Annotated in this window: 50 protein-coding genes and 1 pseudogene (2 of these 51 running past the window's edge); 30 read left to right on the top strand and 21 right to left on the bottom strand. The window is 72.3% G+C overall.

Annotated elements, in window-relative coordinates:
* Positions 1-1,874, bottom strand: the 5' portion of a protein-coding gene (locus tag O0S08_RS26370; protein WP_269032043.1) for a hybrid sensor histidine kinase/response regulator. 784 nt of this gene lie to the left of the window's left edge; 1,874 of the gene's 2,658 nt are visible here — the first part of the coding sequence; the start codon lies at positions 1,872-1,874; its stop codon lies beyond the left edge, outside the window.
* 428 nt (positions 1,875-2,302) lie between these two features.
* Between O0S08_RS26370 and O0S08_RS26375 the strand changes: the two genes are divergently transcribed.
* Positions 2,303-3,595, top strand: coding sequence for a right-handed parallel beta-helix repeat-containing protein (locus O0S08_RS26375; protein WP_269032044.1), 1,293 nt, complete (start codon positions 2,303-2,305; stop codon positions 3,593-3,595).
* 47 nt (positions 3,596-3,642) lie between these two features.
* Here the strand turns inward: O0S08_RS26375 and O0S08_RS26380 are convergent, their stop codons facing one another.
* The 7 genes from O0S08_RS26380 to O0S08_RS26410 form a co-directional block, all read right to left on the bottom strand.
* Positions 3,643-4,104, bottom strand: coding sequence for a hypothetical protein (locus O0S08_RS26380; RefSeq protein ID WP_269032045.1), 462 nt, complete (start codon positions 4,102-4,104; stop codon positions 3,643-3,645).
* 185 nt (positions 4,105-4,289) lie between these two features.
* A complete protein-coding gene (locus tag O0S08_RS26385) occupies positions 4,290-5,150 on the bottom strand; it encodes a patatin-like phospholipase family protein (RefSeq protein ID WP_269032046.1) in 861 nt (286 codons plus the stop codon).
* 229 nt (positions 5,151-5,379) lie between these two features.
* Positions 5,380-5,913 carry a hypothetical protein gene (locus O0S08_RS26390; RefSeq protein ID WP_269032047.1) on the bottom strand — a complete coding sequence of 178 codons (534 nt, stop codon included), beginning with the start codon at positions 5,911-5,913 and terminating at the stop codon, positions 5,380-5,382.
* Positions 5,914-6,094: 181 nt separating this feature from the next.
* Positions 6,095-6,757 (bottom strand): RNA polymerase sigma factor, encoded by a 663-nt coding sequence (locus O0S08_RS26395; protein WP_269032048.1) that lies wholly within the window; start codon positions 6,755-6,757, stop codon positions 6,095-6,097.
* Between the two features lie 49 nt (positions 6,758-6,806).
* The gene (locus tag O0S08_RS26400; RefSeq protein WP_269032049.1) at positions 6,807-7,160 is read right to left on the bottom strand and encodes a hypothetical protein; all 354 of its coding nucleotides are present in this window, start codon (positions 7,158-7,160) and stop codon (positions 6,807-6,809) included.
* 82 nt (positions 7,161-7,242) lie between these two features.
* A complete protein-coding gene (locus tag O0S08_RS26405; protein ID WP_269032050.1) occupies positions 7,243-10,275 on the bottom strand; it encodes a serine/threonine-protein kinase in 3,033 nt (1,010 codons plus the stop codon).
* A 405-nt stretch (positions 10,276-10,680) separates the two neighbouring features.
* Positions 10,681-11,016, bottom strand: coding sequence for an antibiotic biosynthesis monooxygenase family protein (locus O0S08_RS26410; RefSeq protein WP_269032051.1), 336 nt, complete (start codon positions 11,014-11,016; stop codon positions 10,681-10,683).
* Between the two features lie 177 nt (positions 11,017-11,193).
* Between O0S08_RS26410 and O0S08_RS26415 the strand changes: the two genes are divergently transcribed.
* From O0S08_RS26415 to O0S08_RS26435, 5 genes are all read left to right on the top strand, one after another.
* Positions 11,194-11,604, top strand: a complete 411-nt coding sequence (locus O0S08_RS26415) for a winged helix-turn-helix transcriptional regulator (protein ID WP_269032052.1) — start codon at positions 11,194-11,196, stop codon at positions 11,602-11,604.
* Positions 11,605-11,688: 84 nt separating this feature from the next.
* Entirely contained in the window at positions 11,689-12,099 is a 411-nt protein-coding gene (locus tag O0S08_RS26420; RefSeq protein WP_269032053.1) for a hypothetical protein, read from the top strand.
* An 18-nt stretch (positions 12,100-12,117) separates the two neighbouring features.
* Positions 12,118-12,861 carry a hypothetical protein gene (locus tag O0S08_RS26425; protein ID WP_269032054.1) on the top strand — a complete coding sequence of 248 codons (744 nt, stop codon included), beginning with the start codon at positions 12,118-12,120 and terminating at the stop codon, positions 12,859-12,861.
* 180 nt (positions 12,862-13,041) lie between these two features.
* Positions 13,042-14,589, top strand: a complete 1,548-nt coding sequence (locus O0S08_RS26430) for a PQQ-binding-like beta-propeller repeat protein (RefSeq protein WP_269032055.1) — start codon at positions 13,042-13,044, stop codon at positions 14,587-14,589.
* 595 nt (positions 14,590-15,184) lie between these two features.
* Positions 15,185-16,636, top strand: a complete 1,452-nt coding sequence (locus O0S08_RS26435) for a thrombospondin type 3 repeat-containing protein (RefSeq protein ID WP_269032056.1) — start codon at positions 15,185-15,187, stop codon at positions 16,634-16,636.
* 224 nt (positions 16,637-16,860) lie between these two features.
* Here O0S08_RS26435 and O0S08_RS26440 read toward each other — a convergent pair whose 3' ends face one another.
* Positions 16,861-17,067, bottom strand: coding sequence for a CsbD family protein (locus O0S08_RS26440; protein ID WP_269032057.1), 207 nt, complete (start codon positions 17,065-17,067; stop codon positions 16,861-16,863).
* A gap of 441 nt (positions 17,068-17,508) precedes the next feature.
* Here O0S08_RS26440 and O0S08_RS26445 point away from each other — a divergent pair, with 441 nt between their 5' ends.
* From O0S08_RS26445 to O0S08_RS26465, 5 genes are all read left to right on the top strand, one after another.
* Positions 17,509-20,874: a response regulator gene (locus O0S08_RS26445; protein WP_269032058.1), complete on the top strand. Its 3,366-nt coding sequence runs from the start codon at positions 17,509-17,511 to the stop codon at positions 20,872-20,874.
* Positions 20,871-21,695: a CheR family methyltransferase gene (locus tag O0S08_RS26450; protein ID WP_269032059.1), complete on the top strand. Its 825-nt coding sequence runs from the start codon at positions 20,871-20,873 to the stop codon at positions 21,693-21,695. Before O0S08_RS26445 ends, O0S08_RS26450 begins: the two co-directional genes overlap by 4 nt.
* 2 nt (positions 21,696-21,697) lie before the next feature.
* A complete protein-coding gene (locus tag O0S08_RS26455) occupies positions 21,698-22,294 on the top strand; it encodes a chemotaxis protein CheB (RefSeq protein ID WP_269032060.1) in 597 nt (198 codons plus the stop codon).
* Positions 22,291-23,760: a hybrid sensor histidine kinase/response regulator gene (locus O0S08_RS26460; RefSeq protein ID WP_269032061.1), complete on the top strand. Its 1,470-nt coding sequence runs from the start codon at positions 22,291-22,293 to the stop codon at positions 23,758-23,760. The genes O0S08_RS26455 and O0S08_RS26460 overlap by 4 nt, the downstream gene beginning before the upstream one ends.
* Positions 23,761-23,844: 84 nt before the next feature.
* A complete protein-coding gene (locus O0S08_RS26465) occupies positions 23,845-24,936 on the top strand; it encodes a serine hydrolase domain-containing protein (RefSeq protein WP_269032062.1) in 1,092 nt (363 codons plus the stop codon).
* A 307-nt stretch (positions 24,937-25,243) separates the two neighbouring features.
* On the opposite strand, the gene O0S08_RS26470 is transcribed toward O0S08_RS26465, so the two are convergent.
* The 5 genes from O0S08_RS26470 to O0S08_RS26490 all read right to left on the bottom strand — a co-directional run bounded on the left by O0S08_RS26470 (position 25,244) and on the right by O0S08_RS26490 (position 29,955).
* Entirely contained in the window at positions 25,244-25,684 is a 441-nt protein-coding gene (locus tag O0S08_RS26470) for a hypothetical protein (RefSeq protein ID WP_269032063.1), read from the bottom strand.
* 49 nt (positions 25,685-25,733) lie between these two features.
* A complete protein-coding gene (locus O0S08_RS26475) occupies positions 25,734-26,498 on the bottom strand; it encodes a hypothetical protein (RefSeq protein ID WP_269032064.1) in 765 nt (254 codons plus the stop codon).
* A 260-nt stretch (positions 26,499-26,758) separates the two neighbouring features.
* Entirely contained in the window at positions 26,759-27,562 is an 804-nt protein-coding gene (locus O0S08_RS26480; protein ID WP_269032065.1) for a hypothetical protein, read from the bottom strand.
* 378 nt (positions 27,563-27,940) lie between these two features.
* Positions 27,941-29,062, bottom strand: coding sequence for a methanobactin export MATE transporter MbnM (locus O0S08_RS26485; protein WP_269032066.1), 1,122 nt, complete (start codon positions 29,060-29,062; stop codon positions 27,941-27,943).
* Positions 29,062-29,955 (bottom strand): MbnP family copper-binding protein, encoded by an 894-nt coding sequence (locus O0S08_RS26490; RefSeq protein WP_269032067.1) that lies wholly within the window; start codon positions 29,953-29,955, stop codon positions 29,062-29,064. The genes O0S08_RS26485 and O0S08_RS26490 overlap by 1 nt, the downstream gene beginning before the upstream one ends.
* A gap of 19 nt (positions 29,956-29,974) precedes the next feature.
* Between O0S08_RS26490 and O0S08_RS26495 the strand changes: the two genes are divergently transcribed.
* Positions 29,975-30,106 (top strand): hypothetical protein, encoded by a 132-nt coding sequence (locus O0S08_RS26495; protein WP_269032068.1) that lies wholly within the window; start codon positions 29,975-29,977, stop codon positions 30,104-30,106.
* 270 nt (positions 30,107-30,376) lie between these two features.
* On the opposite strand, the gene O0S08_RS26500 is transcribed toward O0S08_RS26495, so the two are convergent.
* Positions 30,377-31,297 carry a helix-turn-helix domain-containing protein gene (locus tag O0S08_RS26500; RefSeq protein WP_269032069.1) on the bottom strand — a complete coding sequence of 307 codons (921 nt, stop codon included), beginning with the start codon at positions 31,295-31,297 and terminating at the stop codon, positions 30,377-30,379.
* Positions 31,298-31,449: 152 nt separating this feature from the next.
* Between O0S08_RS26500 and O0S08_RS26505 the strand changes: the two genes are divergently transcribed.
* Positions 31,450-32,187, top strand: coding sequence for a DJ-1/PfpI family protein (locus tag O0S08_RS26505; protein WP_269032070.1), 738 nt, complete (start codon positions 31,450-31,452; stop codon positions 32,185-32,187).
* Positions 32,188-32,389: 202 nt separating this feature from the next.
* Here O0S08_RS26505 and O0S08_RS26510 read toward each other — a convergent pair whose 3' ends face one another.
* A complete protein-coding gene (locus tag O0S08_RS26510) occupies positions 32,390-34,081 on the bottom strand; it encodes an FG-GAP repeat domain-containing protein (protein ID WP_269032071.1) in 1,692 nt (563 codons plus the stop codon).
* Between the two features lie 486 nt (positions 34,082-34,567).
* Here O0S08_RS26510 and O0S08_RS26515 point away from each other — a divergent pair, with 486 nt between their 5' ends.
* Positions 34,568-35,833, top strand: coding sequence for a lipase family protein (locus tag O0S08_RS26515; RefSeq protein ID WP_269032072.1), 1,266 nt, complete (start codon positions 34,568-34,570; stop codon positions 35,831-35,833).
* 471 nt (positions 35,834-36,304) lie between these two features.
* Positions 36,305-36,520 (top strand): hypothetical protein, encoded by a 216-nt coding sequence (locus O0S08_RS26520; protein WP_269032073.1) that lies wholly within the window; start codon positions 36,305-36,307, stop codon positions 36,518-36,520.
* A gap of 73 nt (positions 36,521-36,593) precedes the next feature.
* Here O0S08_RS26520 and O0S08_RS26525 read toward each other — a convergent pair.
* Positions 36,594-36,764: pseudogene (locus O0S08_RS26525) on the bottom strand (chlorophyllase); the annotation flags it as partial.
* 113 nt (positions 36,765-36,877) lie between these two features.
* Between O0S08_RS26525 and O0S08_RS26530 the strand changes: the two are divergent.
* A complete protein-coding gene (locus tag O0S08_RS26530) occupies positions 36,878-37,696 on the top strand; it encodes a helix-turn-helix domain-containing protein (protein WP_269032075.1) in 819 nt (272 codons plus the stop codon).
* Here O0S08_RS26530 and O0S08_RS26535 read toward each other — a convergent pair.
* From O0S08_RS26535 to O0S08_RS26545, 3 genes are all read right to left on the bottom strand, one after another.
* Positions 37,674-38,528 (bottom strand): hypothetical protein, encoded by an 855-nt coding sequence (locus tag O0S08_RS26535; protein ID WP_269032076.1) that lies wholly within the window; start codon positions 38,526-38,528, stop codon positions 37,674-37,676. The genes O0S08_RS26530 and O0S08_RS26535 overlap by 23 nt on opposite strands.
* Positions 38,529-38,811: 283 nt before the next feature.
* The gene (locus tag O0S08_RS26540; RefSeq protein WP_269032077.1) at positions 38,812-39,201 is read right to left on the bottom strand and encodes a hypothetical protein; all 390 of its coding nucleotides are present in this window, start codon (positions 39,199-39,201) and stop codon (positions 38,812-38,814) included.
* Between the two features lie 624 nt (positions 39,202-39,825).
* Positions 39,826-40,347 carry an inorganic diphosphatase gene (locus O0S08_RS26545; protein ID WP_269032078.1) on the bottom strand — a complete coding sequence of 174 codons (522 nt, stop codon included), beginning with the start codon at positions 40,345-40,347 and terminating at the stop codon, positions 39,826-39,828.
* Positions 40,348-40,493: 146 nt separating this feature from the next.
* On the opposite strand from O0S08_RS26545, the gene O0S08_RS26550 reads away from it, so the two are divergent.
* Positions 40,494-41,663, top strand: coding sequence for a zinc-dependent alcohol dehydrogenase (locus tag O0S08_RS26550; protein ID WP_269032079.1), 1,170 nt, complete (start codon positions 40,494-40,496; stop codon positions 41,661-41,663).
* 27 nt (positions 41,664-41,690) lie between these two features.
* Here O0S08_RS26550 and O0S08_RS26555 read toward each other — a convergent pair whose 3' ends face one another.
* Complete coding sequence (locus tag O0S08_RS26555; RefSeq protein WP_269041874.1) at positions 41,691-43,007, bottom strand: sensor histidine kinase; 1,317 nt, start codon at positions 43,005-43,007, stop codon at positions 41,691-41,693.
* Between the two features lie 362 nt (positions 43,008-43,369).
* On the opposite strand from O0S08_RS26555, the gene O0S08_RS26560 reads away from it, so the two are divergent.
* The 13 genes from O0S08_RS26560 to O0S08_RS26620 all read left to right on the top strand — a co-directional run.
* Positions 43,370-44,362, top strand: a complete 993-nt coding sequence (locus O0S08_RS26560; RefSeq protein WP_269032080.1) for an SDR family NAD(P)-dependent oxidoreductase — start codon at positions 43,370-43,372, stop codon at positions 44,360-44,362.
* Entirely contained in the window at positions 44,335-45,759 is a 1,425-nt protein-coding gene (locus O0S08_RS26565) for a phytoene desaturase family protein (protein WP_269032081.1), read from the top strand. Before O0S08_RS26560 ends, O0S08_RS26565 begins: the two co-directional genes overlap by 28 nt.
* Positions 45,760-45,778: 19 nt before the next feature.
* A complete protein-coding gene (locus O0S08_RS26570; protein ID WP_269032082.1) occupies positions 45,779-46,582 on the top strand; it encodes an endonuclease/exonuclease/phosphatase family protein in 804 nt (267 codons plus the stop codon).
* A 102-nt stretch (positions 46,583-46,684) separates the two neighbouring features.
* Positions 46,685-47,155 (top strand): hemerythrin domain-containing protein, encoded by a 471-nt coding sequence (locus O0S08_RS26575; RefSeq protein WP_269032083.1) that lies wholly within the window; start codon positions 46,685-46,687, stop codon positions 47,153-47,155.
* 45 nt (positions 47,156-47,200) lie between these two features.
* Positions 47,201-48,286, top strand: a complete 1,086-nt coding sequence (locus O0S08_RS26580; protein ID WP_269032084.1) for a glycosyltransferase family 9 protein — start codon at positions 47,201-47,203, stop codon at positions 48,284-48,286.
* Positions 48,279-48,800 carry a glycosyltransferase family 9 protein gene (locus tag O0S08_RS26585; RefSeq protein ID WP_269032085.1) on the top strand — a complete coding sequence of 174 codons (522 nt, stop codon included), beginning with the start codon at positions 48,279-48,281 and terminating at the stop codon, positions 48,798-48,800. Before O0S08_RS26580 ends, O0S08_RS26585 begins: the two co-directional genes overlap by 8 nt.
* Positions 48,779-49,765, top strand: coding sequence for a glycosyltransferase (locus O0S08_RS26590; protein WP_269032086.1), 987 nt, complete (start codon positions 48,779-48,781; stop codon positions 49,763-49,765). Before O0S08_RS26585 ends, O0S08_RS26590 begins: the two co-directional genes overlap by 22 nt.
* The gene (locus tag O0S08_RS26595) at positions 49,762-51,633 is read left to right on the top strand and encodes a glycosyltransferase (protein WP_269032087.1); all 1,872 of its coding nucleotides are present in this window, start codon (positions 49,762-49,764) and stop codon (positions 51,631-51,633) included. Before O0S08_RS26590 ends, O0S08_RS26595 begins: the two co-directional genes overlap by 4 nt.
* Positions 51,634-51,655: 22 nt before the next feature.
* The gene (locus tag O0S08_RS26600; RefSeq protein ID WP_269032088.1) at positions 51,656-52,396 is read left to right on the top strand and encodes an SDR family oxidoreductase; all 741 of its coding nucleotides are present in this window, start codon (positions 51,656-51,658) and stop codon (positions 52,394-52,396) included.
* The gene (locus O0S08_RS26605) at positions 52,393-52,980 is read left to right on the top strand and encodes a D-glycero-alpha-D-manno-heptose-1,7-bisphosphate 7-phosphatase (RefSeq protein WP_269032089.1); all 588 of its coding nucleotides are present in this window, start codon (positions 52,393-52,395) and stop codon (positions 52,978-52,980) included. The genes O0S08_RS26600 and O0S08_RS26605 overlap by 4 nt, the downstream gene beginning before the upstream one ends.
* A gap of 524 nt (positions 52,981-53,504) precedes the next feature.
* Positions 53,505-55,007 (top strand): D-glycero-beta-D-manno-heptose 1-phosphate adenylyltransferase, encoded by a 1,503-nt coding sequence (gene rfaE2 / locus O0S08_RS26610; RefSeq protein WP_269032090.1) that lies wholly within the window; start codon positions 53,505-53,507, stop codon positions 55,005-55,007.
* Positions 55,004-56,110 (top strand): glycosyltransferase family 9 protein, encoded by a 1,107-nt coding sequence (locus tag O0S08_RS26615; RefSeq protein WP_269032091.1) that lies wholly within the window; start codon positions 55,004-55,006, stop codon positions 56,108-56,110. Before rfaE2 ends, O0S08_RS26615 begins: the two co-directional genes overlap by 4 nt.
* Before the next feature lie 650 nt (positions 56,111-56,760).
* On the top strand, positions 56,761-57,004 hold the 5' end (the start) of the coding sequence (locus O0S08_RS26620) for a glycosyltransferase family 9 protein (protein WP_269032092.1). The gene runs 947 nt beyond the window's last position; 244 of the gene's 1,191 nt are visible here — the first part of the coding sequence; its start codon is at positions 56,761-56,763; the stop codon falls past the right edge of the window.

Raw genomic sequence — 57,004 nt, forward strand, 5'->3', positions numbered from 1 at the left:
ACGAACACCGGCTCCGGCAGCGGCTCGAGCGTGAGCTCGTGGTGATGGCGCTCGATCAGCGGCTGGACCGTCTCGATCGCGCTTTGCAGCACCTGCGCCAGCGCGACGCGCTCCTTTCGCAGCTCGATCTTGCCGCGGCTGATCCGGCTGACGTCGAGCAAGTCGTCGATGAGGTGCACCATCTGCCCGAGCTGCCGCTCCATCATCGCCCGCGCCCGCTCGGCCACGTCCTCGTCGACGTCCGCGCGGCGGAGGATCTCGAGCCCGTTGCGCAGCGGCGCCAGCGGGTTGCGCAGCTCGTGGGCGAGCGTCGCCAGGAACTCGTCCTTGCGCCGATCGGCCTGCCGCAGCGCCTCCGCCTGGCGTTCCAGCAGCTCCTTGGACCGCCGCGCCTCCGTCCAGTCGCGCATGATCTTGAGGAACCCGTGGTACTCGCCGCCGTCGCGCAGCGGCATCATCAGGCCGCTGCCCCAGAAGCGGGTGCCGTCCCTGCGCAGGTGCCAGCGTTCGCTGTGGGCCCGGCCGTCTCGCCGCGCCGCCCGGATCTCCTTCTCGGGCACGCCGCGCGCCCGATCCTCGGGCGTGAACAGGACTGCGCCGTCCTTGCCGACGATCTCGTGCTCCTCGTGGCCGAACACGTTCTTCGCCCCCGCGTTCCAGCTCGTCACGATCCCCTGCGCGTCGACGGTGAAGATCGCGTAGTCCTTGGCGCTCTCGAGGATGAGCCGGAGCCGCTCCTCGCTCCGCGCTCGCGCTTCCTCGGCCTCCTTGCGGGCGGTGATGTCGCTGACGACGCCGAACAGGCGGACGATCTGCCCGTGCGTATCCCGCACCAGCTTCGCGCGCGCGTCGATCCAGCGCCAGCCGCCGCCGGCCAGCGGGATGCGGTACTCGTTCTGGTACTTCCCGGTGGCCAGGCACTCCGCGACCGCGCTGCGATCGCGCCCCAGGTCGTCGGGGTGGAGCCGCGATTCGTACAGCTCGAACGTGATCGGCGTCTCGGGTGCGACCCCGAGCAGCTCGCGCGTCAGCGGCGACCAGAAGGCGCGCTGGGTCCGTAGATCCATCTCCCACTCGCCGAGCTCGGCGCCCTCCATCGCCAGCCGCAGCCGCTCCTCCTTGTGCTGCAGCTGCTCGCGCAGCCGCTCGCGCTCGCTGACGTCGAGGCAGGCTCCGACCGCGCCGCGCACCCCGCCGGCGGCGTCGAACAGCGGCGCGGCGTTGCCCAGCAGCGTGAGCACCGTGTGGTCGGGGAGGACCAGGTCGACCTCCACGTCGGTGACCGGCGCCCGGGTGGCGATGGCCAGGCGCAGCGGCGTCTCTTCCATCGGCAGCTCTCGGCCCTCGCGCTCGAAGCGGAGCCAGCCTCGCTGCTCGGGCGGGAGTCGGGCCGAGATGTTCGAGCCGGGCGGCAACTTCAGCAAGCGACAGCCTTCCTGGTTGCCGATCACCTCCCGGCACTCGGCGTCGCGCGCCAGCCAGGCCACGGCCGGCATCAGCTCCATCAATCGCTCGATCTCCTCGCCGCGCTGCCGCAGCGCCTCCGTCGTCTGCTGCGAAGAGCCGCGGCGAGTCGATCGCAGGCGCTCGCACACCGCGCAGATGCCGGTCGCGGTGGCGGCGAACAGCGCCAGCTGCAACCAATCGGCGGCGCGGGCCGTCGCGGTGGTCGCCGGCCAGAGCAGCCAAACCACGCCGGCCGCGGTGCACAGGAGCGTCGTCAGCAGACCGGGCCGCAGGCCGCCGACGAGGGCCGAGACGAGCACTGCGGGCACGAACGGCATCAGCGCCGCGCGCCCCGGCTCCGAGGATGACAGGGCCAGCCAGGCCACCACGGCCCACGCGGCCGCGCCGATCGCCAGAGCGTAGGGCATCCATGGGCGGGGGCCTTCCAGGACTTCTCCTCCTGCCGCATCACCTCGGAGGATCTGTGTGTGCATTCGGCCGGCGGGCCACGCACAGCGAGGGCAAAGTTCGGTCCGCAAGCGACAACCTCCGTGCCCGGGCCGCGACGAGCTCAGGCATCGCCGACGGTGCGGCCGTTGCGGCGCCCGACAGCGACCTTATCCGCCGCGGACCCTGGCGGCCGGGCCGCTGACTCGCCGCGAAGTCGTGTTCGGCGCGCGACGACCGGAGCGAGCGATCCGCGAGGAGACCGCGGCGCCGAGCCATGGTTCGTTGCAGCACGCACCCCCCAGCGGCGCGGGCTCTCGGCGACGCGTCGGCGGCTTCGCGGCTCCCCGTTCGCACGATTTGGGCATCGAGCGACGACGTCGCGGGCCAACTCGAGCAAAATGCCTGCATGTCGACCTCCTCCGCGCGCCTGCCCCTCCTCATCGCTCTCGCGTGCGCGTGCGGGGACGCGAACACGACCGCGACTTCGGACACTGCGTCCCTCTCGAGCACCACCGGGGTCGGCACCGACGAGACGACCGCGGTCGCTACCACGGATTCGCCGGGCACGAATGACAGCAGCGGCGCGCCTCCGACCACCGGTCTCTCGACCACCCACGGCACCACGGACGGCACCACGGACGGCACCACCACCGGCGACCCCACCACCGGCCTCTCGACCACCACCACCACCACCACCACCACCACCGGCGGCGACGACGGGCCCTTCACCGTTCATCTCGATCCCGCCGGCGACGACGCCCACGGCGGGTTGTCGCCCGAAGACGCGGTCCTGACCCTCGCGCGGGCCCACGAGATCGTCGTCGCTGCGGCCCCCGACCGCGACGTGGAGGTGCGGATCGCCCAGGGCACCTACGTCGGCCAGAGCGTGACCTGGACCCACTATCACCCCGACCACCGGGTCGCCTTCATGCCGGCCGATTACGCCGACGGCGACGGCATCGACGACATCGCCGGTCGCCCCGTGTTCGACGGCGACGGCGCGGGCGCCCTCCTCACCCTCGACGTCGCCCCCGGGGAGGCGACGCGCCTCGAGTTCTACTACCTCGAGATCCAGCATTACCTGCACTACGGCCTGTACTTCCGCGGCGATCGCCTCGACCCCGAGGGCGGCTGGAACGGGGGCAACCGGATCTTCGGCGTGTACTTCACCGAGATCGGCAGCCTGCACGTGCCCGGCGAGGAGGGCTACGGCGCGATCGACCTCGTCAATTCGCGCGACAACGACATCCGCAACAACCACTTCGTCGCCGTCGAGAACCACGCGCAGAAGGCCGGTCTGATGCACGGCGTGTACATCGCCCATCACAGCACGGGCAACCAGATCCGCGGCAATCAATTCACCGAGATCAGCGGCGACCCGATCCGCGTGCGCGACGACAGCAACGCGAACGTCATCGAGGACAACACCTTCAGCAACACCGGCAGCGTCGCCTTCTACTCCGACTGGTACTGCGACCCCGACGCCAACCCGAACTGCACCAAGCCCGGCGGCGAGTGCCCGTCGTGGCAGAACGAGTTCCGCGACAACGCGCTGCACTGCGGCTACGGCGGCGAGCAGCTCCCGACCTTCTCGTACATCCAGGGCGGCGCCGATTACGTCCCGCCGAGCTGCCCCGACCACTTCGCCGACGGCTGGAAGCGCCTGTCCACCAGCGGCAACACCACCGCCTGTCCGTGACCCCGTCGCGTTTCACCCCGTCGATTCACGACAGGAGACCCGCGGTCTCACAGGCGCTCGATCTCGTGGGCGCGAGCGTCGACCTCGAGCGGGGCGTGGAGGTAGCCGACGGTCGCGATCTGCTGCAAGTAGTCGGCCAGGAACGCCGCGATCGAGCCGGCCTGCTCGTATTGATACACGTGCCGGCATTCGTGCGAGAGCAGCCGGGTGGAGACGGGGCGCTTGCGGACATAGATGCCGTGGCCCAGGGTCAGGCCGATCGTCTCGGGCCCCAGCATGCCGAGGCTCAGCGCCGCCTGGCGGAGGTCGGGGTCCTCCGGGAGCGGGATGCGGGCGACGACGGCCAGCCGCACTCGCTCGGGCTGCCGCACCCCGACCGCGCGGGCGACCGCCTGCATCTTCGCGTCGAGCGGCAGCCCGGTGCGCAAGATCTCCGCCTCGTGGGCCTCGGCCCAGCGCACCGCCGCGGGCCCGAGCGAGACGAGGCGTGACAGCCGGGCGCTGCGCATGCCTGCGAGCATACGACCCGGCCCACGCCAGTACCAGTGCCCGGGGCTGCGCGAGTCGCCGCGGACGCGGGTCGCAACCCGATCGTGCCGCTGCCGGATCCCCGGCCGCCCGGAGCATCCTTCGCCGGAGGTCGAACGGCGTGCTCGCACTCGCGGCTCTCGTGCCCCGCCCGCTCGCTCGTCGCCTACGTCGAACGCGCGGCCGATCGCTCCGCGAGGAACCGCTCGATCTCGCCGCGCGCAGCCTCGCCCTCGCGGCGGCCCATGTCGAACGCCCGGCGGACCCGCGCCGGGTCGGTGTAATCCCACTTGTGAATCGGCACCGGCTCCGAGGGCGCGAGGTAGCGGACGTTGCCGACGACGGCCTCGTGCGCGTGCGGGCGGTTCAGCAGCACGAGCACCGCCCCGGCCCGCGCGGTCGCGCCGAGGGCTCGTACCGGGGCCGCGTCGACCAGGCAGCCGTCGAAGTAAATCCGACCCGGGGCCCGCAGGATCGGGGTCACCGGCGGGCTCGCCGAGGACCGCATCACCCGCTCGGCCAGCTCCTGGACGTTCGCCGCCTCCTGGGCGGTGTCGACCTCCGCCGCCAGGCCGCGGTGGGGCACGTCCGGGCCGTGGAGCAGGCCGCGGCGGCGCCGCGCGGCGTAGGCCCACCACGCGCTCGCCACAGTGGGCGCGACGAGCCACCCCGGCTTGACGCAGGCTTGCAAGATGCGGACGCGCGGCGCCCGGGCGAGGCGCTGCAGGCTCGCGTCGTCGAGCAGTTCGTGCATGGTCGCCCGGTACATCGCCTCCTGCGGAAACACCGGCCGACCGAGGAGCAGGCGCTCGGGGTAGAGGTTGCGAGGATTGACCGCCGTGCGCGCGCAGAACGCCGCCACGAGCGCCTCCTCCTGGCCCAGCGCCGCCGCCAGCGCCATCGCGGCGCCCGCCGAAGCGCCTGCGAGCTCGACCGTGGTGGCGAGGCCCGCGAGCGCCGTATAGGCCCCGAGGGCCCAGAAGGTCCGGCAGCCGCCGCCGGCGAAGACGACCGACATCTCGCTCATGGGGCGCAGCTAACATCGGGGCGGATCGCGGTCAAGTGCGACGCGTCCCGGTGGGCATCGGACCGGCGAGCGGCCGCTCGCGGGCGAACTCTGCTTCCGTTCCCGGCGATCGACGCCCGGCTCACCGAGCGCTTGCGATCGACCCTGCACATTCGCCGGCGACGCGCCGTTCCGTGCCAATGACAAGAGCGTGGACGGGCCATTCTCCGCCCGCGCCAGGGCCGCTCGATCACCGCATCAGGGCCGGTAGACGGTCACGAACGGATCCCAGTTGAACCCGTCGATCCGGGCGCCGTTCTTGTAGATCCCGATGTTGAACGTGTAGGCGACCCCTGGGGCTCTGCCGCTCGTCGCGATTGGAGAGCTGGGTGAGGCACTGGATGAACGGCCGGTCGATACCCTCGACCCCGACCGAGGCGGGGACGTCGTTGCCCAGGGTGCCCGTGCTCGAGTAAAATGGCGCGTCGCCGCCGCCGTTGCTCGTGCCCCACTCGGTGAGGTAGGTGCCGGCGTCGACGCCGTTGTCGTTCCACAAGTAATAGGATTCGATGTTCGCGTGATAGACGCCGGCGTCGCTCGGGTCGGTGGTCTGCAGCGGCACCACGCGCCAGCGCAGCTCCGTGCCGACCGGGACCTTGACCGCCAGCTCGTTCGAGCCCTCGCTGCTGCCGTCGAGGATCGAGGGATCACAGTACATCTCGACGCGCTGGGCGGCGGGCAGGCTGCGGTCGATGCTCACGATGATGAGGATATCCTGGGCCATGATTCGTCGGCTCTCTTGGGATGATTGGATGGTGGGAGACTCCGTCCCCGGTCGGGGCTTCGTCGGAAGCGACCCGTCCAGAGCGGCTCTCACAGGGGCCGCGACCTCTCCGCCTCGATCCAAGAAACTTCGAGAACTTCTTCGCCGCGATCGAAGGCGCGGCTGCGGGCCCGAACTGTGGTCAGTCGGCCTCGCCCGGCCCGACCAGCTCCTGGCCGCAGCGCGCCGCCCAATCCTCGAGGCGCGTCAGCGTGCTCTCGAGCACCTCGCGCGAGCGGGCCAGGGAATCCATCGCCGCCTGCAGCGCGTCGCGGGCCCGTTGCAAGCGGCTGCGCACCGTCGCGGGCGGCACCCCGAGCACCTCGGCGATCCGATCGGTCTTGAGGCCCTCCCAGTAGTGCAGCTCGAGCACCACCTGGTAGTTGACCGGGATCGCGCGCAGCGCCTCGAGCAGCAGCCGCTGCTCCTGCGTGCGGGCGATGACCGACACCGCGCCCGGCTCGAGCTGCTCGACGGACACCTCGTCGAGGTCGACCGCCGGCGTGTGGCGCGAGAGCCGACCGAAGTGGCGGCAGAGCGCGTGGTAGGCGATCCGCAGCAGGTAGGCGCGGAACCGGCTCGCGTCGGTCACCCGCTCGCGGCTCGCCACGCTGGCGACGAACGTCTCCTGCATGAGGTCGGCGATGTGCTGCGCGCCGACCTTGTTGCGAAAGTAGCGCTTGAGCAGTCGATAGTGGCGGGCGAACAGCTGCTCGCCCGCCGTGGCGTCGCCCGCTCGCCACGCCTCGAGCAGCTCGGCGTCGGTCGGCCCGTCGGGCGCTGGCGGCGGTGGAGGCGAGGTCATGGGCGCGACGGGGCCGCGATGATAGGCGAGCCCCGGCGCCGTGTCACTGCTAGGTGGGGCACGTGGTCTGCGGCTTGAACTTGGGCGACTTGGTCGGGGTCTCGAGCGGCGGCATGTAGCCGTCTTCCTCTCCGCGCGGAGGCGCGGTGTAGCTGACCTGCACGGTGAAGCTCGTGCCGAGCTCGCTGGGGTTGTAATCGAACTCGATCCAGTCCCGGCCGTAGTTGGGACCGGACGGCGTCACGACGACGCCATCGATGGAACCGACCAGGGCTCCGTTGCTCGGCGGAACGAAAGTGATCCGGATCGACGTCACCGCCGGGTTGACGCGCACGGTGTAGAAGCCGACCTCGTCGAGGGTCGCGACGTCGAGCGTGGTGGAAGCGGTGATGCATTGCGGCATGATGGGTCTCCTGGCTTCGGGGGGTTTGCGGTCGAGGACCGCTCGGAGGTGAGCACGGGAAGTCGGGTCGAGGCCGCGGGCCTCACTCCGCGAGGCGGCGCTCGGCGGGGCTGGCGGCCAGGCTGTCGAGCAGGACCGCGAGCATCGCCTCGCCGCCGGCGACGACGCGCGCGTCGGCCCGTGCGCGGCTCAGCGATGCTGCGCCTCGCGGATCGGCCGGCGCGCGGCGCACCGCCAGGAGCCCCGAGACCAGCGCGAAGGTGACGCGATCGAGCTCACCAGCCGGCGCCTCGGCGAACTCGGCCAGCAGCGCCGCGGCTCGCTCGAGCTCGCCCGAGACCAGCGCCGCCGCCGCCAGGCCGAGCCGCGCGTCGGCGCTCGCTTCGCTCCCCGCCCCTGCCTCGGCCTCGATCGCGACGCGCCCCGCCTCGAGCTCCGCGCGCGCCTCGGCCACCTCGCCGCCGGCCAGCAGCGCCCAGCCCAGGGCCACGCGGAAGGACGCGGTGTGGTCGTCGTCGGCGCCGTGGGCCGCGGCATAGCCCGCCACTGCGCGGCGGAGGCTGGCGATCGCCGGCTCCGCGCGGCCGAGGAAGTAGTGGCCCGTGCCGAGCAGCGCCGCCACCTCGGCGTGCTCGATGCGCGCGGGCTCGAGGGCCTCGGCGAACACCGCCTCCGCGCGCCCGGCGAGCGCCACGGCGCGCTCGAAGCGCCCCGCGTCGAGCTCGAGCTGGGCCAGCACGAATGCGGCCCGCCCGGCGTCGAGCGTCCTGGCCTCGTCCGTGCCCTCCCAGATCTCGACGGCCCGGCGCATCAGCTCGCCCGCGAGGGCCTCGTGGTCCTCCGCCCCGGCGCGCGCAGTGCCGCGGAGGGCCTGGGCCAGGTTGTAGGCCGCCCGGGCGACCTCGGGGTGCCGCGGCCCGAACACCCGCTCGCGCTGCGCGAGGGCCCGCGCGAAGGCCTCGCGGGCCGCCCCGGCCTCGCCGCGCTCGAGCAGCGCCGTGCCGAGGTTCGACGCCGCGTGCGACGCGTACAGCAAATCGTCCTGCTCGACCAGCGCGGCCTCGGCGGCCCGCAGCTGCGCGACTGCGGCGTCGAACTCCCGGGCCAGCAGCGAGAGGTTGCCGCGGATCGCGTCGAGGCGCGCCGCAGTGCCCGCGTCGAGCCCCACCCGGGCGGCCGCCGCATCGGCGCGGCGCAGCCACTGCCGACCCGCCGCGAGATCGGGGGCCTCCGTCGCCGCGATCATCGCCATGTGACGCCAGCTGCCGGCGACCACGCGATCGTGGTGCGCCGCCTCGGCCGCGTCCGCCGCCTGCTCGAGCCGCTCCAGGCCCTCCTCGCTGCGGCCACGCGCCAGCGCCACGCGCCCCAGCACCGCCGCGACCTCGGCCGTCAGCGGGGCGTGGCCGAGCGCCTGCGCCCTGGCCGCGAGCGGCTCGGCCTCCGCCCACGCCGCCTCGACCCGCCCCGTGAGCAGCTCGGTCTCGGCGCGCGCGAGCTGCTCGCGGACCTGCTGCACCTCGCCGGCCAGCGCGGCCGGCGGTTCGGGCGGCCCGCCCTGTCGGGCCTCGCGCGCGCACGCCTGCGGGTCCTCGAGGTGCAGCACCGCCTCCGGCGCCGCGCGCAGCACCGGCGACTCGCCGGCGAGCAACGCGCCGACCAGGGCCTGCGCCGCGCCCCGGTGGCGCTCGAGGCACGCGCCGAGGCGGTCGAGCACCACCGGGTCCCCGCCCGTCCGGGCCCGACACAGCGCGCCGCGGGCCGCCGACCAGCGCGCGCTCCAGCGGTCGAGGCTGGCCGCCACCGAGGTCCCGCTGTCGGCCAGCCAGGCCATACCCTCGGCCGCGCTCGCCGCGGCGAAGCGCTGCTCGAGCTGCGCGCGCTCGTCGGCGCCCCAGGTCCCGTCGAGCTCGCGCGCCACCGCGGCGCAATCGTCGACCGCCGCGGCCGCGCTCCACCACGCCACCGAGCCCCCGCTCAGCAGGCCCACCGCCAGCGCCGCCGCGCCCGAGAGCATCACCCGTCGGCGCCGTCGACGACCGGCGAGCCCCGCCTCGATCGCGGCCAGCAACGCGTCGACCTCATCCCAGCGGCGCTCGGGCTCGGCCTGCAGCCCGCGGCGGAGGATCGGCCACAGCCACCCCGCGAGCTCGTCGCGCGGCGGCTCGGCGGGCACCCACTCCGCGCGGCCCTTCGCCACGTCCTCGAGGGTGCGCCGCGGGAACGGCCGGCGCCCCCACAGCCCCTCGTAGATCGACACGCACAGCGCGAACTGATCCGAGCGCGCGTCGGCGTGGCCGCGGAATTGCTCGGCCGGCATGTACGCCGGCGTGCCCGCGACCTCGCTCGAGCGGTCGAGCGTCGGCAAGCGGGCGCGCGACTCCTCGTCCACCTCCTCCGACCTCGGCTCGCTCCGCGCCGCCTCGCCGGCCTCGAGCGCCGCGAGACCGAAGTCGACCACCGCCACGCGACCGTCGATGCCGCGCAGGATGTTGTCGGGCTTGAAGTCGCGGTGGACGACCCCCGCGCGATGGGCCGCGGCCAGACCTCGCCCCGCCGCGAGGTAAGCCGCGAGCACCTGGTCCTGGCCCGGCCGCGGCTGCGCGCCGAGCCACTCGCGCAGGCTCCCGCCCTCGATGCGCTCCATCGCCAGGTACGTGCGGCCGTCGTGCTCGCCCACCTCGTACACGTGCACCACGTTGGGGTGGGCCAGCCGCGCGAGCGCCCGGGCCTCCACGCGCAGGCGCGCCGTCGAGCGCGGGTCCGCGAGGTGAGCGTGGACCAGCTTGATCGCGATGGGTCGCTCGAGCTCGTCGTCGAACGCGAGGTGGACCTCGCCCATGGCCCCGGCCCCGAGGCGATGCACGAGGCGATAGCGGCCGATCCGCGGCGCCGGCCCGCGGGCGAACAGGCGCGACCGCAGCTCGGAGAACAGGCGCTCGTCGTCCACGCCGCTGAACGCGAGCTGCTCGGTGGGTGCGTCGGCCGCAGGCCCCTCGAGGCCGAACGGCGTCGACGCGCCGTCCCCCGAGCCGACCGACTCGGACGACGACGAAGCTCCCCGATCGAACCGCTCGCCCTGCGCCCTCACGTCGCCCCCGCCGACTCGAACCATCTCTTCCGATCGCCGCGAGCGTCAAGCGGCGGACGGGGCGCACGAAGTCCCGGCGCTCGTGGACTCAACGCACAATGCCTACGGACGAGCCGCCTCGCTCCGCTCTCGATCGAGCAGAAGCTCGCCGCTCTGCGAAGCTCCGGTCGCACGCGTCACGAGCAGATGTCGGCGCGCAGACGCGCGCCAAAACAATCGCATCGCGCTGGTGAACCTTCGCACCCCCACGTCCGCCGACCGGTTGCGCCCGCGCGCACCGCCCGAAGGTTTCGCTCGGAAGCCGACCCCACGCCGGACTGCGCGTCACCCCCCACGCGCTCTTCGGGGCCACGCCCACCGCTCGCAGGCCGAGAGACGCGATCACGCCGGCTGTCGCCAATCGACGAAAACGCGTCGGTGTCGTCCCTGCTATCTTTCTGCGCACCCTCGGAGGGGACATGCAAGCGCCGGCTCGGCGTCGTCCGCCAGGGCCACGCGCGCGAGCCTGGCGACCAGCGGCGCGAACACGAGGTCGCCGGCGCGGTGCACCGGATCGTCGAGGTAGCGCTGGAGCGCCGGCAGATCGGCGATACCGACGCAGTAGGCGCGTGTGAAGCCCTGCGCCGGATCGCCGAGGTCCTGGCCGATCACCGCGAAGGACACCGACTCCATCGCCGCCGTCCGCCTCGGCGCCGCCATCGCCCGCGTCCGGCCCTCCGGGCCCGCCCCGTCCTTGAAGCTGAAACGCAGCACATTCAGGATCATGACAATACCCTCCCTCACGGCGACACCCATCGTGTCACGCGTTTTCTCGGGCCTCGGGCCCCGCGCGGCCCGACGCCGACTCGCCGATTACGATATCGCCGTAGTTTCGCTTGTAAAGCAGATAACCGCGGGTAACCGCGAATCGTAGTATCTCGGCGGTAACCACTCCGAGGCGACGTGACGCTCTCCCGACGCAAGAACAGGGCCCCGCCGCTCCCGCCCGTCTGTCCGCTCACCGAGTGCATGAAGCTGCTCGGCGGCGCCTGGACCGCGAACCTGATCTGGCGCCTGAGCGGCGACCCGCGCCGCTTCAGCGAGCTGCGCGCCGACATCCCGCGGATCTCCGCCAAGGTGCTCACCACCCGGCTGCGCGCGCTCGAGGAGAACGGCGTCGTCACGCGCCACGTCGTCGCCAGCGCCCCGCCCTCCGTCGAGTACGCGCTGACCGATCTGGGCCGCGAGCTCATCCCCGTCATCGACACCATCGTCCGCGTCGGCATGAAGCTGCAACGCATGGCCGCGTCGGCGCCCGCCACCGCCACGGACGAGCGCGCGCGCCAGAGCGGCCCCACCCGACGGGCTCGCTGAGGGCCTGTCTCTCGCAGCAGGGGCTACGGTTCCCCGGGCGGGGCTTGTCACCTGCGGGGGCCCGTGTTACGGCCGAAGACAGCGATGTTCACGCAGCTCGCAGCGCGCCAGAGCGAGGTCGTCACCGCCTTCATGGACAGCCTCGAGCCCGAGCTGTCGTGGCGGAGGGCCTTCATTCACGCCGAGTTCCCCGCCGACGACCCGGACGCCATGAGCCTCACCGAGGCGTTCCTCGTCCTCGCGCGGCCCGATCCCGCCCGGCCTCACTGGCTGCCGCTCGAGTTCCCGGTCATCGCGGCGCTGGAGCGCCTGTATCGCGACTACCTCGCCGCCGGGCAGGGCTTCACGCAGCTCGACCTGAGCATCGCCGCGCCCGACGGCAAGTACCGCTTCGAGTTCAGCCGCGACCCCTCCCCGCGCCTCAACGGCCAGCGCGATCCCGACGCGGAGCCCCGCCTGCTCCGCCGTTACGCCGACCTGCTCGCGGAGCGCTGACGGGAGGCGCCGCGCCGCATGCCGAACGGATTTCACGACGACCCGTCGATCGACCAGATCTTCCACCGTCACACCGAGCACGGCCACTATCAATTCCGGACTTGCCGTGGCACCGGCGGATTCGTCTCGGTCCACCTCGAGCACGACCGGGGCTATGCATACTCCCCCGCGTGGGACACCCTCGACCTCGCGCCGTTCGTCCGCGGCTGGCGCCCCCGCCCGACGCGCCCGCAGGTCGAGGCGTCGACGGCGGACCTCGTCGCCCGCCTCGTATCGTTGCAGGCCTCGAATCCCCGCTCCACCTGCCGGCCCGACCGCGCCAGCGCCTTTCTCCTGCTCGCGGACTGGTGCGTCCTGCTCGGCGGCTATTCCACGTACATGCGCGCCCCGGGCGGGCCGCTCGCGCGCGTGGAGCCGCCGATCGGCAGCCGCTGCGACGAACGATTGCGGCGCGCCATCGCGGCGGAGCCGAGTCTCCACGATCTCGCGCGCGCCACCCACGTGCACGCCGAGGTCGGCCTCATGTTCCACACGCCGGGCGAATGCGTGTACGACCTCGCGGCCGTCGGCGAATTGCTGGCCAGCACCGTGCCGCTGCACGAGCACCCCGAATGGCCCGAGATCGCCCGCGCGCCGGTCGATTCGCTCGAGTCGACCGGCCGGGTGGTCCTGGCGATGCGCGACGAGGCAGTGGCCCATGGATCCGACCACGTCATCATCCGCTGGCGCAACCGCGACCCGGCGATGCAGACGCCGCGCTGACGAGCCCCGCTGATTGCGACGGGTGAGCGAGCGAAGTCGCCCCGCGTCATGGAAGGGAGCGCGAGCGAGCCGGGGGCTCACGGCCGTCCCCCGATCGGGCGCGATCTTTCGCAGCGAGCCGCCGATTCAAGGCGCGCCCCTCGCGATTCCGACGAGACCGCGACATAATGCCGTCCGCCGATGCCCCCAGGATCGATCCAGCCCGAGGTCACCGCCGCTCCGTCGCGACTCGCCCCCGAGCGAGCGCTGGTGCATCCGGCCTGGCTCGTCGCCCTCGCGCTCCTCCTCGTCAACGACCACGTCTTCAAGGCCGCCGGCGAGCTGCCCGCCCTGTTCACCGGCAAGGCCAGCGACTTCGCCGGCCTGTTCGTCGCGCCCGTCCTGCTCGCGGCCCTCGTGCGCGCGCGCAGCCGGGCCGCGCTGCTCGCCTGTCACGCCGCGGTCGGGCTCGGCTTCGTCGCCCTCAAGCTCGTCCCTGCCGCCGCCACGGCGTGGGTCGAGCTCGGCGCGCGGCTCGGCCTGCGCTGGCAGGTCGTCCTCGATCCGTCCGACCTCCTCGCCCTGCCGATGCTGCTCGCCTCCTGGCGCGTCCTCGTGCCCTGCAGCCGCGCCGCGCCGCCGCACGTGCGAGGCGCCTGGCGCCGCGCCGCCGAGCTCGCCGGGCTCGTCCTCGGCCTGTTCGCGTGCGTCGCCACCAGCAAGCTGCCGCCGCACGTCCCGACCGCGCGGGACGGCCAGGTCGTCATCGCGGCCCGCGGCGACGTCCCGGTGCACGTCCTCGATCTCGCCAGCGGCCAGCCGCGCGCCGCTCTGCGCGTCACGCCCGCCTCCAACCCGCCCAGCGTCGCCGGCGGCGTGGTCCTGACCCGCGACGCCGACGGGCTCGCCGCCGTCTCGCTCGTCGACGGCGTGCGCCGCTGGACCTTCCCCAGGCGGGACGACGAGCACCTCGGCGAACCCGTCGCCGACGACGCCCGCGTCTACGTCCACCGCCGGCGCTTTCACGCCACCGACAACGCGTCGGTGTTCGACGGCGAGCAGCTGACCGCGATCGATCTGGCCACGGGCCGCGAGCAGTGGTCGATCCCCGTGAACCAAGGGGCCGCGTCGATCCTCGTGCCCGGCGCGCTCCTCCTGGCCGAGAAGAGCGAGCTGACGGCGATCGATCCGGCCACCGGGCAGCCGCGCTGGGCCTTCCGCGGGACCGACGACATCTACAGCCCGATCGCCGCCGGCCCGCACGTGTTCTTCGGCGATCCCGCCGGCACCTTGCACGCCCTCGACCGCGAGACCGGCCACGAGCTGTGGACCTGGGCCACCGGCTCGCGCGCGACCTTCGGCGTTGCCTCGCCGTACCACCCGCCCTACCTGTCGGCCGTCGACGGCCTGCTCTTCTTCGTCCGCCGCAGCGAGCTCGTCGCGTTCGACCTCGCGTCCCAGCGCCCCCGCTGGACGCGGCCCGACGTCGGCGCCGTGACCACCGCGCCCGGCATCGCCCTGGCGCAGGTCCACGGCAAGTGGCACTACGTCGCCCTCGACCCCGCCACGGGTCAGGAGCGCTGGCAGCTCCGCCTGCGCGGCGGCTTCGTCGCGGCCCCGCGGATCGAGGACGGCGTCGTCGTGATGAACCTCGAGAAGGCCGGCCTGCGCGCCTACGACCTCGCCGACGGGCGCCTGCGCTGGACCTTCGACCCGAGGAAGCACCGCGAGCGCGAGGCCTCGCAGTGATCCTCGGCGGCCGCCGGGCCGCCCTCCGATGAGCTCCTGAGGACATGTCCCATCAGACATATCCCGGAGGACATCTGAATGCCGCGACCGCCGCGTCTCACTGTCAGGCACCCGTGAGTTTCCGGGCGACGCTTCGCCCCCGACGGCGCCGGCATCGTGCTCGCCGGCCCGCAGGGCTTCGAGGCCCTCGGCGTCCGTCAGGTCGGCCCCCACCGGCGACGCAGTGTGGTCGAGCCAGCCTCGTCGTCCCCGGGGCGCCTTCGCCAGCCCCGTCGCCGGCCCCGGTCGCTCCCGGTCTCGCAGGACATGACCCTCGAGACATGTCCCAAGGCATCCATGGCGGCACCTGCCGACCGCGCCTGCGGACGCCGTCACCTCCGCTCCTTGCAGACATGTTCATCGAGACAGGTCGCATCCCAGCTGCGACCCACCGCCGCTTGGCCGCGCCACGGGCGCGCCGCTCGCCCACCGCCGGACCTCCGCGCCGCGCGTCCTCGCAGGGGGACGCCGCCGGGTCCGAACGCGGTCCGATCGTCGGCCCGCCAGGCCGAGAGAATCGTGAGCCGCCGCGATCCGCTCGCGCGACTGCAAGGCCATGACCCATCCTCATGACCGTCACCCGCGCCGCTTGCTCGCGGCAGTGTTGCTCGCCCTCGGCGCCTGCAAGCCGGCCGAGCTCGACCCGTTCGAGACCGACAGCGCCACCGACTCCGGCAGCACCGCCGGCAGCACCGCCGGCGACGACACCGGCCCCGGCCAGACCTCGAGCGCGAGCACCACCGCCGACCTCACCACCAGCACCACCGGCGACGAGCCGCTGCCGACCTGCGACGAGCCGGTCTCGGACTGCAAGCTGGACCTCGACCGCGACGGCCTGATGTTCCACTGCGACAACGCCCCCGACTACTTCAACCCTGACCAGTCGGACGTCGACGGCGACGGCTTCGGCGACGTCGCCGATCTATGCCCCACCCTCCCCGGCGGGATGCCCGCGGCGGACAGCGACAAGGACGGCATCGGCAACGCTTGCGACCTGTGCGCGCGCTTGCCCGCCTTTTACAACGGCGACGGCGCGCCCATCTCCGAGAAGATGAAGGTGCGCAACATCCCGCAGGTCGAGGACAGCGATCACGACGGCATCGGCGACGCCTGCGACAACTGCGTGCGCACCCCCAACTGCGGCGGCTACGGCGACGGCCTCGATCCGTACCAGCTCGGCGACCCGATCGACATCGACGCCGCCGACTGTCAGATCGACGCCGACGCCGACCTCATCGGCGACGCCTGCGCCGGCACCATGCTCCCCGGCGCCGCCGGCCCGGTCGGCTTCGGCCTCCAGGACGACTTCGACCAGGACGGTCTGGCCAACGGCGCCGACACGTGCCCGCGCCAGCCCGTACCCCTGCAGGCGTGCGAAGACGAGGGCGACTGCCCGGGCGGCGCCGCGTGCGTCGGCGGGCAATGCAACCACCTCGACTTCGACGGGGACGACGTCGGCGACATCTGCGACACCTGCCCGTGGGACAAGAACCCGCAGCAGATCCAGATGGGCATGGCGGAGGAGAACGACATCGACGGCGACTTCGTCGGCTTCAACTGCGAGACCCACCCGGGCGCCTTCGAGACCCCCGATCCGCGCCCGTTCGGCTTCTACGACCTCAGCGCCAACGGCTATTGCTGCGTCCGCCAGAACGCGGCCGGCACCACCCTCGACCCCGACGGCAACACCGTGCCGCTGCCCGCCAAGGTCCTCAATCGGCCCGGCGTGGGGGCCCTGCCGCCCGGCTGCGCCCAGGAGGGCCAGCCGCTGAACGGCACCGTCGACCTCGCCACCCTGTGGGCGAGCTTCTGCCTGATGCCGCAGTTGGACCAGGACTTCGACGGCATCGGCGACGTCGCCGACCTGTGCCGCTTCTCCTTCGATCCCGACAACACCCCGTTCGTCGACGACGAGAACATGCAGTGGGACAATTGGGGCAAGTACTGCACGGGCGAGTACAGCCCCGAGCATCTCGACCCGGCGATGATGTGCCTCCCCGGCACCTGATCGGCGCCCGGCCCTCGCACGCCATGGCGAATGCGCGGTCTCCCCCGCGGGGCCTCGCATTCGCGCCCGAGGCCGTGTCGCGGCGGACATCACTCCCGGGGGTGCGCACATTCACGGCGTTCGCTCTCTCGATGGCCGAAGCCCGACAAAAACCCGACGCGCCCGCAGGTCCGTGGACCTGCAGACGCGCCGAATCATCGCAGAGCGGCGCGGAGCGCCGGGCTTCACAGGTTGCTGTTGTTGTCGACCTTGTAGCCGAGCTTGCGCTCGATCTCTTCCCGGCGCTCACCCGAGCGCTCCTGAATGATCCCGCACAGCTTGTCGGCGTTGCCCTCGGCCTTGAGGAAATCGTCGTCGGTCAGGTTGCCCCACAGCGTCTTCGCCTTGCCCTTGAGCTGCTCCCACTTGCCCTGAATCTGATCGCGGTTCATGGTCGGTTTCTCCGCCCTGCAGTCTGATCGCGGTTGCACTGCACGCCCGCCCGACTAGCGCCGCAAATGCCCCCGCGCGCCCTCGAGGCGCGTCTGAGAGACCGTCGAATTGATGGCCCGGGCCGCGCTGCCACGGTTCGCGCGCGCGACGCAGGCCGATCGTACGAATCGCCGGACCAGCGGACTCTGCCGTATGGGCCCTGTCGGCGCCGGCGCCGGCGCCGTCCTGAGGGCCTCGCTCGCGCAGAGACGAGGGGTTCACCTGGCCCGCAAGCGCGTGCCACTCGAGGGAGTGACGCGAGTCCGCGTCGTCATGCGAAAGGTCACCCGCTGCGCGGACCTTGCAGCGCCGCAAGTCGGCCACGAATTGCGCTTCGTGGGATTGATGTACTCTCGCCGTGCGCCACGATTCAGCGGTCCGGCGGCGACAAGGAGTATCGGGTGAACCTCTCCAGGGACGAGCAGCGCACGTCGCTCACCAAGCGGCTCGCCGTGGCCATCGCCACGCCGATCGCCCTCCTCCTGCTGCTCGGCGTGGTGCTCGGCCGGCAGATCGTCCTGATGGCGGACGACGCCGGCTGGGTGAACCACACCAACGAGGTCCTGTCGCTGGCCAACTCGACCATGCTCGAGATCGTCGATCAGGAGACCGCCCTGCGCGGCTATCTGTTGACCGGCGAGCGCGAGCACCTCGCGCCGTTCGAGCGCGCCCACCCCGACGACAAGTTCGAGCGCCTGCACGAGCTCGTCGCCGACAACCCCGCGCAGCAGGCCCAGTTCGATCAGGCTCACCTGCGTTACCAGGCGTGGCTGACCGCCAGCGGCGCCGCGCTGGCCGGCCATGACCTCGACCTCGCGCGCAGCCGCGACGCCATCCGCGACCGCAAGACGCGGATGGACGGCATCCGCGAGGCCATGACCGCCGGCGTCGACGTCGAGAAGGACCTCCTGACCGCGCGCGGGGTCGCCTCCGAGCGCTCGACCGCGGTCGCCCGCACCGCCTTCGTCGCCCTGCTCGCCGGGGTCGCGCTGCTGCTGGCCTTCCTCTCGCGCCGCCAGCTCGCCGCGATCGCCGGCACCTTCGGCGCCGCCCTCGACGCCGAGCAGCGGGCCCGCCTCGCGCTCGAGGGCGAGGCGTGGATCCGCGAGGGTCACACGAAGATCGCCGAGTCCGTGCAGGGCGAGAAGAGCACCGCCCAGGTCGGCCACGACTGCCTGGCCGCGCTCGCTGCCCACGCCGGCGCCGACGTCGGCGCCTTCTTCGTCCGCGACGGCGGCGGCTGGACGCGCCGCGCCGGGCTCGCGCTCGACTCGCGGGTCGCCGGGCCGGAGTCGTTCGCCGCCGGCGAGGGCGTGGTCGGCCGCGCCGCCGCCGAGGGTCGCCTCGTCGAGCTGCGCGACGCCGGTGAGCTGCCCCTGCGCTCCGGCACCGCCGAGCGCGCCCCGGCCCACGTCCTCGTCCAGCCCGCGCGGGTCGACCGCGTCACCGTCGCAGTGCTCGAGGTCGGCTTCGTCCGTCCCGCCGACGCGCGGGTGCAGGCCCTGCTCGAGCGGATCGGCGAGACCGTCGCGCTCGCGGTCCGCTCCTCCGAGCACAAGGAGCGCCTGGCCGCGCTGCTCGAGGAGACCCAGCGCCAGGCCGAGGAGCTGCAGACGCAGCAGGAGGAGCTGCGGGTGCAGAACGAGGAGCTCGAGCAGCAGACCCGCGCGCTCGAGGAGTCGCGGGCGCGCCTCGGCAATCAACAGGCCGAGCTCGAGCAGATCAACGCCCACCTCGAGGAGCAGACGCAGGCGCTGCAGGCCGAGCGCGACAGCCTCACGCAGGCGCAGATCCAGCTGCGGCGCACCAGCGCGTTCAAGTCCGAGTTCCTCGCCAACATGTCGCACGAGCTGCGCACCCCGCTCAACAGCTCGCTGATCCTCGCCCGGCTGCTGGCCGAGAACCGCCAGGGCAACCTCGACGCCGAGCAGGTCAAGTTCGCCGAGACCATCTACTCCGCCGGAAACGACCTCCTCACGCTGATCAACGACATCCTCGACCTGTCGAAGATCGAGGCCGGCATGCTCGACGTCCGCCCCGAGGCGGTCTCGCTGGCGCGCGTCACCGATCAGCTGATGACGACCTTCCGCCCGGTCGCGCGCGACCGCCGGCTCGCGCTCGACGTCGACGTCCAGCGCGACGCCCCGACCGCGCTCCACACCGATCCGACGCGCCTCGCCCAGATCCTGCGCAACCTCGTCTCGAACGCGCTCAAGTTCACCGAGCAGGGCGGCGTCACCTTGACCGTGCGCGCCGAAGGGGCCGGCGCGGTCGCCTTCGCGGTCACCGACACCGGCATCGGCATCCCCGCCGATCAGCAGGAGATGATCTTCGACGCCTTCCGCCAGGCCGACGGCACCACCAATCGCAAGTACGGCGGCACCGGCCTCGGCCTGTCGATCTCGCGCGACCTGGCGCGCCTCCTCGGCGGCGAGCTCACCGTCGCCAGCGTGGTCGGCCGCGGCAGCACCTTCACCCTGACGATCCCCGCGCAGCTCGCCCGCGCCGGAGCGCCCGCGCCCGCGCCCGCGGTCTCCGGGCCCGTCCCTGCGGCCGCACGACGCCCGCCCCCGGTCAAGCTGCCGCCCGCGGCCGCGCGCTCGATCCTCGTCATCGAGGACGACCCCGCGTTCGCCGGCATCCTCGCCGGCCTCGCGCGCGAGCTCGACTTCCAGCCCCTGCTCGCCGCCACCGCCGAGGAGGGCCTGGCGATGGCCAGGCAGCAGCGGCCGAGCGCCATCGTCCTCGACGTCGCCCTGCCCGACCGCTCCGGCCTCAGCGTCCTCGACGCGCTCAAGCACGACTCCGCGACCCGGCACATCCCGGTGCACGTCATCTCCGGCAGCGATCACACCCGCACCGCGCTGGAGATGGGCGCCGTCGCCTACGCGATCAAGCCCGTCGTGCGCGAGCAGCTGCTCGCGGCCCTGCAGCGGCTCGAGTCGAAGGCCACGCAGGCGCTGCGGCGCGTGCTCGTGGTCGAGGACGACGTCGTCCACCGCGAGAGCACCTGCAAGCTGCTGGCGGCCGACGACGTCGAGACAGTGCCGGTGGGGACCGCGGCCGACGCGCTCCGCGAGCTTCGCACCACCACCTTCGACTGCATGGTCCTCGACCTCAGCCTGCCCGATCGGTCAGGCTTCGAATTGTTGCAGGAGATGGCCCAGGGCCAGCAGTACGGGTTCCCGCCGGTCATCGTCTACACCGGCCGGGCCATCAGCCGCGCCGAGGAGCAGGAGCTCGGCCGCTTCTCGCAGTCCATCATCATCAAGGGCGCGCGCTCGCCGGAGCGGCTGCTCGACGAGGTCACCCTGTTCCTCCACCAGGTCGAGACCAGCCTCCCGCCCGAGCGGCAACGCATGCTGCGGGACGCTCGCCACCGCGACGCGGTGTTCGAGGGCCGGCGCGTGCTCGTCGTCGAGGACGACGTGCGCAACGTGTTCGCGCTGACCAGCGTGCTCGAGCCGCGCGGCGCCAAGGTGGAGATCGCCCGCAACGGCAAGGAGGCGCTGCAGCACCTGAGGCACAAGCCCGGCGTCGACCTGATCCTCATGGACCTGATGATGCCGGAGATGGACGGTCTGACCGCGACGCGGGCGATCCGGGCCGACCCCGCGACCGCCAAGATCCCGATCATCGCCCTCACCGCCAAGGCCATGGCCGACGACCGCGCCAGCTGCCTCGCCGCCGGCGCCAACGACTACATCGCCAAGCCGCTCGACGTCGACAAGCTGCTGTCGCTCGCGCGGGTGTGGATGCCGAAATGACCGCCCTCTCCGACGCCGACGACGCCGCGCTGACGGCCCTGCTCGAGGGGGTCTACCACCGCTATCACTACGACTTCCGCGGCTACGCCGAGGCCTCGCTGCGCCGGCGGATCGCCGCCGCCCTCGGCCACCTGCGCTGCCCCTCTCTGGACGACCTGCGCGCGCGCGTGCTCGCCGAGCCGCGCTGCTTCGGCGAGCTGCTCCGCTTCCTCACCGTCCAGGTCAGCGACCTGTTCCGCGACCCCTCCTATTATCGATCGATCCGCGAATGCGTCGTCCCGTACCTGCGAACTTACCCCTCCCTCAAGGTGTGGGTCGCCGGCTGCGCCACCGGCGAGGAGGCCTACTCGCTCGCCATCGTGTTCGCCGAGGAGGGCCTGCTCGAGCGCACCCTCATCTACGCCACCGACATCCACCCCGAGAGCCTGCGTACCGCCGAGGCCGGCGTCTACGACCTCGACCGCTTCGCCCGCTTCTCCGAGAGCTACCGCCTGGCGGGCGGGCACGGCTCGCTGTCCGACTTCTACACCGCGAGCTCCTCGTCGGCGATCCTCGATCGCCGGCTCAAGCAGGCGATCCTGTTCTCCGACCACAGCCTCGCCACCGACGTCGCCTTCGCCGAGGTCGAGCTGGTGTCGTGTCGCAACGTCCTGATCTACTTCGACCGCCCGCTGCAGAACCGGGCGCTCGGGGTCCTGCGCGACTCGGTGCGGCGCAAGGGCTTCCTCGGCCTCGGCGCCAAGGAGACCCTGCGCTTCTCGTCGCACGCCGAGGCGTTCGGCGAGCTCGTCCCCGAGGACCGGATCTATCAACGGCGGTGATCATGGCGACGCGCGAGGTTCACATGATCGTGATCGGCGGCTCGTCCGGGGCGCTCGACGCTCTCGCCGCGATGCTGCCGGCGCTGCCGCCCGACTATCCGCTGCCGCTGGCGGTGGTCCTGCACGTGCCGCCGACCCAGCCCAGCCACCTCGTCGCCGTCCTGGGCGCCAGGAGCCGGCTGACCGCGCGGGAGCCCGACGACAAGGAGCCCATCATGCCCGGCACGCTCTACGTGGCCCCGCCGAACTACCACCTGCTCGTCGAGCGCGGCCGCACCTTCGCCCTCTCGATCGATCCGCCGGTCCTGTTCTCGCGGCCCGCGATCGACGTCCTGTTCGAGTCGGCCGCCGACGTCTACGGCCCGCACCTCGCCGGCGTCCTGCTGAGCGGCGCCAACGAGGACGGCGCCCGCGGCCTCGAGCACGTCCGGCGCGCCGGCGGCCTCACCTTCGTCGAGTCGCCGGCCACCGCCGCGGTCCCGGTCATGCCGGCCGCCGCCCTGCGGCGGATCGCCGTCGACCACGTCGCCCCCGCCGCCGACCTCGGCCGGCTGCTCGCCCAGCTCGCCGCCACCCCGCGCCCCGAGGACAAGGCATGAACCTCGAGCCCATCAACTTCCTCCTCGTCGACGACACCGAGCAGAACCTGGTCGCGCTCGAGGCCCTCCTGCGCCGCGACGGCCTCAACATCCTCACCGCGCGGAGCGGCTTCGAGGCGCTCGAGCTGCTGCTCGTGCACGACGTCGCCCTCGCCTTCCTCGACGTGCAGATGCCGGGGATGGACGGCTTCGAGCTGGCCGAATTGATGCGAGGCACCGAGCGCACCAAGCACGTGCCGATCATCTTCGTCACCGCCGGCGGTCGCGACGCCGAGCGGGTGTTCCAGGGCTACGAGTCCGGCGCCGTCGACTTCTTGCACAAGCCGATCGACCCGCGGGTGCTGCGGAGCAAGGCCGACGTGTTCTTCGAGCTGTCGAAGCAGCGGCGCGACTGCACCCACGCCCTGCGGCTCAACGAGATGTTCGTCGGGATCCTCGGCCACGATTTGCGCACCCCGCTGTCGGCGATCCAGACCGGCACCGAGATCCTCGAGCAGCTGGTGGTCGACGACGACCAGCTCGGGATCTTGCGGCGCATGTTCGTGTCGGGCCACCGCATGAACGAGATGATCGAACAGCTGCTCGACCTGACGCGGGCGCGCCTGGCCGGCGGCCTCGGGTTCGCGCGCGGGCGCAAGCGGGTCGACGTCCTCGAGCTGGTCGAGCGCGCTGTCGACGAGCTGCGCACCACCCACTCGCAGCGCGCCGTCCGGGTCGAGGCCCGCGGCGACGCGACCACGGCCGGCGACCCCGACCGCCTGGTCCAGGCGCTGTCCAACCTGATCGGCAACGCCATCCAGCACGGCCTCCCCGACGCCCCGATCGGGATCCGGGTGTTCGACGACGGCCCCCAGATCGCGGTCGAGATCCGCAACCGCGGCGTGATCCCCGGCGACCTGCTGCCGGTCCTGTTCGACCCGTTCCGCGGGCGCGACCACTCCTCGCGCGCCAACTCGCGGGGCCTCGGCCTCGGCCTCTACATCGCCCAGCAGATCGCCCAGGCCCACGGCGGCACCGTATCCGTGGTCTCGAGCGACGAGACCGACACCGTGTTCACCCTGCGCCTGCCGCGAGCGGCGCCGGAGCCCGCGCACGTCGATCACGAGCTGCGCCCGCGCGTCGTCCTGATCGTCGACGACGACGAGGCGACCCGCGAGAGCCTGCGCGAGGCGTTCGCGGGCGAGGGCTACACCGCCAGCACCGCGGCCAACGGGCGCGAGGCGCTGGATCTGCTGCAGCACGGCCGCGTCCGGCCCGACGTCGTGATCCTCGACCTCGTGATGCCGCTCCTCGACGGCGCGCAGGTCTACCAGGCGATGCAAGCCGTCCCCGAGCTGGCGCGGATCCCCGTCATCGTCTCGACCTCCGACCCGACGCGCGCCCCCGCCGGCACGATCCTGATCCCCAAGCCGGTCAAGCTCGCCCGCCTGCTCGACACCGCCGCCCGCATGATCCGCTCGCCCTGAAGCCGCGCTGGTGCGGAGCCTGGAGAGGCATCCGGGACGCCCGAGGCTATCTCCGAGCGCCCTGTGTACATTATTGTTCCGGCCATGAAGGGATTTCTCCCGGCGGTCGCCGCTCTCTTCCTGCTCCTCCCGCTTCCGGCCGGCGCCAAGCCGGCCCGCGACATCGTCGACCGGGCCGTCGAGGCGGACGGCTTCAACGGCGTCGCGCTGGTGGGGCGTGGCAGGACCATCGACGCGCTCGAGGCGCGGGGCGCGGCCGACGTCGCTCATGGCGTGCCGATGACCCGGGACACGCGGTTCGAGGTCGGCTCGATCTCGAAATGGATCGCGGCGATCGTCGTCCTGAAGCTGGTCGACCGCGGCAAGCTCGACCTCGACGCGCCGATCAGCCGCTACCTTCCCGACTATCGCGCCGACACCGGGGCGAAGCTCACGCTGCGGCGGCTGATGAGCCATTCGAGCGGCCTACCCAACCAGATACTCGCCGCGCGCCAGGCCGATCCCTCGAGCCGGGGCGTCGAGCTGGACCAGATGGTGGCGGTGCGTCGCTATGCGAGCGGCGACCTCGCGTTCGAGCCCGGTACCGCCTGGGACTACTCGCACTCCAACTGGCTGGTGGTGAAGGCGGTGGTCGAGCGGGTGAGCGGCCTGCCCTACGCCCAGCTCGTCGACCGGGTGCTGGTCAAGCCGCTCCGGCTCAGGAACAGCGGCATCTGTCACGGTGATTCGGCGCATGTGCCGGGCATGGCGCACGGCTACGCGACCCTCGTCCCCGCGCCGCAGCCGAAGCCCAATCCGGTGCCGGACTTCATGGCGATGGCCGGCGGCTACTACACGACGGCGCCCGAGCTCATGAAGCTGATGGACGCCGTGCTCGACGGCCGTCTCCTGAGCGCCGCAGCTCGCCGGACGCTGATGACGACGGTCATGCCCGATCAGCATTATGCGCTGGGCGGCCGCGTTCGCATCGAGCGGATCGCCGGGCAGGATCGCGAGGCGGCGTGGGAGGACGGCTCCAACGGCGGTTTTCGCATGATCGCCCGCCGCGTGCTCGCGGACGGACACACCGTGATCGTGATGACCAACGCGAGCTACGATCATGCCCAGCTCGGCCAGCTCGGCGACGCGCTGATGGAAGCGAGCTATGCCGACGCTGCGGAGAGCGCCGTCCGGTAACTGCCAGCGAATCCCAGCGAGGGAGCCACGCTCGCCTCCTCCGAAACCGGTCACTCGTCAGCGGCGCGACCTGGCGACGTTCCTTCGGGTCAGGGTCCCGGAGTGATAGGAGCGCGCCACGAAATTTGGCCAGTTGGACCGAGCCCGAGGTCCGTGGGCTCGCGCATTCTCGGCCCTGTCGCCTCCCACCGCGCTCGCGCCGGCGAGCGAGCGCAAGGCCGAGGGCGAGGTCGCGGCGACGCTGGCCCGCCGGCGTCAGCCCGGTGCAGCGACAGGCGTAACCCGGGCGCTCGCCCAGATCCAGGACTCACCTCGCCGGCGAGCGCGCCTGCACCTCGATCACCGCCCAGCCCTCCTCGTCGAAGAACAGCTTGGCCCCGCCCACCTGGAGGACCCGCATCTCCCACTCGACCAGCACGCCGACCTCCAGGCCGAGGGCGCGCAGCTTCGTGGCCGTGGTGTCGTGGTCGAACCGGTCGGTGAAGATCCACGGATCGAGCCCGCGGCCGCCGGCGTCGAGCCCGTCCTGCACATGGTCGTTGAAGATCATCCAGCAGAGGTCATCCTCGGCGAAGTGGATCTCGAAGTTGCCGTAACGCCAGATGGCGGCGCAATCGACCGCCACCGCGCCGATACCCCACTCGTCGGGCGGCCCGAGGTGGCCGCGCACCGCGGCCCGATCCATGCCGACGCGCGCGCCGCCGAGATGTCCGTCGACGATGAGCTCCTTGAGCGAGAAGCCGGTCACCGCGCCATCTTCGCACGCTCGTTCCGCGAAGTCGCCTCCCGTGTCCGCCTCATGCGGCGGGCCCGAAGCTGCAGCAGGTCGCCGCCAGTTCCACCAGCAGCTGGACGCTGTCGAGATCCGTCACGTTCGCGCAGATCCCTTCGGATGCGCACGTCCCGGTCGTGCTGCCGTCTTCGATGCACGTACAGGTCTCCGTGTCACACTGCATCGCCTGCGGTGGCTCGCCGATGCACTCGAAATCGATCGAGCAGGCGCTGCCGTCGACCGTCCCATTCGCTTCGTACTCGCAGGCCTTCTGGCCGGTGCAGCTCTCGACCTCCTGCGCGACGGCTTCGGAGCACGGCCCCGGGTCGTCCTCGTTGAGGAAGACGAGGATGTCGTCGCAGCTCATGCTGGCGAAGCACATGTGGCGGGCATCTGTGGCCGCCACACACGCCGGCGTCGCGCCCTCGTCACCGCAGAACTCCGCGATGCATTCCTCGACGATGACAGTGGGAGCGCACGCCACGACCGCGGCGCAGAAGGCCGCGCAGGCATCCTCGCCGCCGGTATCGCCGGAGCTGGCGCCCGTGTCGGTCGTCGGCTCGACCGCGTCGGTCGTCGGCTCGACCGCACCGGTGGTGCTCTCCAAACTCGTACTCCCGGGCTCCGTGGTGCTCGTGGTGACGCCGGAGGCGCCCTCGGTACCGCCACTCGAGCCGGTGCCTTCATCGCCGCAGGCGCCGGCCACGATGGCCGCCCACACGAGGTATCCGGCCCCCGCGCCCTGCGGTCGACACTTTAGATTCCGTGCTCTGTTCTCGATTCGTCGCATCGATGGCGCGTGAACCCGGCCGCGCCCCAGCCCATTCCTCTCGACAGCCGGCTTTGTGATGTCGGCTCATGCCCCGTGACGCAGCGAGGGTGTCGCCGGACCAGCCGCTCGCGCGGTTCGTCGACGGGTTCCTGATGCGCAGCGACGCGCGCGAGAGGCACGAGCCGGGATGCGGCGGACGCACGGCGGGGCGCTCGTGCGCCAGGGTGCGTGGCGCTGCCTCGGTCGACCTCGCGGCTCCCGCGGCACTCGAGCGAAAATCATGAAGGCTCGACCGTACACGGCGACCCCTCGACGGAGAAGAGGGTGCCGGCTTGCGCCTCCAACCACGTCCACAAATTCTTGCCCCCGAGCGTGCCGTCGGAGTCGCGGAGCTCCGCCTCCTCGATCTCACCGTCGGCATTCGCATCGCTGGCCGCGAAGGGCTCGAAGACGAGTTCTTCGTCGCCGAACAACCTGTCGCCGCGCACGCTGATCGTGACTTGTGGCGCCTCGTCCGCGAAGCTGGCCTGCGAGATACAGCCCTTGTATACGTTTCCGGCGGTCAAACCCCAGGAGAAGTCCTTGGTCTCTTCACCGCGCCGCGCCGTGCCCTTCACATGGACCGAGTACGAGCCGGTGCGCATCCGTTCGACGTCCGACTCGTCGACGTTGCCGGCTACCGGGTCGGCAGACGGCGCGATGGTGAACCCGATGCCACGGACCAGCGCGTGCGGGTGCTCGCTCGTCCGCTGGGCACTGCCGAGGACGAGACCCTCCCCTGCCCGCACCAGGTCGACGATTCGGTACTGCTGCGAAGTGTCGTCGAGTGACGATCCCTCGAGCATCACGTCGCCGATCGAGACCTGCAGCTCGGAGAAGGTGATGACCCAACCATCCTTGACCGTGCTCGGGTGGATTCCGTCCTCGACGAACGACGCGTCCGCGAGCGACACGGCAATGTCGCGCTCCACCGGCTCTTCGCCGGCGGCGCAAGCGCTCAAGAGCGAGAGAGAGAGGGAGAGAGAGACGTGGAGACGGAGCATCGAGGGGTTCCAGGGGCCGAACACCAGGCCAGCAACCATGGCGGCGGACGCGTTATTCCACGCGTTCGTGCCATGCGTCGACGCTCCCAGCGCGCTCTGCAGCCGGGACCGGAGCTCTCGGGCTCGAGAAGTGAGGCGCTGCTCGGTGTCCCCGCTCGAGGGCCTCCAGCCAGCATGCCGGAGCGAGCGCGAGGACCTGGCTCTCGGGCCAGGCAGGCGAGCCGCACGACGACCTGTCCTTACGGACAGTCACTGTCGCCCCGTCGGGACCGCGGCAGCGCGATGCTCTGGCGGAAACTCCCGGTCTCCCCGGTCTTCCACGCCGGCTCCTCCTGCAGCGGCACGTTGCCGGCGTCGCCCCTACGTCGGCCTGTCGGGCCGCGGCCGCGCGATGCTCTGGCGGAAGGGACGCGCTCTTCACTGCCACGGATCCGCGAGCCGTGGATCGGTCAGGAATACGTCGTCGGTGAGGCTCTCGAGGAAGGCGAGCACATCGGCGCGCTCCTCGTCCGTCAGCTCGAAGCCGCGGATGAAGTTGCTCTTGAACGGATTGGCGCTGCCGACCCCGGCGTTCGGGCCGTCGGTGATCGTGCGCCCGCCGGCAGCGTAGTGATCGAGGACCTCGGACAGCGTCGCGATGCTGCCGTCGTGCATGTACGGGGCCGTCACGGCGATGTTGCGCAGTGTCGGTGCCCGGAAGCGCCCCATGTCGGCGGCCGCGCCGGTGAACTCGTGCAGGCCGGTGTTGTCGGCCGGGTAGCCGCCCTTGCCGTCGATGTTGTAGAGGCCGGTGTTGTGGAAGATGCCGTTGCGCGGCGGCCTGCCCTCGTAGGCGATGCTGTCCTGGAAGTTGAAGCCGGCGTGGCAATGGAAGCACTCGAGCTTCTCCGAGCTGAACAGCCTCGTGCCGCGCTTCGCCGACTCCGAGATGGCGCCCGGGTCGCCGCCGAGATAGCGATCGTACGGCGAGTCTCCCGACAGCAAACTGCGCTCGAAGCAGGCCAACGCGCGGGTCACATTAGACAATGTGTAAGGGTCGTCGTCGTCCGGGAACGCCTCGGCGAACAGCGCCTGGTAGCGCGGCTCGCCGCGCAGCCGCTCGATCAGCGCGTCTTCCATGCCTCGGAGACCGAGCTCGACCGGGTCGAAGCCGAACAGCGGCGTCATCATCTGCGTCTCGAGGTCGAGGAGCAGCGGGTTGGCCCAGGTGTAGGTCGTCGAGTACGCGACGTTTGCCAGGCTCATCGAATTGCGGTGCGTGCGCTCGCCGGTCGAGCCGGTCGAGAGCGCCTCGCCGTCGGTGAAGGCGAGCTCCTGCCGGTGACAGCTCGCGCAAGATTGCGTCTCGTTGCCGGACAGCCGCGTGTCGTAGAACAGATGGCGCCCGAGCTCCACCTTCTCTGCGGTCATCGGGTTGTCCTCGGGCACGAGCGGCACCGGGAGGCCGACGCCCAGCGCCCAAGTGTAGCCGCGGTCGGGCTCGCCGTCGTCACAGGCGGCGAGCCCCAGACAGGCAGTCAGCGCCAGCGCGACACGCATCACTGCACGCGGAAAATCGCCTGATTGGCGATGCTGTCCCCATTCGTCCAGTCGAGGCCCAGCGGGCTGAACATCGATGAACACAGCGCCTCAGGCCCGAACGAGTGGCAAGCGCAGGTCGTCTCGCCCTCCATCTCCTCGCATTCGGCCGACGGGGTCGCCAGGGTGAGGTTGGCGAACACCGCGCCCCAGTCGACGGAGACCTTGCCGGTCTCGGCGACGAAGCCGTCGAGCTCGATCTCCGCCCGGTTCGAGTTGGCGCAGGACACGATCTCGCCGGCCATCGCGTCGCCCTTGCAGCCGGTGCTGCCGACGTGCAAGCCGATCGTGGACGGCGCGCCGCCCTCGACGACGCCCCAGGCCGTGAAGAAGATGTGGCCGTAGTTCCAGCTCCACGACAGGGTCGTATCGTTGAGCGGAGCCGGGGCCTGCGTGAGGTCGGTGTGGTTCAGCTCCTGGGGCACGCCGATCTTGAAGCGGAGCGCGACGAAGTCGTGCGTGCCGCCGCCGTGCCGCGGCTGCGCCGCGACGACGCCCTTGATCGTGGTGTGCAGCTCCGGGGTGCCGTTGGCACACGAACCCGCGCCGTCCTCGAAGTCGAGGAGGGCGACGCCGCCCCCCTGGTAGACGCCGTCGTCCTCGATCGTGACGGGGTGCTCCTCGCCCTCGAAGGTGACGAGCCGGACGTCGTGGACGTAAAAGCGGAAGTCCTGCGGCGTCACGGTCGCGCCGTCCTGGCCGAGCCCGCTGTAGCTCCGGCCGCAGGCGAACGGCTCGCCCCCGACGCGCCCCTCGAATACGATCTCGACGGGCTCGTCGGCGAAACCTGGCTCGTGCGAGTCGCAGGCAGGGACGAGCAGCGGGATGAGGGTGACGAGGCGGGATGGTTGCATCGTTCGAGGTCCTTGGGCGGTGGCCACCGACCATACGGACGATCGAGAGCGCTGTCTCTGCGACGTGATGTCGCGCGTCATGATGCCGCTCGTCATGACGATCGGCTGGGTGCTGTTCTTGTTCTTGATGGCGTGGTCGCAATGCCGCTGAAGTGCGTCGGCGGCGTCGTGGCCGCGACGCGCGTCGCCGGGGCGGTGCACGTCAGTCAGTCCCGGCGCCAGAGCGACGCGCCCGACGAGCGCGGCCCCTGAATCGTGCGAGTTCACGATTGCGCCGTCCACTGCCGACGAACAGCAGCACCCCGGCGAACTTCGCCAAGAGCAGGTATCGATGGACCGCGAGCGCCTGCCCGGTGCTACCGCACCCGCCGGTCCGCCGCGAGCCTGCGGTGGTAGCGACGAATGAACCGAGTTGGAGCTGCTACGATCCGCCCCCCGTCGGCTCGCCGCGCCAGGCGCTCGGCACCGCCCCGAAGCGCCGCCGGAACGCGCGGGCGAAGTGGCTCGCGCTGCGGAACCCGTGCGCCACCGCGACCTCGAGCACCGACTCCCGGGACACGCGCAGCGCCTGCGCCGCGCGCTGCAGCCGGCGCTCCTGAATCCACCGCTCGATCGACCCGCCGTGCGCCGCGAACAGGGCGTCCAGGTGGCGCCGTCCGACGCCCTGCCCCGCCGCCACGCGCGCAGGGCTCAGCTCGGGATCGGCGAGCTCGCGCTCGATCAGCGCAATCGCCCGCTCGACACGCACGTGCCGGCGCACCGCCTCGCGCCCGCGCTGCAGCGCCGACGTCGTGCGCAGCATCAAACCGAGCGACGCCGCCAGTTCGCCGCGCCCGACCGGGCCGAGCCGCGCGACCGCGTCAGGCAGCCCCGCGATCGCGCGACCGAGCAGCCCGTCGACGGGATCCTCGCCCCGCATCGCGCGCCCCGCCGCCTCGGCGATCGGCAGATCGGTGACCCCCCGGCGCGGCAGCAACAATAGACATTGTCGATACGGCCCGTCGAATTCGACGTTCATCGGCGCGCTGCCCTCGATCAACGTCAGGTCCCCCGGGCGCAGCTCGCACGCGTGGCCGGCCTGGGCGACGCGGCCCTCGCCCTCGACCTGCAGCACCACGCTGACGCGCTCGCGCAGACAGGTCGCCGGCAGACGGTGGCGGATCGCGTGATTATGCGCGGCGATCACCCACAGCTCGGCCGGCCCGAGCTCGTGCCGCTCGAACGCCCCATCGCGCCCGTCGCCGCGGACCAGCTCGAGGCCGGGGAAGTGGCGCGTGAGGCCGTCGAACCACGGCCGGGACGCGTCGGACGGGACCTGCTGCGAGTCGAGGGCAAGCGTCATCGCCACGAACATAGCCGAGTCCGCCTCGGTCGCCGTGATCCCCGGTCGCTGCGACCCCCGGTCGCCGCGACCCCCGGTCGCAGCCAGCTCGGGCCTGCGCGACCCGCCACCGTGGACGCGCGGCCCGCCCGCCTCGCGCCCACGATCGCCGCATGACCGAACACGACTTCCTCAAGCAAAGTTTCACCGGCCTGACCGAGCGCCGGCTGCAGGTGGCGATCTTCGTGTGCCCCGGCTTCGCGCCGGTCGACATGATCGGGATCCACACGATCTTCGGCGTGATGCCGACTGCGGAGGTCCACCTCGTCTGGAAGGATCGCAGCCCGCTGCTCGGGATGCCGACCTTCCCGAGCCAGGCGACGACGACCTTTGCCGACTGCCCGCGCGAGCTCGACGTGCTGCACATCGGCGCCGTGCCGCCGGACATCCTCGACGACGAGGAGTCGCTCGCGTTCCTCGCCGATCACGGCCAAAGAGCCCGCTACGTCACCGCCAACTGCGGCGGCTCGGTGATCCTCGGCGCCGCCGGCCTGCTGCGCGGTTACCGGGCGACCTCCAACTTCCATGTCGTCGACATGCTCGCGCTATTCGGAGCGATCCCGACCAAGGGCGGCGCGATCGTCGAGGACCGCAACCGGATCACCGCCGGACCCGCCACTGGCAACTTCGAGGTCGGCCTGCGCCTGCTCGAGCTGCTATGCGGCCGCGAGGTCGCCCGGGAGATGGAGCTGCAGATCGAGTACGCCCCGCGCCCCCCGTTCGGAACCGGCAGCCCCGACCTCGCCGGCCCCGAGCTGACGCGTCGCGCCCTCGAGCGCGTCGCCCCGGTCAACGACCTGATGCGCGCCCCGGTCGAACGCGCCGCGGCACGCCTGCGCCGCGCGCCGTGAGCGCCTACGCCGCCCTCGAGACGCTCGGCCTGGGGACGCCACTCGTCGATCGGCGGCTCGACCTCGATCGCGTACGAGGAGAGCATCTACGCCGAGCAGGCGCGGACTCGAGCGGCATGAGCAAGGTGTCCACTCTTCGAGGCAATCCCACTCGAGGACCCGGCCCTCGGGACAGGAAGCAAGGACATACGACGACCTGTCCTTACGGACAGTCACTGTCGCCCTGACGGGACCGCGGCTGCGCGATGCTCTGGCGGAAGCTCCCGGTCTCCCCGGTCTTCCACGCCGGCTCCTCCTGCAGCGGCACGTTGCCGGCGTCGTCGACGTCCGTGCCGTGATGCGTGTGCTGCGTCCACACCGCGCGCGCCCCCGGCGAGCCCGGGCCGCGTCCGGGGCGGTACGTGTACACGCCCTTGCGCGGCGCGAAGTCCGGGTCGGCCGCGTCGCAGTCGAGGTTGCTCCTCGCGTCGCTCAGATTGGCGATCACCAGCACCTCCGCCGTCGCGTCGCCGTCGAGGTCGGCGATCACGGGATATTCGTGGATCGTCCCGCTCGAGCTGGAGATCGCCATGCGCACCGTCCCGTCGGCCCCGTCGATCAATCGGAACGCGCACTCGTCCTGGTGCGCCAGCTCGAGCCGGCCGTCGCCGTCGAAGTCGAACACCGACGCGCTGTTGCTCGCCGACGACCTGTCCTGCGTCTTGAGCACCCAGCGGGCGTACATCGCCCCGGGCGCAGGCTCGAGGGCGTCCGACTTCACGACCTCCTCCCCGGGCCGCGCGAAGTCGTAGACCGCGTAATTCGTGCCGCCGCTGACGCCGACCTCGAGCCGGCCGTCGCCGTCGAAGTCGGCGATCGTGGCCGGGCCGCCGAGGTCCCCGCCCTTGATGGGGATCGGCTGCGTGCGCTTGCTGTCGTCCTCCGCGCACGCCTCGCCCGTCGCATCGACCCCGCACCACAGCATCCCGGTCGAGCCGTCGATCACGCGGATCTCCGGCCACGCCGTCAGCACCACCTCCGGCGTGCCGTTGCCGTCGAGGTCCGCCACCGCCGGATAGCCGTCGTTGCCGCGGCCGCTCGTGTTCTGCCACATCAGCGACACAGTCACCTGCGGCGGGTCGCCGGCGACCCACGTCACGCGCCATGCCTCTCGCCCGCTCACGATCTCGGGCGCGCCGTCGCCGTCGAGGTCCGCCACGGTCGCCAGGCTCCCGGGGTAAATCAACGTCCCGTCGTTCTTCGGCACCCCGGCCTCCGCGCCGAACCCCGGCTCGTTCCACACCACCCGCCCGTCGTGATCGAGGATCGCCGCGCCGATCACGATCTCCGCCTGCGGATCGTCGTCGAAGTTCGCCACCGCCGGCGCCCCGTTGTCGAATCGGAACCCCGCGACCTCGCCCTCGGGCAGGTGCGACGTCCACAGCGGCCTGCCCGTGCCGTCGACCGCGTGAATCGGCGCCTGCGAGTCGGGTCCCTCGATTCGTCCGGCGTACACGATGTCGGGCAGCTGGTCGCCCGAAACGTCGGCGAGCGCGACCGTGGCGCGAGGATTCGAGCCGAATCGGCCCTGGACCGGATCGTGCGTGATGTGCCACTTCTCGGCCCCCGTCGCGCCGTCGAGCAGCACGATTTCGCCGGCCTTGCCGCCCCACGGACCCGCGTTGACCACCACATCGGTGAGCCCGTCGCCGTCGACATCGGCGACGAGCGGCAGCGACAGCACCTCACGCTCCGTCCATTCCCACACGGGCGCGTCGGACAGCTCCTCCTCGCAAGCGACCGGTTCATCGCACCCGCCCTCCTCGCAAGCGATCGAATCATTGCAGCCGGGCGCGGCGATCACGAGCCAGCCGGGACCGACGAACGCAGCGACCACCGCGACGGAGGACTTCATCACACCGAGGATGAGCGACGCGCGGCCTCCAGGCAAACGACCGCGCATCTGTCCGCTTCGGGCTGCGCGACTCTCGGCGAACGGTGTGGTTGCGCTCGACATCCACAGGAGAAGTTGCCGTCGCCGCGGAAAAAATTGGCGGAGGCAGACGAATTTTCGCGCGCTACCCGACCGCCGTCGAGCTGCATGAGGGACCTACCTCGGCGGGGAGCCGCCGGGCAGGCCTCGCCCGGACGGCCCGGATCGAAGGCCGGGCAGCCTCCCGGCCCGGCTCGACGCATGCGGTCGAGAACGGCTCGCAGGCGGTCGTCGGCGCGCCGCAGCCGCCGCCCGGGAGCGCGGAGCCGACCGCCTTCGAAGGCGCGAAAACAGCCCGATGTTTTTTCGGATCGCAAGCGGGGGGTCGCGGCTCTTCACCCTGCGTCGAGCGAGACGCAGCGACCGGCGCGGCCGCTCCAACCCTCATCACCGATTCAAGGCGCAATCATGTTTCCGACTCCCATCACCACCCCGACTCAGATCCAGACCTTCGCGCTGACGCAGTTCGCCGCCGCCGCCCAGGGTCAGTCGAACCAGGATCTCGGCCCCGCGGCGTCCCAGCAGATCACCGCGGCCCTCGGCAACGCGGCCTCGACCATTGGTCAATGGCGGATCGTCTGGGGCCCCGCCGTGCTGTCGATGGGCAATCCGCCGTACAGCGTGAACCTCATGTACGTCGTGCAGAACGTCGCCCAGCCGTCGCAGTACGTGATCGCCATCGCCGGCACCAACTTCAGTTCGCTGATCGATTCGGTCATCGAGGACTTGTTCGTGTTCTCGCAGTTGCCCTGGGCCTTCAACCAGCTCGCGGTCGGGGCCAAGATCTCGCTCGGCGCGGCGATCGGCCTGCTCAATCTGCAGAACATGAGGCCCGACGCCGAGCTGCCCGGCGGGGGCAGCTCTCTGGTCGATTTCCTCCGGACCATCGTCGACCAGAAGGTGCACATCACCGTCGCCGGCCACAGCCTCGGCGGCGCGCTCGCGCCGGTGGTCGCGCTGTGGCTCGCCGACACTGCGCAGAGCGGGCTGCTCCCCTGGGATCCGCAGCGGAACGCGACGATCGGCGTGGACACGTTCGCCGGTCCGACCCCCGGCAACCTCGCGTTCTCGCTGTACGCGGGCATCCGGTTCGGCAAGCGGCTCCGGCCCGTCTACAACACCCTCGATGTCGTCCCGCACGCGTGGCAAGAGTTCGGTGAGCCGTCGCTGTCCGAGCTCTTCTCCATCTACGCGCCCGACATCGCGCCCAAGATCGACCTCTCCTACGCCGCGCTGGCGGTGCTCATCGGCGCGTTCCAGCTGCTCGCCGCGAAGGGCGGCTATACGCCGCTGCCCAACCTCGCGCCGATCCCGGGCACGTACAACACGGCGGTCTACCAGGGCCAGAAGCTCGACGCCTTCCACAAGTTCCTGCTCCAGGTCGGGTACCAGCACATCAACGGATACTACGACGCCTTCGGCTACAACGCCGATTGGATGCCGAAGCAGCTGAAGCCGATCAGCCTCTCGCAGGATCTCTCGAACCTCGCCAGCAACTCCGCGACGGCCCAGGACTTCGTGCAGGCGCTGCAGACCCGCCAGCCGAAGCAGATCCAGGTGGGCGGCGTCGTCGTCAACGCCCCGCGGGGCCCGGACGACCCGCAGACCGCCCGCGTCGTCTCGATGGTCCAGGCCGCCCTCGCCGCGCAGGCGGGCGTGTCTGCCGCGCAGTGACCCCCGCCGCCCCGCCCCCTCGTCGGGGGCGGCCGGCACACTCTTTCAGCCCGCCGCGAGCCGCGAGCGGGCCGCGAGGGCGAGCATTCCGAGCACCCGGAATTGCTCGCCCTCGAGCTCGTCGTATCGGCTGAAGCATCGCGCGCGCGCGGCCATGGTGTGTGGATTCAGGTCCGCGATCCGCAACCGTGACTCGTCCCTCGGCGTCCTCATATCGTTCGGTGTCCTCGATCCTTCGTCGCAGTTCCTCGCCTCGCTCCCGCACGCCAGGTGCATTCGCCCGGGCCAGCGACACGAGCGGGTGAGTGAGCGGCGCGCGGGGCGAGTCGCATCGCTGCGAATGCGCCTCGCACGGCTGCGACGGCGACCCGGGCCCGCGATGCGTACACTGGCCGCGTGCACTGACAGGCCCGCCTGTGAGTGAACGTGGCTCGTCGAGCTCGGCGCGCCAGCCTTCACGAGGAACCAACCATGAAGAAGCTTGCATTCATTCTGTCCGTCGCCGTCGGCATCCTCATCGCCAACACAGCCCTCGCCGCCCAGCCCACCAAGGCCTGCACCGCCAGCAACGAGGGGGAGCTCGTGACCACGTGGAACAAGGCCCACACCCGCTCGGAGACCTACCTCTGCAGCTCCGGCTGGCAGTTGATCCGGGTCTGCGCCAACGGCGTCTGCGAAGACTACTGAGGCGTCATTCGCCGCCCGGAATCGGCGCCGCGCTGGTGGCACCCGATGGCGCCCGGTCGTTCGGCTCCGGGCCTCCTGCGGTCGTCAGGTGGGGAGACCCGTCCTTGTCGCCGGCGACGACGAGCGCGGGCGTCGTCGAGAAGTCGAGGGTCGAGAAGAATGGGTCGTGCTCGGCCGCGTACGGGCTGAGGGCGTCGCCTCTGGCGGGCGCGGCGAGCAGCACGCCCGCCAGGATCCGCGGCTCATGGCGCCTTGGTAGCTCCCGCCACCGCCCTCCGATTGGAAGGATCGGACATTTTCGCCGCGAGCGCGCCGCGCCGGCTTGAACGATCGCCGTCGGCGCGCAAGACTACGTGGGTGCCGCCCACGCTGGACGCTGCCGCCGCGACGTTCTCCCTCTCGCGCTTCATCGAGGACGTCCACGTGCTCGTGCCGGCCGCCGGAAGCGCTCGCTACGACCGGCTGCCCGACGGCAGAACGACCCTCGTCTTCCGCGTGATCGAGGAGGGTCGGACGGGCGACGTGTCCGTCGTGGGGCCGCGAATGCGGGCGCTGTTCAAGAACCCCACCGGCATCGCGCGGGCGATCGTCCTGCAGTTCAAGCCAGGTTGGTCGCTGCCGCTCCTCGGCGTCGCAGCGAGCGCGCTCGCGGATCGGATCGTCGCGCTGGAAGACCTCTGGGGCCGCCCGGGCAGCGATCTTTGCCTCGATCTCCTCGCCACGCGGACCCTGCCGCAGATGGTCGACCGGGTCTCCCGCGCGATCGCGGCTCGGACCCACCGCACCTTCGAACCGTCCTCGGCCCGGCTCGCGCGCCGCGCGGTGCACCTGTTCGAACGAGGCGAGGCTCGGGTCGAGAGCGTGGCGGAGCGGCTCGGCGTCACTGCGCGACACCTCCGCCGCGCCTTCACCGAGAGCGTCGGCATCGGCCCGAAGGACTTCGCGCGGACGGTCCGCCTGCAGCGCGCAGTGCGGCTGGCGGCGACGTCGCAGGACTGGGCGCGCATCGCCGCAGACGCGGGCTATTACGACCAGGCGCACTTCATCACCGACTTCCGGGAGCTCGTCGGCCTCACCCCGGGCGCCTTCCTGAAGCGTGTCGGCGATCGCGGTCGGTTCGACCCCGGACCACGCGGCGAGGACGGCGGATCGGTCACAATCCACGCAGCTGGGTGATTCGTGCGCTCGTGCGCTCCAGCAGTTCGGCGCTATCGAGGCGCGTGACCGCGAGGTCCGCCGCGCGGGCGAGATCCGCCAGGGCGCCCTCGCTGTCGCCGCGCGCGAGCCGGGCCTCGGCGCGTAGCTCGAGCACGTGCGCGACCGTACTCCACACCTCGTACAGCGTGAACAGTCGATCCGCCTCGGCGCTCGCCTGCTCGTGCCCGGGCGCCTCGACGAGCACGTCGAACCACGCGTAGGCCGCCTCGACGGAGTCGTGCGGCTCGCACGAGCGCGCGATGTCGACGAGCACGGCGACGCGTGCGTCGGCGGTCTTCGCCCGGGCCAGCCGCCGCTGCTGCACCTGGCCCGCGCGCTCGCGGTTGCCGGCGCGAGCACACGCGCCCTCGAGGGCCGCGAGCGCGGCGGGATCGTGGTCGACGAGCGTGAGCGCCGCGTCGACGGCCTCCTCGGAGCGCAGCCCGTCGAAGGTGGCGAGTACGTCGGCGTGCGCGACGACGATCTCGACCGCGCGGCGCTGCACGGCGGGCTGCGCGGCCAGCACGTGGCGGTTGCGTGCCACGTCGACGAGCAGGAGGTTCGCGCACCAGCCGAAGAAATCGCTGGCGAGGCGCTCGACGGCGATCGGTACGAGCAGCGAGCGCTCGTCGTCGGTCGGACTCTGGCTGAGCAGCATCTCGATCTGTGCCACGTCGAGCGAGCCCGCCGGCGCGCTCATCGCCCGCGAGTAACGGGCGGTGAGCCCGGTCCTGTCGTCGTGCACGTCGTTGTAGCCGAGCATCTGATTGAGCGAGCGCGACAGGTCGAGCTTCGGCCGCGGCTTCTTCATCGCCACACGCTCGCACGGTCAGCCGGCATCGAGCAAGGACTCGCTGTCGCGCAGCGCCATCGTCGTGCCGAGGGGCCGCGCACCCTGCACCCCGTCGGCCCTCGGATACCGCTTTCAGGCCGATGTCGTCACGGCGCGGCAGGCCGAACGCCTACGCGCGCTCTGGCTGCCGCGGCCAGCTCCGACGAAGCGGTCCAGACGATCATGAAATCGATCGTATGACTCACCGCGCTCCTCAAGGCATTCGTGCCCATGGCAGCGAGAGTGGCCTCATCGAAGCCCTTCACACGGGGCCGAACCCGATCAGGCCGGCGCAGAGCCATAGATTTACTGCGACAATGCCGAGGAGCCAGCGCCACCACGTCGCTTGTCCCCTCGTGGCCACGAAGAACAGGGCGATCGCAAGGGCGACGGCGCCCGCGATTGCGAGCTTGAACGTCCAGGTAAAGTATGGCCCCGTGCCGATCAAGCCGACGAACGCGCCGAAGGAGCCCAGGAACGAGACAAACACGGAGTTTGTCAAGGAGCTCAGCGGATCCATATGAAAGTGCGTCACGCCGTGCACCGCCAAGATCAGCACCCCGCAGGCCCACCCCAGAGCGACCACCTGGAATGCCCGGGGCAGCGTGGAGCCCTGGCTCACCCGCGAATCGGGGATGTCGAGATTGGTCATGCGGAGCGCTCCTTCGCCTCTGCCCGACGCGCCGCGGGGCGACGCCGAGCGCGACGACTCACCTTGCTCTTATGGTCGGCCGCCCACTTCTCGAGCGCCCCAGCGCAATGGGACGGAGCGTCGTCGCAATACGCGCCCGTGGTGAAGTGACATCCGCGGACCTCGTCGTCCATACGACCGACGCTAGCACGATGTCGTCGGGGGTTGACGTCCACCTTGCGGAGGAGGCCGACCACCGTCTCGACGAAGAGCGGCGCTGCGCTCGTGGTCCTGCCCGCGCCAAACACGCACGGAGCGCGGTTCATTCCCGCCCAGGTCGGCGCCTGGCCGAGGAAGGCGACGGCCGACCGTGGTGCTGGCCGTCTGGCTCGCGCCAGCGGGCCGTGACGGCTCAGGGCCCGCTGTCGCCGCAGGCCTCGGCCTGCACCGGCGGTTCCGCGGCTGGCAGGGTCAGCGTCCGCATGGATCGCCCTGGTCGCCTCGTGGCTTGCGAGGCCGACCGCGAAACGATCGCTCCCCGGCCTTCCCGTGGCTCCTGGCCCTCGGGTTCGTGCGTCGCCCGCCTATTGTCGAAGTTCGAGTCGTCTTGCGATTCGCGGCACGACCAGGCCGGGGACGGTCGCGCTATTTCTGCCCCGCCTCGAGCAGCGAACGCGCCGCCTCGGGGCCGAGCCGTGAGAGCACCCGGAATTGCTTGCCCTCGAGCTCGTTGTAGTGGACGAAGAATCGCTCGAGCTCGGTCAGGGTGCGCGGATTCAGGTCCTCGAGCCGCCGGACGGGCTCGTGGTCCCGCGAGGCCGCGCTGACGGCGAGGAAGCGGTCGTTGCGGACCGGCGGCTGGCCGGCGACCGCCTGTTCGGCGGTGATCACCCCGAGGAGCCGGGCCCGGATCAGGCACCCGGCGAACGAGGGTTCGTCGGTGATCACGAACACGTCGAGGGGGTCACCGTCGGCGCCCGCGGTGCCGGGCACGAACCCGAAGTCGAGCGGGAACGCCATGCCGACCGGCAGCACCTTGTGCAGGGTGAACACGCCCTGCGCCGGGTCCCACTTGTACTTGGTGCGCCGGCCGGCCGGCGTCTCGATGACCGCGTGGATGTCGTCGGCGACGAACGGCGGGATCCGTGCCAACTTGTCGCGCGACATGCACGATTCATAGCACTGCCCGGACCGGCGTCGAATCGGCGGACTCGACCGTGCTCCCGGCGAGGGCACATACGGATGAGTCCGCAAGCCCCGGTATTTTTCCGATCGGCCTACCACGCGGGCGGCACTCGAGTCATGCCTCGGCCATGAAAGCTCTGCGCTACCACGGCACCCGCGACGTGCGGATCGAGACGGTCCCCGATCCTCAGCTGGCGGACGCGCGCGACATGATCGTCAAGGTCACCTCTTGCGCGATCTGCGGCTCGGACCTCCACCTCTACGACGGCCTCATACCGACGCTGCAGAAGGGCGACATCCTCGGCCACGAGTTCATGGGCGAAGTGGTCGAGGTCGGTCGCGAGGTGCGCGCGGTGAAGAAGGGCGATCGGGTGGTCGTGCCGTTCAACATCAGCTGCGGCGACTGCTTCTTCTGCAAGCGGCAGCTGTGGTCGCTGTGCGACCGCAGCAACCCCAACGCCGCCGTGGCGACCAAGCAGTTCGGCGCCGCACCGGCCGGTCTGTTCGGCTATTCGCACATGTTCGGCGGCTACCCGGGCGGCCAGGCCGAGTATGTGCGGGTGCCGTTCGCCGACGTCAACCACTTCAAGATCGAGAGCGACCTCAGCGACGAGCAGGTGCTGTTCATCGGCGACATCTTCTCGACCGGCTTCATGGCGGTCGAGGTGTGCGGCGTGCAGGAGGGCGACGTCGTGGCGGTGTGGGGCTGCGGGCCGGTCGGTCTGTTCGCGCTGAAGAGCGCGAAGATGCTTGGCGCCGAGCGGGTGATCGCCATCGACCGCTTCCCCGAGCGCCTCGAGCTGGCGCGCACCCAGTGCGGCGCCACCCCGATCGACTACGAGAAGTCGGACGTCATCGAGGTCCTCAAGGAGTTCACCAGCGGGCGCGGGCCGGACATCTGCATCGACGCCGTGGGCATGGAGGCGCACGGCCACGGCCTCGAGTTCTGGTCCGACCGGGTCAAGCAGGCCGTCGGCCTCCAGCCGGACCGGCCGATCGCCCTCCGCCAGGCGGTCATGGCCTGCCGCAAGGGCGGCACCCTCTCGGTCCCCGGCGTCTACGGCGGCCCCATCGACCACTTCCCGTTCGGCGCCGCCTTCAACAAGGGGCTCAACCTCAAGATGGGCCAGACGCACACCCACCGCTACGCGCCGGCCCTGCTCCAGCGGATCTCCGCCGGCGAGATCGACCCGTCGTTCGTCATCACCCACCGCCTCCACCTCGAGGAGGCGCCGAAGGGCTACGACATCTTCCAGCACAAGAAAGAGGGCTGCATCAAGGTCGTGCTGAAGCCGTGATCTTCGGTGACCGAAAGGACATGCGCTTCAGGGCATGTCCTTTTGGCCATTCGAAGCGTGCGGTCCGCCGCCCGGGTCCTCGCCGTTCGCCTCCGGCGGCTCGACCAGCGGCAGCGCCAGGCGAAAGCAGGCCCCGGGGCCGTCGGGGTCCTCGACCGTCAGCGCCCCGCCGTGGGCCTGCACGATGCTGCGCGCCAGGTACAGGCCGAGGCCGAGGCCGATCGACTGCGGGCCGGCGGCGAAGCGGTCGAACAGGGTCGGCCGGAGCTCCGCCGGGATCCCCGGGCCGAAGTCGCGGACGCGGAGGACCGTCCAGTCGGCGCCCTCGGCCCGCTCGTTGCGGATCGTCAGAGACATGGGAGCGCCCTCCGGCGAGTGCGAGACCGCGTTGTGCAGCAGGTTCTCGAGCCCCTGGCGCAGGGTGTCGGGATCGGCGCGCACGCGCAGCTGCGCGGGCGCCTCGAGCTCGATCTCGTGGCCGCCGGTGGCGAACAGCGCGGCGGTGCTGCGGGCGAGCTCGACGAGGTCGACGTCCTGCAGCTTCGGGTCGAACAGGCCGCGCTCGATCCGCTCGACGCTGAGGAGGCAGGTCAGCACCCGCTCGAGCCGCTCGACCGCGCGGACTGCCTTGCCCAGCTCGGCGATGTCCGCCGCGCGCGACTCGGCCTGCGCCCGCGCCGACAGCACCTGCAGCCGCGCGCTGAGGGGCGTCACCAGGTTGCGCAGGTCGTGGGCCACCACCGACACCAGCTCCTCCGCGGTCCGCTGGCGCGCGCGCTCGGCCGCGGCGCGGGTGGCCTCCTCGACCAGCTCGGCGCGGTGGGTCACGACGCCGACCCAGTGCGCGACGGCGGCCAGGAACTCGAGGTCTCCCCACTGGTACATGTTCTTCGCCGCGGACACGACCAGCAGCACCCCGCGGCGCCTGCCCTGGACCTCGATCGGCACGCCGATCGCAGACTGTACCTTCAGCACCTCGCGGATGCCGGGCAGCTCCTCGCGGTCGGCCGCCACGTCGTCGCAGATGTAGCGCTTGCCGGTGCGGAAAACTTCGACCGCGCGCCCGCCGTTGGCCAGCGGCAGGCGGTCGAGGCCGATCGCGCGCTGCTGGCGGGCCATCGGCATGTCGTTGGTCCCGACCGCCACCAGCGAATCGCTGCCGGGGTCGTGCAGGAACGCGTCGATCTTGTCGGTGACGATCACCGTCGTCAGCACCTCGCAGGCCTCCATGAGGGTCTCGCGGACCGACGTCACCGGCAGCGCGAGCAGGCGCGTCAGCGTCACGAACAGCGGCGGCTCCGGCGCGCGTTCGCCGGCGGCGGTGTCGGGCTCCTCGCTCATCATGCGCACGGCCGGCCGTGCGAACTTAAAGCTATGGCCAAGCCTCGCGGATTGGCGAGCCGCGGGACCGCGACGCTCCGGCGCGGCCGCGGGAACCTCGCGCGAGGGGATCGCCGCGATCCTGCGACGGGGCGCGGGCGCGGGAGACGCCTCGCCCGCGCGCTGCGCCGGTCGGGAAAAACCCCGGGGACCTCGCCTCGCCGGCCCACACCGTCGCCGCCCCGCCCGAGCCCGCAGCGCGCTCCCGACCGCCGGGCGCGCTGCTGTGATTGCCTGAAGGACATGTCCTTTATGACATATCATGGGTGACCGACCCCGCCGGCCGCTGCTGGCGCGCGGACGGATCGCCGGCATACTGCGCGGCCATGAGACGGCGAGGCGAATCGAGGGTCGCGGTCGTCACCGGCGCCTCGAGCGGGCTCGGGCGGGCGACCGCCTATCGGCTGGCGGAGCGCGGCTGCCGGGTGGCAGTGGCGGCGCGCCGCGTCGACGAGCTCGAGCGCACCGCGGCGGGCTGCGGCGAGCGCGGCGGCCAGGCGCTGGTAGTGCCGACCGACGTCACCCGCGAGGACGCGGTGATGCGGCTCGCGGACACGACGCTGTCGACCTGGGGCCGCATCGACGTGTGGATCAACAACGCCGGCGTCACCCTGTTCGCCCCGCTCGAGGGCGGGGCGCTCGCGGATCACCGGCGGGTGCTCGAGACCAACCTCTTCGGCGCGATCCACGGCGCGCGCGCCGTGGTCCCGGTGTTTCGCCGCCAGCGGCGAGGCACGCTCATCAACATCGGCTCGGTGCTCAGCAAGATCGGCCACCCCTTCGTGCCGTCCTACGTGATCAGCAAGTTCGCCGTGCACGGCCTGACGGAGGCGCTGCGCGTCGAGCTGGCCGAGTACCCCGACATCCACGTGTGCACCGCCTTCCCCTACGCGATCGACACCCCGCACTTCCAGGTCGCGGCCAACGACCTCGGCCGCCACGTCCACGCCATGCCGCCGGTGCAATCGCCGGAGAAGGTCGCGCGCGCGGTGGTCGACCTCGTCGATCATCCCCGGCGCCAGAGCTTCGTGCCGAAGATCGCCGAGCTCGGCCTCGTGATCCACCGCTTCTTCCCGCGCACCCTGGAGCGGCTGCTGTACCGCGCGCTCGGTCGGTTCCACCTCGGCGCCGGCGAGCCGCCGGTCGAGGGCAACCTGTTCCGCCCGGCCGACGAGGACGCGGCGGTGCACGGGCGCCGCCCGCCGCGGATCGGCGCGCCCTCGTTCATCGCCTGGACCGGGCGCGAGATCCTCCGCATCGAGGCCGACGCAGTCCGCCACCGCCTCCGCCGATGGCACGTGCTGCCTACGACGCCGTGATCGTCGGCGCCGGGCCCAACGGCCTGGCCGCCGCGATCGTCCTCGCCGCCGCGGGTCGCTCCACCCTCGTGATCGAGGCCGCGGCCACCCCGGGCGGCGGCTGTCGCTCGAGCGCGCTGACCCTGCCCGGCTTCGTCCACGATCCCTGCGCCGCGATCCACCCGCTCGGCGCCGCCTCGCCGCTTTTTCGCAGCTTGCCGCTCGCGCGTCACGGCCTGGCGTGGATCGAGCCGCCGACCCCGCTCGTGCACGTCATGGCCGACGGCGCCGCGGTGCCGCTGGAGCGGTCGCTCGCCGCCACCGCCGCGCAGTTCGGCGCCGACGCGCCGATCTACCGCGACCTCGTGGGGCCGTTCGTCGCCCGCTTCGACGACCTCTTGCCGATGATCCTCGGCCCGCTGCGCTGGCCCGCCGATCCGCTGCTGCTGGCCCGCTTCGGCGCGCTGGGCCTGCGGTCGATGCAGGGCCTCGCGCGGCGCTTCGCCGACGAGCGCGCGCGGGCCCTGCTGGCGGGGATCGCCGCGCACGCGATGATCCCGCTCGACGCGCCCGCCACCGCCGCGTTCGCCCTGGTGTTGACGATCGCCGCGCACGCGGTCGGCTGGCCGCTCGCGCGCGGCGGCTCGCAGTCGATCGTCGACGCCCTCGTCGCCCACCTGCGCGAGCTCGGCGGCGAGCTCGAGCTGAACCACGACGTCACGCATATCTCCGAGCTGCCGCCGGCGCGCGCCTATTTGTTCGACGTCTCGCCGCGACGCCTGGCCACCATCACCGCCGGCCGCCTGCCCTCGGCGTACCTCCGCCGGCTCGGCTCGTTTCGCTACGGCCCCGGCGTCTACAAGCTCGACTGGGCCCTGAGCGCCCCGATCCCCTGGCGCGACCCGGCCTGCGCCCGCGCCGGCACCGTCCATCTCTCGGGCTCGCTCGCGGCCATTCATCACACCCTCGTCTGCGTCCACCGCGGCGAGATCGCGGCCGAGCCGTTCGTCCTGCTGGCCCAGCCGAGCCTGTTCGACCCCACCCGCGCGCCGCCGGGGATGCACACCGCCTGGGCCTACTGTCACGTCCCGCACGGCTCGGCCGCCGACGTCGGCGCGCGCATCGAGGCCCAGGTCGAAGGCTTCGCCCCCGGCTTCCGCGCCGTCATCGTCGCCCGCGCGGCCCGGACCGCGGTCGACATGGCCCGCTACAACCCCAATTACGTCGGCGGCGACATCAACGGCGGCCTGGCCGATCTGCGCCAGCTGTTCTTTCGCCCGCTCGTCCGCCGCGATCCGTACACCACCCCCGCACCCGACATCTTCCTCTGCTCGTCGTCGACGCCGCCGGGCGGTGGCGTGCACGGCATGTGCGGCTACGGCTGCGCGCGCAGCGTGCTCGCGCGGGCGCTCGCGTGATCGATCACCATCGCCGACCATGATGCGGCTCCTGTCCTTCAACCTCAACGCCTACGGCGAGCGGCACGGCCCGTGGAGCGCACGCCGGCCGCTCGTCGCGGCGATGCTCGCCGAGCAGCGGCCCGACCTGGTCGCGCTGCAGGCGGTCGCCCGCGACCCTGCGATCGAATCGGGCCGCGATCAGGCCGCGCAGCTGGCCGGCGACGTCGGCGGGTACGACGTCGTCTACCGGCCCGCGGCGCGCGATGCGGACGGGCGTGAGCAGGGCCTCGCCTTGCTGTCGCGGGTCCCGGCGCTGGCGGTCCGCGTCCAGCCGCTGTCGCGCCGCGGCGACGACGACCCCCACGATCGCGTCCTGCTGCACGGCCTCTATCCGGCGCCCGGCGGCCCGCTCCACGTCGTCTGCGCCCACCTCTCGTGGGTCGACGAACAGGCGCGCGACAACGTCGACGAGCTCCTCGCCTACCTCGCCGCGCTCGCGGGCCCCACGCTCGTCCTCGGCGACTTCAACCAGACCCCGGGCAGCGACGCGCTCGCCCGCCTGGTCCGCGGCGGCCTCGTCGACGCCTGGTCCGCGCTGCGCCCCGACGCCCCGGGTCACACCTTCTACGAGGCCGGCGCGCTGGCCCGACGCATCGATTATTTGCTGCTCGATCGCCGGCTCGCCCCGCGCCTGCGCGGCGTCTCCCTCGTGCTCGACGGACCGGGCGAGCGCCGGGCCTCCGACCACGCGGGCGTCCTGGCGCTGCTGGCAATGCCCGACGAGCGGGCGGACGTCGCTCCGTCGACGCGCCAGGGTTTTCGCCAGCGATCGGCCCGCTGACCACAATCGGCGCGGCCGGCGGAATCACCACACGACGCCACGTGCACCGGGCGGGCGTGATTCGACTGGCCCCATTCGGCCGCCCGTGTCATGAACGGCCCGATGATCGAAACCGCTCAAGACCCCACCATCTACCAGGTGATTCGCGACCAGCACCGCGCCATCTCGGAGCTGCTCGCCCAGCTGTCGCGCGAGCAGGACGTCGCCCGCGGTCAGCAGCTGTTCACCCGGGTCCGCGACGCGCTCGACCGCCACGCGCGGGCCGAGGAGGCCGTGTTCTACGACGTCCTCGCCCAGCACGACGCCGAGGGCAAGAAGCTGGCCCGCGACGCCGAGTCCGACCACTCGGACATCCGGCGCCGGCTCGCCGAGCTCGAGGTGATGCGGGCCGACGACGACGCGTGGGGGTCGAGGATCGAGGCGTTGACCGAGAACGTGACGCAGCACGTCGAGTTCGAGGAGAACACGATCTTCCCCGCGATGGAGGCCTTCATCGACGACGATCAGGCGCGCACCCTGGCCGAGACCTTCGAGGCGCTCGAATCGCGGGTCGAGCCCGAGGCCGCCGCGTGATCGGCCGACTACGATGATTTCCCGCCCGCGGAGCGAACCACGGCAATGAGCGGAGTCGTATCACCGGAGGTCGCGCTCGGCTCGGCCGCGAGGGAGTCGGACCTGCGCGCGCGGGTCGGCGGATGGGGCCCGTCGCCGCGCGAGGTCGTGGTCATGCGGGCGCTGCCGGGCCTCGGCGACTTCCTGTGCGTCACGCCGGCCCTGCGGGCCCTGCGGGCCGCCCTGCCGCGGGCGCGGATCACCTTGCTGGGCCTCGCCGGCACCCGCGCGCTGGTCGCCCGCTATCCGCACCTCGTCGACCGCCTGCTCGCGTTCCCCGGCTTCCCCGGCCTGCCCGAGACCCCGCCCGACGTGCGCGCCTTGCCCGACTTCCTGCGCGCGGTGCAGGACCGCTTCGACCTCGCGCTGCAGATGCACGGCGACGGCCTGGTCAGCAACATCTTCGTCCAGCTGCTCGGCGCGCGGGCCACCGCCGGCTTCTACGCCCCGCCGCAGCCGTGCCCCGATCCGGCCACCTTCCTGCAATACCCCGGCGATCTGGCCGAGCCGCGCATTCACCTCAGTTTGCTCGGCTTCCTCGGCGTCGAGGCGCGCGGCGAACGGCTCGAATTCCCGCTGGCCCCGGCCGACGAGCGCGAGTGCGACGCGGCGCTGCGGGCCGCCGGCCTCGCGCCCGACGTCGGCTTCGCCATCGTCCACCCCGGCGCCGCCGCGCCGCAGCGGCGCGTCGAGCCCGAGGTGCTCGCGCAGGTCGTCGACGGCCTGGCGACGCGCGGCCTCGCCGTGGTCGTCACCGGCCACGCCCACGAGGCCGGCCTCGCCGCCGCCGTCGGCCGCCGCGCCGGCCGCGACCTCGTCGATCTGGTCGGCCGCACCTCGCTCGGCACCCTCGGCGCGCTGGTCCGGCGCGCGCGCCTCGTGGTCGCCGGCGACACCGGCGTCTCGCACCTGGCGAGCGCGCTGCAGACCCCGAGCGTCGTCGTCTTCCGCGTCACTGCCCCGGGCCGGTGGGCGCCCCTCGATCGCGTGCGTCACCGCGTCGTCGACGCCCGCACCGCGCCGCCGACGGCCGCAGCGATCCTGGCCGAGGCCGACGCCGCGCTGTTCCTCGCGGGGGTGGACCGTGATTGACCCGCGGGCCGCGCTGCGCCGGGCCCGACGGCTGCTCGTCGTCCCGCCCGCGGCCGGCTGCGACGAGCTCGGCCCGGCGCTGATCCGCCTGCGCGTCGCCCTGCCGCAGGCGCTCGTGGTCCTGCTGGCCGACGCGCGCGCGGCCGGGCGGGTCGCCGCCTTCGTCGACGAGGTCATCCCCGCCGGCGCGTGGTCGCGGTTCGACGCCCGCCGCCTCGCGGCCCTGGTCGAGCGGCTGGCCGGCGCCCGCCTCGACGCCGCCCTCGTGTTCACGGCCGTCGGCGAGACCGCCTTCGAGGTCGCCTACCTCGCCTATCTCGCCGGCATCCCGGTGCGGGCCGGCTTCGCCGTCGAGTTCGGCGGCACCGTGCTCTCGCCGGCCGTCCCGCCCCCGCCGGCCGGCGTCATCGGCCCGGGGCGCCACCTCTCCCTGCTCGACGCGCTCGACCTGAGCGCGGCGCTCGCCCCCGCGGGCGCGAAAGCGAGGCCATCGTGCGACGACTCCGCGTTCTGACCTGGCACGTTCACGGCAGCTACCTCTACTACCTCACCCACGCGCCGCACGACTTCTACCTGCCCGTAAAGCCAGGTCGTCCCGAGGGCTACGGCGGGCGCAGCGGCGGCTTCGCCTGGGGCGCCAACGTCCACGAGGTCGCGGCCGACGTCCTGGCGCAGCAGCAATTCGACGTCGTCCTGTTCCAGTCGCGGCGCAACTACGAGTGCGATCAATTCGAGGTCCTGAGCCCCGCCCAGCGCCGTCTGCCGCGCGTCTACCTCGAGCACGATCCGCCGCGCGAGTCGCCGACCGACACCCGCCACCCGGTCGACGACCCCGACGTCCTGCTCGTGCACGTCACCCCGTTCAACGCCCTCATGTGGGACGCCGGGCGCACCCCGGCGCGGGTCGTCGAGCACGGCGTCCGCGTCCCCGACGACATCCGCTGGACCGGCGAGCTGACGCGCGGGATCGTCGTCGTCAACGACCTCGCGCGGCGCGGCCGTCGGCTCGGCCGCGACGTGTTCGACCGCGTGCGCGCCGACGTCCCGCTCGACCTCGCCGGCATGGACTCGACCGCCCTCGGCGGCCTCGGCGACCTGCCGCTGCGGGAGCTGCACGCGCGCCTCGGCCGCTATCGCTTCTTCTTCAACCCGATCCGCTACACCAGCCTCGGCCTGGCCGTGTGCGAGGCGATGATGATCGGTCTGCCGATCCTCGGCCTCGCCACCACCGAGATGAGCACCGCCGTCCAGAGCGGCGTCAACGGCTACGTCGAGACCGACCTCGGGCGCCTGGTCGGGCACATGCGGCGCCTGCTCGCCGATCCGGCCGAGGCCGCCGAGCTGGCCGTCGGCGCGCGCAGGCTCGCCCGCCGGCGCTTCGGCATCGACCGCTTCGCCGCCGACTGGTCGCGGGTCCTGGGCGAGGTCACCGGATGTCCCGAGGGACAGGTCACCGAGCCGGCGCGGAGGACCGCGTGAAACCCCTGCCGTTCGAGGCCGACGCCGACGTGGGCTACGCCGCGCGCCCGCTGCGGATCGCCATGATCAGCGAGCACGCCTCGCCGCTCGCGCCGCTGGGCGGGCGCGACAGCGGCGGGCAGAACGTCTACGTCGCCCAGGTCGCGCGCCACCTCGGCCGCCGCGGCCACCGGGTCGACGTGTTCACCCGCCGCGACGGCCCGACCTTGCCCACGGTCGTCGAGCTCGGCGACGGCGTGCGCGTGATCGCGGTCGACGCCGGCCCGCCCGCGCCGCTGGCCAAGGAGACCCTGCTGCCGCTGATGCCCGCGTTCACCCGCGCGGTCGCGGCCCACGCCCGGCGCGAGCGCTACGACCTCGCGCACGCCAACTTCTTCATGAGCGGCCTGGTCGCCGCCGAGCTCAAGCGCGAGCTCGGGGTCCCGTTCGCGGTCACCTTCCACGCCCTCGGCAAGGTCCGGCGGCAGCACCAGGGCCAGGCCGACGGCTTCCCCGACGAGCGCTTCGCCATCGAGGAGCGGGTCGTCCGCGAGGCCGACGTGATCGTCGCCGAGTGCCCGCAGGACGAGGTCGACCTGATGACGCTCTACTCGGCCGATCCCGAGAAGCTCGTCATGGTCCCGTGCGGCTTCGATCCCGGCGAATTCTGGCCGGGCGGCCGCGCCGAGGCCCGGGCCGCGCTCGGCCTCGCCGACAGCGACCGGGTCGTCCTGCAGCTCGGGCGCATGGTCCCGCGCAAGGGCGTCGACAACGTCATCCGCGCGCTCGCGCGGCTGCCCGCCGACCTGCGCGCGCGCCTCGTCGTCGTCGGCGGCGAGGCGCGGCGGCCCGACCCCGCGCTCACCCCCGAGATCGGCCGCCTCCAGGCCGTCGCGCGCGCCGAGGGCGTCGCCGATCGCGTCACCTTCGTCGGCAGCCGCGGCCGCGACGAGCTGCGCGACTACTACGTCGCCGCCGACGTGTTCGTCAGCACCCCGTGGTACGAGCCGTTCGGCATCACCCCGCTCGAGGCCATGGCCTGCGGCGTCCCGGTGATCGGCGCCAACGTCGGCGGGATCGCCCACACCGTCGCGCACGGCGAGACCGGCTACCTCGTCCCGCCGAGCGACCCCGACGCCCTCGCCGACAAGCTCGCGCTCGTCCTGTCGCAGCCGCGCCTGGCCCGGCGCATGGCCCAGCTCGGCCTCGAGCGCGTCCACGCCATGTTCACCTGGGAGAAGGTCGCGGCGCGCCTCGCCGACGCCTTCGCCGGGGCCGTCGGTCGTCGGCCCGCCGAGGCGCCGACCGCCGCCGTCGCCGCCGTCGACCGCGGCTTCGACGACCTGCTCGCAGTCCTGTCGCGCGCCCGCTCGAGCCTGCGCGACGACATCGTCCGCGCCGCCGACCTCGTCAGCACCGCCTTCGCCCGCGGCGGCAAGGTGCTGGTGTGCGGCAACGGCGGCAGCGCCACCGACGCCCAGCACTTCGCCGCCGAGCTCGTCGGTCGCTTCCTCGCCCCCGACCGCCCCGGCCTGCCGGTCATCGCCCTCAACGCCGACACCGCCGTGCTGACCGCGTGGGCCAACGACGTCGGCTACGCCGACGTGTTCGCCCGCCAGGTCCGCGCCTACGGCCGCCCCGGCGACCTGGTGTTCGGCATCTCGACCAGCGGCCGCTCGGCCAACGTCGTCGCCGCCCTGAAGGCCGCCCGCGACTGCGGCCTCCACACCTTCGCCCTCCTCGGCGGCACCGGCGGCGAGGCCGGCGACCTCGCCGATTGCGCCCTGATCGTCCCCTCGCCCGACACTCAGCGCATTCAGGAGGTCCACACCTTGGCCCTGCACCTGATCTGCGAATTGGTGGAGGCGCGGGTGGCCCCCTTGCAATGACTCGCCTTCGAACGGAGGACCCATGACCCTCGTGATCGAATCACCCCTCGCGGGCAAGACAGCGCTCGTGACCGGCGGCGGCTCCGGCCTCGGCGCCGAGATCGGCCGCACCCTCGCGGCCGCCGGCGCGCACGTGGTCGTCGCCGACATCCAGCCCGGGCCCCTGGCCCGCCTCGTCGCCGAGGTGCGCGACGCCGGCGGCAGCATCGAGGGCGCGCCGCTCGACGTCCGCGACGCCGACGCCGGCCAGACCCTGATCGAGGACATCGTGACCCGCCGCGGCCGCCTCGACGTCCTCGTCAACAACGCCGGCACCGACAAGACTCTCGCCGTCGACGAGCTCAGCGTCGACGACATCGACCGCGTCCTCGCCGTCAACCTGCGCGGCCCGTTCGTCCTCAGCCGCGCCGCCTTCCCGCGCCTGCGCGCCCAGGGCGGCGGCTACATCGTCAACATCGTCTCGACCGCGGCCAAGCGGGCCTGGCAGAACGCCAGCGCCTACCACGCCAGCAAGTGGGGCCTCCTCGGCCTGTCCCACGCCCTCCACGTCGAGGGCCGCCCGTTCGGCATCAAGGTCACCGCGCTCCTGGCCGGCGGCATGCGCACCCCGTTCATCCTCGACCGCTTCCCCGACACCCCGATCACCAACCTCCAGGACCCGCGCAACGTCGCCGAGACGATCCGCTTCCTCCTCGCCATGCCCGGCGAGTCGGTCGTCCCCGAGCTGATGGTCGTGCCGATGCGCGAGACGAGCTGGCCATGACGCGCCTCCGCCCCGCCGCCTTCCTCGACAAGGACGGCACCCTCATCGACGACGTCCCCTACAACGTCGACCCCGCCCACGTCCGCCTGACCCGCGGCGCCCGCGACGGCGCCTGGTCGCTGCGCGCCGCCGGCTACGCCCTGGTCGTCGTCACCAACCAGTCGGGCGTCGCCCGCGGCCTGTTCAGCCCGCACGACCTGCTCGGCGTCCAGGCCCGGATCGAGGACCTGCTCGACCTCGAGCTCGACGGCTTCTACTGGTGCCCGCACCTGCCGGCCGGCGCGGTGCCCGAGTACGCCGTCGTCTGCGACTGCCGCAAGCCCGCCCCCGGCCTGCTCCGCCGCGCCGCCCTCGACCTCGGCCTCGACCTCGCGCGCTCGTGGATGATCGGCGACATCGCCAGCGACGTCGAGGCCGGCCGCCGCGCCGGCTGCCACACCGCCCTGCTCGCCGCCTCCCCGCCCGCGCCCGAGCCCCGCCACGCGCCGACCCTCGTCGCCGCCGACCTCGCCGAGGCCGCCCGCCGGATCGTCGCCGACCACAACTTCGGCGAGCACGACGAACGCCCCACGTCCTTCGCCTGAGCGACCGCGATGCCCACCCCGCGCCCATCCTCCCGCCCGCGCTCGCCGGCCCTTCAGGACATGTCTATAAAGACATGTCCAGAAGCGCCGGCCCCCGGCGCACCCGCGGGCCGCGGCGCGCCGCCTGCGACCGCCCGCGCCCGCGACCCCCGCTCCGGCGCACCGCCAAACGCACTTTCGGACATGTCCTTTACGCCATTCCCGGAAGCGCTGGCGCCCGGGCGCGACGCCGTCGCCGACGCCCGCGACCTCGCCCGGGGCGCGCCGTCGAGCGACATGTCCTCTTCGACATTCCCCGGAGCGCCGGCCCCGAGCTCCGCCCTCGCCTCCCCGTGCGCCGCCGCTCCCCGCACCGACGCCCGCGACCTCGCCTCCGGTACGCTTGCGAACGCACTTTCGGACATGTCCTTTGCGACATTCCACGAAGCGCCAGCCCCCGGTCCCATCCTCGCGCCCGAGTGCGCCGCTGGTAACCTCGATCGCGGCGTCCGGTTGCAGGTCCTTTCAGACATGTTCATCGCAACATGTCCCGAATCACCCCTCGCCCCGGAGCGACCGCGATGACCCACGTCCTGCTCCCCGTGCTCGACGCCTTCGCCGGCCTGCGGACCCTCGTGATTGGCGAGGCCATGCTCGACGCGTACCTCGACGGTCACAGCGAGCGGCTGTGCCGCGAGGCCCCGGTGCCCGTCGTCGACATCGACGCGCGCCGCGACGTCCCCGGGGGGGGCGCCAACACGGCCGTCAACGTGGCCGCCCTCGGCGCCCGGGTCACCTTGCTCTCGGTCGTCGGCGCCGACGACGACGCCGATCGCCTGGCCCGCTCCCTCGCCGCGCTCGGCGTCCCCGACGACGGCCTCGTGCGCGCCGGGTCGCGGCGCACCCTCGTCAAGCAGCGCGTCCTCGCCGGCGGCCAGATCCTCCTGCGCCTCGACGCCGGCAGCCGCGACGGCCTCGACCCGGCCTGCGAGTCGCGCCTGCGCGAGCGCCTGCGGGCCGCCTGGCGCGAGGTCGACGCGGTCATCGTCTCCGACTACGGCTACGGCGTCCTGACCGAGGGCGTCCTCGACGAGATCGCCGCCCTGCAGGCCGCGCACGAGCGCGTCCTCGTCGCCGACGCCAAGGACCTGCGCCGGCTCGCGCGCGCCCGGCCCACCGCGGTCAAGCCCAACTACGCCGAGGCCGCGCGCCTGCTCGGCCTCACGGGCGGCCACGGCGACGGCCGCGTCGACCAGATCGCCGGCCACGAGGCCGAGCTGCTGCAGACCACCGGCGCGCGGGTGGCCGCGGTCACCCTCGACAGCGCCGGCGCCCTGGTCTTCGAGACAGGTCAGCCCGCCTACCGCACCTACGCCCGCCCCACCTCCGACGCCAACGCCACCGGCGCCGGCGACACCTTCGTCAGCGCCCTCGCCCTCGCCCTCGCCGCCGGCGCCCCGACCCACGCCTGCGCCGACCTGGCCCAGGGGGCCGCCACTCTGGTCGTCGCCCGCGACGGCACCACCGCCTGCACGGCCGCCGAGCTGCGGGCCCACCTCGCCTCGCAGGACAAGCTGCTGAGCGACGACGACCTCGCCGTCGTCGCCGACTGCCTGCACCGCGCCGGCAAGCGGCTGGTGTTCACCAACGGCTGCTTCGACATCCTCCACCGCGGCCACATCACCTGCCTCAGCCGCGCCAAGGCCCTCGGCGACGTCTTGATCGTCGGCCTCAACGCCGACGCCAGCGTCCGCCGGCTCAAGGGCGCCACCCGGCCGATCAACCGCGCCGCCGATCGGGCCCAGGTCCTCGCCGCCCTGTCGTGCGTCGATCACATCGTCGAGTTCGCCGAGGACACCCCCGTGCGCCTCATCGAGCTCGCGCGACCCGACGTCTACGTCAAGGGCGGCGACTACAGCCTCGACAACCTGCCCGAGGCCCCGCTCGTCACCAGCCTCGGCGGCGAGGTGTGGTTCTTGCCGTACCTCGACGACTTCAGCACCACCGGGATCCTGGCCCGGATCGGCGCAGGAGGGGGCCACGGATGAGCTGGTCGTCGGCCCGCCGCGTCCTGTGCGTCCGCCTCGACACCCTCGGCGACGTGCTCATGACCACCCCGGCCCTGCGCGCGGTCAAGGAGGGTCACCCGCAGCGCCACCTCACCCTGCTCACCTCGCCCCCCGGCGCGGTCGTCGGCCGCCTCGTGCCCGAGGTCGACGACGTCTGGACCTACGACGCCCCGTGGCTCAAGGCCAGCGCCGCGCGCAGCGACGCCGCCCGCGATCGCGCCGTCGTCGACCGCCTCCGCGCCGGCCGCTTCGACGCCGCCGTCGTCTTCACCGTCTACAGCCAGAACCCCCTGCCCGCCGCGCTCCTGGCCTTCCTCGCCGACATCCCGCTGCGCCTGGCCCACTGCCGCGAGAACCCCTACCAGCTGCTCACCGACTGGGTGCGAGAGACCGAGCCCGAGCGCGGCGTCCGCCACGAGGTCACCCGCCAGCTCGACCTCGCCGCCGCCGTCGGCCTGCGCCCGTCGCATCAACGCCTGTCTCTCCGGCCATGTCCTGAAGACCACCTCGCCGCCGAGCACGAGCTCCGCCGCCTGCGCCTCGGTCGCCGCTGGGCCGTCGTCCACGCCGGCGCCTCCGCCAGCTCGCGCCGCTACCCGCCGGCCGCCTTCGCCGTGGTCGCCCGCAGCCTCGTGCGCGACCACGGCGTCGACCTCGTGTTCACCGGCACCGCCGACGAGGTCGCGCTGGTCGAGCAGATCCGCGGCGCCGCCGGCGTGGCCACCCACTCCCTCGCCGGTCGCCTGACGCTCGGCGCCCTCGCGGCCGTGATCGGCCGCGCCGGCCTGCTCATCAGCAACAACACCGGCCCCGCCCACGTCGCCGCCGCCATGGGCACCCCCGTCGTCGACCTCTACGCCCTCACCAACCCGCAGCACACCCCGTGGGCCGTCCCGGCGCGGGTCCTGAACCACCCCGTCCCGTGCGCCCCCTGCTACCGATCGATCTGCCCCGAAGGCCATCACCTGTGCCTGCGCGGCGTCCCGCCCGCCGCCGTCGTCGCCGCCGCCCTCGAGCTGCTGCAGCCCGGCGCCCGCGAGAACGAGGCTGTAACCATCCCCTGCCCCCTCGCAATGTCGTGACCCCCGCGACCCACTCGCGCTCCCCGACCTCTCCGACAATGTCATGACCAATTTTGCCCCTCGCCCTGCGTCGAGCCATCCCTCGCCCCCTCGCAGCGCTTCACCTCGCCTCCCCGCAATGTCATGACGTCACGCCGGAGCCATCCTCGCCCCTCGCAGCGCTTCACCTCGCCTCCCCGCAATGTCATGACGTCACGCCGGAGCCATCCCTCGCCGCAGCGCTTCACCTCGCCTCCCCGCAATGTCATGACCTCTCGGCCGGAGCCATCAACGCCGCTCGCAGGCTTCACCTCGCCTCCTCGCCATTCATGGCCTCTCGGCCGGCGCCATCCCTCGCCGCTCGCCGCGCTTCAGCTCGCCCCCCGCAAAGTCATGACATCTCGGCCGGAGCATCCCTCGCCGCTCGCCGCGCTTCAGCTCGCCCCTCGCAAAGTCATGACATCTCGGCGGGAGCATCCCTCGCCGCGCGCCGCGCTTCAGCTCGCCCCTCGCAAAGTCATGACATCTCGGCCGGAGCATCCCTCGCCGCGCGCAGGCTTCCCCTCGCCTCTTCGCAATTCATGACCTCGGCGCAGCCATTCAAGCTCGCAATGCCTCGTCCCTGCCCTCGCCATGTCGTGCCCCCTTGACGCCTCCCCCGGAGCCCATCGATGTCCCCTCGCAACGACCCGATCCCCGCGCCGCTCGCCCTCGATCCTCGCCCGCGGCTCGGCCGCGACTACTCGCGGGTACGCGGGACCGATCCCGCTGCGACCCGTGACCGCGGGCGCGCGCAGCGGCTCCCCGACTGGTCGGGGGTGCGGCGGATCCTCGTCGTCCGGCTCGACAACCTCGGCGACGTCATCCTCACCGGCCCGACCCTGCGCGCCCTCAAGGCCCACCTGCCGCACGTCC

It is taken from the genome of Nannocystis punicea (assembly GCF_026965555.1).
GTDB classification, from domain to species: Bacteria; Myxococcota_A; Polyangia; order Nannocystales; family Nannocystaceae; genus Nannocystis; species Nannocystis punicea.

Excerpts from the sequence above, each read along its gene's own strand:
- O0S08_RS26545 (WP_269032078.1), bottom strand. The coding sequence starts at position 40,347 with ATGTCGCGCGACAAGTTGGCACGGATCCCGCCGTTCGTCGCCGACGAC.
- O0S08_RS26460 (WP_269032061.1), top strand. The coding sequence starts at position 22,291 with ATGAACCTCGAGCCCATCAACTTCCTCCTCGTCGACGACACCGAGCAG.
- O0S08_RS26405 (WP_269032050.1), bottom strand. The coding sequence starts at position 10,275 with ATGGTTCGAGTCGGCGGGGGCGACGTGAGGGCGCAGGGCGAGCGGTTC.
- O0S08_RS26575 (WP_269032083.1), top strand. The coding sequence starts at position 46,685 with ATGATCGAAACCGCTCAAGACCCCACCATCTACCAGGTGATTCGCGAC.
- O0S08_RS26475 (WP_269032064.1), bottom strand. The coding sequence starts at position 26,498 with ATGCGACGAATCGAGAACAGAGCACGGAATCTAAAGTGTCGACCGCAG.
- O0S08_RS26440 (WP_269032057.1), bottom strand. The coding sequence starts at position 17,067 with ATGAACCGCGATCAGATTCAGGGCAAGTGGGAGCAGCTCAAGGGCAAG.
- O0S08_RS26580 (WP_269032084.1), top strand. The coding sequence starts at position 47,201 with ATGAGCGGAGTCGTATCACCGGAGGTCGCGCTCGGCTCGGCCGCGAGG.
- O0S08_RS26615 (WP_269032091.1), top strand. The coding sequence starts at position 55,004 with ATGAGCTGGTCGTCGGCCCGCCGCGTCCTGTGCGTCCGCCTCGACACC.
- O0S08_RS26455 (WP_269032060.1), top strand. The coding sequence starts at position 21,698 with ATGGCGACGCGCGAGGTTCACATGATCGTGATCGGCGGCTCGTCCGGG.
- O0S08_RS26560 (WP_269032080.1), top strand. The coding sequence starts at position 43,370 with ATGAGACGGCGAGGCGAATCGAGGGTCGCGGTCGTCACCGGCGCCTCG.
- O0S08_RS26395 (WP_269032048.1), bottom strand. The coding sequence starts at position 6,757 with ATGACCTCGCCTCCACCGCCGCCAGCGCCCGACGGGCCGACCGACGCC.
- O0S08_RS26605 (WP_269032089.1), top strand. The coding sequence starts at position 52,393 with ATGACGCGCCTCCGCCCCGCCGCCTTCCTCGACAAGGACGGCACCCTC.
- O0S08_RS26450 (WP_269032059.1), top strand. The coding sequence starts at position 20,871 with ATGACCGCCCTCTCCGACGCCGACGACGCCGCGCTGACGGCCCTGCTC.
- O0S08_RS26515 (WP_269032072.1), top strand. The coding sequence starts at position 34,568 with ATGTTTCCGACTCCCATCACCACCCCGACTCAGATCCAGACCTTCGCG.
- O0S08_RS26410 (WP_269032051.1), bottom strand. The coding sequence starts at position 11,016 with ATGATCCTGAATGTGCTGCGTTTCAGCTTCAAGGACGGGGCGGGCCCG.
- O0S08_RS26510 (WP_269032071.1), bottom strand. The coding sequence starts at position 34,081 with ATGAAGTCCTCCGTCGCGGTGGTCGCTGCGTTCGTCGGTCCCGGCTGG.
- O0S08_RS26570 (WP_269032082.1), top strand. The coding sequence starts at position 45,779 with ATGATGCGGCTCCTGTCCTTCAACCTCAACGCCTACGGCGAGCGGCAC.
- O0S08_RS26485 (WP_269032066.1), bottom strand. The coding sequence starts at position 29,062 with ATGCGTGTCGCGCTGGCGCTGACTGCCTGTCTGGGGCTCGCCGCCTGT.
- O0S08_RS26380 (WP_269032045.1), bottom strand. The coding sequence starts at position 4,104 with ATGCGCAGCGCCCGGCTGTCACGCCTCGTCTCGCTCGGGCCCGCGGCG.
- O0S08_RS26465 (WP_269032062.1), top strand. The coding sequence starts at position 23,845 with ATGAAGGGATTTCTCCCGGCGGTCGCCGCTCTCTTCCTGCTCCTCCCG.
- O0S08_RS26555 (WP_269041874.1), bottom strand. The coding sequence starts at position 43,007 with ATGATGAGCGAGGAGCCCGACACCGCCGCCGGCGAACGCGCGCCGGAG.
- rfaE2 (WP_269032090.1), top strand. The coding sequence starts at position 53,505 with ATGTCCCGAATCACCCCTCGCCCCGGAGCGACCGCGATGACCCACGTC.
- O0S08_RS26480 (WP_269032065.1), bottom strand. The coding sequence starts at position 27,562 with ATGGTTGCTGGCCTGGTGTTCGGCCCCTGGAACCCCTCGATGCTCCGT.
- O0S08_RS26375 (WP_269032044.1), top strand. The coding sequence starts at position 2,303 with ATGTCGACCTCCTCCGCGCGCCTGCCCCTCCTCATCGCTCTCGCGTGC.
- O0S08_RS26535 (WP_269032076.1), bottom strand. The coding sequence starts at position 38,528 with ATGAAGAAGCCGCGGCCGAAGCTCGACCTGTCGCGCTCGCTCAATCAG.
- O0S08_RS26600 (WP_269032088.1), top strand. The coding sequence starts at position 51,656 with ATGACCCTCGTGATCGAATCACCCCTCGCGGGCAAGACAGCGCTCGTG.
- O0S08_RS26435 (WP_269032056.1), top strand. The coding sequence starts at position 15,185 with ATGACCCATCCTCATGACCGTCACCCGCGCCGCTTGCTCGCGGCAGTG.
- O0S08_RS26490 (WP_269032067.1), bottom strand. The coding sequence starts at position 29,955 with ATGCAACCATCCCGCCTCGTCACCCTCATCCCGCTGCTCGTCCCTGCC.
- O0S08_RS26425 (WP_269032054.1), top strand. The coding sequence starts at position 12,118 with ATGCCGAACGGATTTCACGACGACCCGTCGATCGACCAGATCTTCCAC.
- O0S08_RS26400 (WP_269032049.1), bottom strand. The coding sequence starts at position 7,160 with ATGCCGCAATGCATCACCGCTTCCACCACGCTCGACGTCGCGACCCTC.
- O0S08_RS26500 (WP_269032069.1), bottom strand. The coding sequence starts at position 31,297 with ATGACGCTTGCCCTCGACTCGCAGCAGGTCCCGTCCGACGCGTCCCGG.
- O0S08_RS26390 (WP_269032047.1), bottom strand. The coding sequence starts at position 5,913 with ATGGCCCAGGATATCCTCATCATCGTGAGCATCGACCGCAGCCTGCCC.
- O0S08_RS26565 (WP_269032081.1), top strand. The coding sequence starts at position 44,335 with ATGGCACGTGCTGCCTACGACGCCGTGATCGTCGGCGCCGGGCCCAAC.
- O0S08_RS26550 (WP_269032079.1), top strand. The coding sequence starts at position 40,494 with ATGAAAGCTCTGCGCTACCACGGCACCCGCGACGTGCGGATCGAGACG.
- O0S08_RS26540 (WP_269032077.1), bottom strand. The coding sequence starts at position 39,201 with ATGACCAATCTCGACATCCCCGATTCGCGGGTGAGCCAGGGCTCCACG.
- O0S08_RS26505 (WP_269032070.1), top strand. The coding sequence starts at position 31,450 with ATGACCGAACACGACTTCCTCAAGCAAAGTTTCACCGGCCTGACCGAG.
- O0S08_RS26430 (WP_269032055.1), top strand. The coding sequence starts at position 13,042 with ATGCCCCCAGGATCGATCCAGCCCGAGGTCACCGCCGCTCCGTCGCGA.
- O0S08_RS26520 (WP_269032073.1), top strand. The coding sequence starts at position 36,305 with ATGAAGAAGCTTGCATTCATTCTGTCCGTCGCCGTCGGCATCCTCATC.
- O0S08_RS26420 (WP_269032053.1), top strand. The coding sequence starts at position 11,689 with ATGTTCACGCAGCTCGCAGCGCGCCAGAGCGAGGTCGTCACCGCCTTC.
- O0S08_RS26385 (WP_269032046.1), bottom strand. The coding sequence starts at position 5,150 with ATGAGCGAGATGTCGGTCGTCTTCGCCGGCGGCGGCTGCCGGACCTTC.